The organism is Archangium sp. (assembly GCF_045802675.1).
Lineage (GTDB): Bacteria > Myxococcota > Myxococcia > Myxococcales > Myxococcaceae > Archangium.
Window position 1 is genome coordinate 1 of record NZ_JBJMQO010000148.1, and the last position, 54,769, is coordinate 54,769.

Here is a 54,769-nt window from a genome sequence, read left to right on the forward strand (position 1 = left end):
CACCGAGACGCTGCTGGAGAGCGAGCTGTTCGGCCACGTGAAGGGCGCCTTCACCGGCGCGGTGGCGGACCACCCGGGACTCTTCGTGCTCGCCGATGGCGGCACCATCTTCCTGGACGAGATTGAGAACACCACGCCCAACCTCCAGTCCAAGCTGCTGCGCGTGCTGGAGAGCGGGGACGTGCGGCCGGTGGGAGGCACGCACATCCGCCGGGTGGACGTGCGCATCATCGCCGCGAGCAACCGGGACCTGGCCGAGGAGGTGCGTGCCGGGCGCTTCCGCAGTGACTTGTTCTACCGGCTCAACAGCTTCACCATCGACCTGCCGCCGCTGCGCGAGCGCCCCGAGGACGTGCTGGACCTGGCGCGCTATTTCCTCGCGCACTTCAACCGCACGTTGAGGCGCTCGGCGAGCGGGCTGACGGCGGAGGCCGAGCAGATATTGCTGTCGGCGAGGTGGCCGGGGAACGTGCGCGAGCTGCGCAACTGCATCGAGCGCGCGGTGCTGCTGTCGGGCGACGAGGAGCTGGTGACGCGGCGCCACCTGCCTCCGGCGCTGGTGGGGAGCGCGGATATCGCACGGCAGCCGGTGCGGGTGCCAGTCTCGGGCTCGGGCTCGGGCTCGCTGCGGGACAGGCTGGAGCAGATGGAGAAGGAGATCATCCGCGAGGCGCTCGAGCGCCACGGGGGCGTGGTGCGCCGGGCGGCCGCGGCCCTGGAGATGGATCCAGTGACGCTCGGGCGCCGGGTGCGGCGGCACGGGCTGCACGGCAAGGAGCCCTGAGGGCGGGGGCGCTCAGTGCGTCCCGAGCTCGTAGTCCCAGTCGTACAACTTTCCGATCAAATCCGCCGTGCACGCACCGGACACCCGCTCGAAGGCGAGTGAATCGAGCGCGGCGAGACGCTGACGCTGGAAGGCGGGGTCGGCCACCTCGTCACGGTGTTTCAGGTCCCGCGCGGACGTGAGGGCCCGAGGCATCTGCCGCAGGATGGCCTCGAGGCAGTCCTCCCGGGTCGCCCGAGCCATCCGCTCGGCCGCCGTCTCCAGACGCGCGCGAACAGAGGAGCCGCCCTCGGGACACCACGCATCCATGGCCCAGTTGCAGGAGGCCACCATCAGTTCCTCCAAGGTGTGCGCGGCACCGAGGGTCTTGAAGAGATAGCGTGCGGGCTGGAGGGGTTCCCAGAAGCGCAGCAGCGCCTGGAGGCGCAGCGCCGTGCGCTCCGCGCTCCTGGGTGCATCATTCGCGGTCACGAAGAACAACGCTCCCCAGGCCGTCTGGCGGAAGAACGCTTCATAGGCATCCCTCACGGGGAATGGGTTCTGCCATTCACCGGACGGGGTTTCGGACAAATGGCCCATGAGATTGGACGCCAGGTACAAGCGCCAGGCCGGGCGCTCCCGTTGGAAGTCGGTGATTTCGTGTGTCAGCACCACTTCCCCAGCGGGGACCTCCAGCATCTGGCGGGGGTTGGGAAAGGTGGCGTCCTTCCGGTACTGCTCGCCACACCGCAGGCCCTCCTTTCGCACCTTCTGTTGGACTGCGGGGAAGGTGCCAAGGAGGAAGGACGGCAGTTGCAGCGAAGAAGACTGTCCGGGCGCCATGGTGCGCGTCCTATCAAATCGGCTTCTCAGCGAGGAAGGGACATCCCCCCAGCGGCCGGCAGTTGCGCCGGGGACGCGGCGGGAAGTGGCCGGGTTGGAAAGGGGATGACCTGCCCACCTCCTTGCGCGGGGGGCTGCTGGGCGCTCGTGCCAGAGCCCAGCTGATTCAACAACACCGTCGAGAAGACTGCCGTCGTGACCTCGCCAACCCTGTCAATCACGATGCCAACCACCCCGCTGAAGGTGGCGAGTCGTTCGCGTCGGCTGACCATGCCTTCCACGGCCTGTCCCACCCACCCACCGTACTGACGCATCTCCTGCTCGGTGAGCACCACCCACTGCCCGGATTCATATGCCGCTGCCTCGGACTCGAAGCGCTGTTGGCTGCGAGTCCATCGGTACTGGGCCACGCCTGGCTCGGTGGTCCGCCACTCCAGGCGCCAGATGTATTGCCCCCCAGCAAAACGGATCAGGATCTCGCCGTGGAAATCCGTACCACCTACGAAGGGCCTGCCGACCAGAACGCCACGGTTCAAGGCCTCCAGGTAGGTCCGAACCTCCTGGCGGCCCTCCTGGAGCCCCCGGTCATGCCAGGGTTTGATCTCGAAAAGGCTCCTTCTGGTGGCATCCGTGATGTCCGGGCGTAGATCTCGCTCATCCGGCCGCAAACGGGACGCATCTCCGAGCCTCGCCCTTTCGAGGATGATTCTGAGGGTCACGGTGTTGTAGTAGGCCTCGCTCTCTGGGTAGTTCACGCCGTACATAAAGGTGATCAGCCGGTGCGCGGCGTTGCCGAGGAAGAACTTGTAGGACGCCTGCGAATCTGGATTCCGGCCGGGAACGGAGTAGCCCCGTACCACCGGACCCGTGGGCTCGCCGCCCGGTGCCGCGGGACCATCGCTCATGGCCAGCAGGAGTCGCGGCGGTGGAGTGGAAACAGCCGCCGGTCCGAATCGTGGCCCCGTGCTGCTCCAATCAGGGGGCACATTCCCTCCAGAGGCCGTGGCACAGCCAGCAAGCACTCCCAGGAGAAGCAACCCCACCCAATACCGCGCGACCCGAGACGTGGACGGACACCCGATACCCGTACTCACTTGCACCTCCCGCTCCGCTCACCCAGACAGGCGCGAGGCCGGGGAGCAGTAGAGGACGGGAGCCTCGGGAAGACGAGGCTCCCCGAGGTCAGGTCGTGCGAGACTTCCCGCCCGCAGGCAGGGGCGGCTACTCGAGGATGCAGCCCTCGCGATCGCTGACGAAGCGGGCCTTCTCGCCCCACAGCAGCGCCGCGGCCGTCTGCACCGAGTGCTCCTTGTAATCCACCTTCAGCGTGGCCACCGCGGGGCTCGCCGCCGTCCAGCGCCGGCAGTAGTCCTCGCTCATCTGCATCACGAAGACGCAGGAGCAGAAGTCCTTCGCCGTGTACGCGGTGACGAGCTGCAAGTCATTGTTGTCATACGGGCGCTGCACCGTGTCGCTCCGTCCGCACGACAGGACGGCGGCGCTCGCGAGCACAGCCAGGGCACGGCTCGGGCTCATGGCAGGTCCTCCACCACCGCGAGGGACAGCTTCAGCAACGTATCCAGCGAGAAGGAGCCATCCCGGTCATCCCCCATGCGCACCACCACCAGGTCCTTCGAGGGAATCACGGAAATGGACTGCCCCCAGTGTCCCTCCGCCGCGTAGGCATCGTCGGGCACGTGCGGCCAGGGCAGCTCGTCCTGCACGCCGGGGATGCGGCGATTGAGCCACCACTGCCAGCCCTGCACGTCCCCGGGGCCGCGCTCGTAGGACTTCAGCTGGATGGGCCCGGACACCTGCGTGGAGTCCGCCACCCAGCCCTCGGGCAACACGCGCTGGCCCGCCCAGCACCCGTCGTTGAGATAGAAGAAGCCGAACTTCGCCAGGTCGCGCGGCGTGGCGTGCAGATACGAGGAGCCCACCACCACGCCCTTGCCGTCCCGCTCCCACGTGGCGCTCTTCATCCCCAGCACGTCCAGCAACAGCGTGAAGGGCCAGTCCCGCCCCTCCGTGGGCTTCAGCGCTCCGTCCAGCACTCCGGCCAGCAGCGTCGCGTCCCCGGACGAGTACCTCCACGCCGTGCCCGGCTTGTCACTCAGCTCGTGCGCGGTGATGAAGGACACCATGTCCTTGCGGCCCTCGCCGTACAGCATCGCCAGCACCGAGGACGTCTGGTACGTGCCGCCGTTCTCGTAGTCCTCCCGCCAGTCCAGCCCCGAGGCGAACTCCAGCAGGTTGCGCACCGTGATGGCGCAGCTCTCCTTCCGGCTCGCCTTCACGTACGTGCAGATGGACTCGTCCAGCTTCACCGCGCCCTTCTTCACCGCGATGCCCGTGAGCGCGCTGGTGAAGCTCTTCGACATCGACCAGGACAGGTGCCGCTTGCTCGCGTCGAAGCCGCGCGCGTAGCGCTCGTACACCAGCCGGCCCTTGTGGATGAGCACCACCCCGTCCGTGCGGATGCCCTTGCGCTCCTCGTCCTTGCCCACGAGCGTGAAGGCATAGTCCTCCAGGGCCTGGATTTGAGCGGGCCTCGCCGCCGCCACCTCCGCCCGGCTGTCGGGCCAGTCCTCGGTGGTGGGCCAGGTGGGACGGGTGGGACACTCGGCGGCCTGGGCCAGCGGCGCGCCACAGAGCGCCACGGCCACCAGCGCCGGCAGGGTGAGCTTCGTGTGCATTCGACTCATGGCAGCCCGGTTCCTCAGAAGGTGTAGCGCAGCACGGGCACCACCAGCGCCCGCGACGCGGTGGCCTCGGCTTCAACCAGCGAGCGCGGACGCTCGGGGACTCGCGACAGGGTGGGCGGGGGCACCGGCGCCGTCGCGCGCATCGTCAGCGTCACCGCCGTGGGCAGCACCAGCGCCTCCACCAGCGTGAAGAGCGCCGCGTCGCCCAGCCTGTCCACCGTGGCGCCGAGCAGCACCGCCCCCGTCACCGCCAGCACGTGCACCCCGAGCGCCACCCACACCGCCGGTTGGAAGCGCGCGCTCCCCGGGTGCAACGCATTGCCCACCAGCCACTGCGCCCCCGCCACCGCCAGCGGCGGCAGCGCCAGCAGCAGCACCATCGCCGGAGCCGCCGCCAGCACCAGGTTGCTCGACAGCGAGCCCACCCACGCGCTCAGCGCCAGCGTCGCCGGCACCGCCACCACCGCCGCGCCCGCCCCCGTCGCCAGCTCCAGCGCCATCCACCGCATCGGGTTCTCCGTCAGCATCCCCGCGGCGGGCTGCTCGGGCAGCAGCCTCGCGGACCCGGGCGCCGCACGCGCCGCCGCCGGCACCACCATCAGGACGAGAGCCAGGGCCAGGGCCGCTCCAGTACCCGGGGCCCACCGCGCATCCGCACGCAAGAGAGACATGGCGCGCTGTCATATCATCGACACGCCCCGTGCGCGCCGCACGCCCGGTGGACTTGGCGCGACTCCTCGCTTCGTGCCAGCCTTCCCTCCCAGCCTCGAGCCCCCCCGCGCGTGCCTGAACCGAAGCACATCCTCCAACGCTGGCCACCGCTGGGACGGCTGGCCTTGTTCGCGCTCGTCTACTGCGGGTGCGCCTCGCTGGGCCTGCGGCTCATGCCCCCGGGCGAGCACATCTCCCCCATGTGGCCCTCCAGCGGCGTGCTGCTCGCCGGGCTGCTGCTGTCGCGCTCGCGCCACTGGCCCTTCCTGCTCGGGGTGGCCATCCTCCTGGAGCCCTTCGCCTACACGCCGGGACACTGGCCGCACCTCGCCTCCTTCGTCTACTCCACCGGCAACACGCTGGAAGGGCTCGCCGGGGCCTTCGTGCTGCGCCGCTACGCCGGCTTCCGCCACTCGCTGGAGCGGGTGCGCGACGTGCTGTCGCTGCTGGGCTTCTGCGTCCTGCTCAGCCCCCTGCTCAGCGCCGCCCCCAACGTCACCCTGCACGCCCTCCGGGGGCAGCTGCCCTGGGCGGACTTCGGCAGGGAGCTGCGCGTCTTCTGGGTGGGCGATGCCATGGGCATCCTGCTGGTGGCGCCCCTGGTGCTCTCCTGGAGCATCCGCGGGCTCGAGGGCTGGAGCCGCGCGCGCCGGCTGGAGCTCGTGGCCCTGCTGGGGACGCTGCTGGCCACCGTGCACCTCGTCTTCCACCTGGGGCCGGACGCCATCAGCGTCTTCCACCCGGCCAGCTCCGTGGCCTTCCCCTTCATCCTCTGGGCGGCGCTGCGCTTCGAGGCCCGGGGCACCGCGGCGGCCATGCTCGTGCTGTCGCTGGTGGCCCTCTCGCACACGCTGGCGGGCAGCGGCCCCTTCGTCCTGGGGCCCGAGGGCGCCAGCGCCCCCACCGCCAACCTCGTCTTCCTCCAGTCCTTCCTCGCCGCGGTGGCCGTCTCGGGGCTGCTGCTGGCCTCCGCCCTGGGCGAGCGCCGGCTCGCGCAGGAGAAGGCCACCCACCTCAACCGCGAGCTGCGCCAGTCCCTCGAGGAGCTCGCCGCCGCCCAGCACGAGCTGGTGCGCCGCGAGCGCCTGGCCGCGCTCGGCGAGCTGTCCGCCAGCATCGCCCACGAGGTGCGCAACCCCCTGGGCGTCATCGCCAACTCGGTGGCCGCCCTCTCGCGCCTGGCGCCTCCCGAGCTGCACGAGGGCCCCGCCTGGCAGCTGCTGTGCGTCATGGGCGAGGAGGTCGCCCGGTTGGACCACCTCGTCAACGGGCTGCTGGACTTCGCCCGCCCCATCGAGCCCCACCTCTTCACCCAGTCGCTCGGCGGGGTGGTGGAGGGGGCACTGGAGGCCTCGCTGCGCTCGGAGCCGGGCGCCGGGCGCGTCCAGGTGACGCGGGTGCTGGACGCGCAGCTGCCCGAGGCCCCGGTGGACGCGCAGCTGCTGCACCTGGCGCTCAGCAACCTCTTCATCAACGCGCTGCAGGCCATGCCCCGCGGCGGCACGCTCCGGGTGGAGCTGGGCCGCGGCGAGCCGCTCGAGGGCACGCCCCAGGCCCACCTCACCATCACCGACTCGGGCCCCGGCATCCCCCCGGACGTCATGGAGCGGATGTTCGAGCCCTTCTACACCACCAAGGCCGCGGGCACCGGCCTGGGGCTCGCCATCGTGCGCCGCATCATCGAGGCGCACCACGGCCAGGTGCAGGTGCGCACCACCCCGGGCCAGGGCACGGCCTTCATCGTCCTGCTGCCCCTGGCCGGAGCGTCCCGCGTCCCCTCGGCGGCCTGAGCGGCCTCAGAACGGGATGGAGTCGTCGTCGTTGCCACCGCCGCCGCCACCGCCGCCGAAGTCGTCGTCGCCGTGCGGAGGCGGCTCGTCGCCCCCACCGCCGCCGCCGCCACCGCCCTGCTGCCGGGCAATCTCCGCCTCGATGGAGGCCAGCAGCTGCTTCTCGCGGTCGTGCCAGCGCGACTTGCTCGGGTCCGCCAGCGAGCGGCGCGCGCCGTTGGCGTAGTACTCGAGGTCCTGCATGGTGGCGCCCTGGATGGGGCCCCCCTTGCTGCGCCCGTAGTTGGGGAAGACCGAAATCTCGCCACCGCCACCGCCACCACCGCCGCCGCCGCCGTACGAGGAGGAGGACGCGCGCCTCGGAGCCGGCGCCGCCGCGTCGGGCGCCGAGCCGATGCTCAGCTCGCCCAGCTTCAGCGAGAAACCGTCCCCGTTGCGGAACGCCGTTCCCACCCGCACCTGCTCCACGCGCCCGTCGGGGCGCCGCACTGCCACCGTCACCGGAAAACCCTGATCGCTCATGCCCGCCGGAAATCACTCCACGGCGGGCCTGTCAACGACTCCTCGGGGTAGAGGTGCAGCGGCCAACCCGGCCGAGAGGCAGGCAGGCGTCGGCTTCAGCGCAGTTCAATCCGCTCCTTGCCGCCCTTCTTGCGCACCCAGGCCTTGGGCTTGGGCGGCACCTGCGGCTCGGGCCGGCGCGGCGTGGCCTCCTCGAGCGCCTTGGAGGCGGCACGTCCGCGCGGCAACACCACTTCCTGCACGGACTGGGGCCTGGCGCCATCCACCCACTCCTGCGGGCGGCGGCCCGTCTTCACCAGCAACCGCAGCTTCTGGTAGTGCGCGGAGCAATAGCCCTTGGAGCGCGACGGCCGCTTGCAGCCGATGACGGCACAGCGCGCCTCCTCGTCCGAGCGCGCCAGGGGAGGACGTCCCGGACGGCCCCGGGGCGCCGGCACCACGTCCGCGCTCGCCACGGGCCTGCCCCGGGGGGCCGCCGGAGGCACCGCCCCACCCCGGCCCCGCGCCCCGCCCGGCACGCTCAGCCCCGGCAGGGCCAGCTGCAGCGACTGCATCCGCGTGGCCAGTGGCGCCAACCCGTGGACGATGCCGGTCAGCTCCTCGATGACGTCCAACCGCTCATCCATTCGAGCGATGGCCTTGTGCATGGGCCCCAACCGGCCCCGAAGCTCCGCCTGCACCATCTCCCGCAACGGTTTCTCGATCGACATGCGCGCACCATATGCCACTCAGTGGCCTCTACCGCCAGTCCCACCGGCCCTCGCTCTGTCGACCCGGCCACGCCCCGTGTCCCCCCTGTCCACCGTCCACCGCCACGCATCCCCCGCCGAATGCTGCGGCGCTCTTCCCCCGCTTGGGGCATGGTGCGCCGTCCGCGGCCACGAGGAGTCCCAGACATGACCCACGATAAGACCGATTGGCTTTGCATCAATACCATCCGCACCCTCGCCATGGACGCGGTGGAACAGGCCCACTCGGGCCACCCCGGCGCGCCCATGGCCCTGGCGCCGGTGGCCTACCAGCTCTGGCAGCAGGAGCTGCGCTACGACCCGACGAACCCCGTCTGGCCCAACCGCGACCGCTTCGTGCTCTCCAACGGGCACGCCTCCATGCTGCTCTACTCGCTGCTGCACCTCACGGGCGTGCGCCGCGTCACCTCGACCTACTCCGTCGAGGACGGGGTGGCGGTGTCGCTGGAGGACATCAAGAAGTTCCGCCAGCTGGACAGCTCCACCCCCGGCCACCCCGAGTACCGCTGGACGAGCGGCGTGGAGACGACCACCGGCCCGCTGGGCCAGGGCGTGTCCAACTCGGTGGGCATGGCCATCGCGAGCCGCTGGATGGCCGGGTACTTCAACCGCCCCGGCTTCGAGCTGTTCGACTACGACGTGTGGGCCATCTGCGGTGACGGCGACCTGATGGAGGGCGTGTCCAGCGAGGCCGCCTCGCTCGCCGGGCACCTCAAGCTGCCCAACCTGTGCTGGGTGTACGACAGCAATCACATCAGCATCGACGGCAGCACGGAGCTGGCCTTCACCGAGGACGTGGGCAAGCGCTTCGAGGCCTACGGCTGGCGCGTGCTGCACGTGGCGGACGCGAATGATTTGGACGCGCTCTCGCAGGCCTTCCGCACCTTCAAGCAGGACCGGGGCCTGCCCACGCTCATCATCGTGCGCAGCCAGATTGGCTACGGCGCGCCCAAGAAGCAGGGCACCGCGGCCGCCCACGGCGAGGCGCTGGGCGAGGAGGAGCTCAAGGGCGCCAAGCGCAAGTACGGCTGGCCCGAGGACGCGAAGTTCCTCGTGCCGGACGGGGTGCGCGAGCGCTTCGCCCAGGGCGTGGTGAAGCGCGGCCAGACGCTGCGCGCCGAGTGGGAGGCGCGCTTCGCCGAGTACCAGAAGAAGCACCCGGAGCTGGCGGAGCACCTGCAGCGGATGCAGCGGCGCGAGCTGCCCGAGGGCTGGGACAAGGAGCTGCCCACGTTCCCCGCGGACGCCAAGGGCCTGGCCACGCGCGACTCGAGCGGCAAGGTGCTCAACGCGCTGGCGAAGAACTACCCCTGGCTGGTGGGAGGCTCGGCGGACCTGAACCCGTCGACGAAGACGTACCTGAGCTTCTCGGGGGCGATGAAGCCGGGAGAGCTGACGGGGCGCAACATCCACTTCGGCGTGCGCGAGCACGCGATGGGCTCCATCATCAACGGCCTGGCGCTGTGCAAGGTGCGGCCCTACAGCGCCACCTTCCTCATCTTCAGCGACTACGAGCGCCCGGCCATCCGGCTCTCCGCCATCATGGAGGTGCCGAGCATCCACATCTTCACGCACGACTCCATCGGCGTGGGCGAGGACGGCCCCACGCACCAGCCGGTGGAGCACCTGCCGAGCCTGCGCGCGATTCCGGGCCTCATCGTGCTGCGCCCGGCGGACGCCAACGAGGTGACCGAGGCGTGGCGGGTGATTGCCCCGCTGAAGCACGATCCGGTGGTGCTGGTGCTGACGCGCCAGGCGGTGCCGACGCTGGACCGGACGAAGTACGCACCGGCCTCGGGACTGGCGAAGGGCGCCTACGTGCTGGTGGACAGCGAGGGCACGCCGGACGTCATCCTGATGGGCTCGGGCAGCGAGGTGTCGCTGTGCCTGGAGGCGTACGAGAAGCTCAAGGGCGAGGGCGTGAAGGCGCGCGTGGTGAGCATGCCCTCGTGGGAGCTGTTCGAGCGGCAGGACGAGGCGTACCGGGAGCAGGTGCTGCCCTCGTCGGTGCGGGCGCGCGTGGCGGTGGAGAAGGCGTCGACGTTCGGCTGGGAGCGGTGGGTGGGGCTGCGCGGCGCGGTGGTGGGCATGCGCAGCTTCGGCGCCTCCGCGCCGCTCAAGGCCCTGCAGCAGAAGTTCGGCTTCACGGTGGACAACGTGGTGAAGGTCGCCCGTGAAGTGATGCAGCAGGCGAAGAAGTAGTCAGCGAGCTGAAGGTCTTCCCCGTTCGCCCGAGTGGCGGAGGGGGAAGACCCGGCTCGGCTCCGTCGCGCAACACACACTGCGCGCGGCCCCCGCCCGCGGCCCTGGCGAGTTCCTCTCATACTCCCGCCATTGCCCGAGCCGAGGGGCCCCATGACACTCCCGCCACTTCCCCGAGCCGCGCCGTGTCTCCAGGCGCTCGTGCGCGTCACGTCCCTCGTGCTCGTGAGCGTGGGGCTCTCGGCGTGCTCCACGCCCAACGGCCACACGCACCTGCTCCGCACCCGGCCCGGCTTCGTCACCGTCCAGCTCACCGAGGCGCTCATCTGCCCGTGGGGCTCGGATGGCAAGGAATGGGACCGCGACAGGACCGTGTCCCGGCAGGACATGGACGAGCTCTACGAGGCCCTCGCCAGTGAGAATCCCTTCGCGGCCTCGGCTGCCTTCATCACGGGGCTCACGCACAAAGGCTTCAGTCCACCCGACCCGTATGGACAGGCCGAGCTCTGGAGCAATGGCAGCTGGCATCCCCTCCCGCTCGCCACGAAGGCCACGAACCTCGAGGACACCTTCCGCCCCCTGTGGCGCGGGGCTCCGGGCTGGCAGCACGTCCGCTTCGAGCCGGACCTGCGCATCCGCGTCACGCTCTATGACGAGGATCTCCTCAACGACGATCCCATCGGTGTCGTCGAGCTCGATGCCAATGACCTCCTCGAGGCCCTCGACTTCGGACAACAGTTTCCCGTCCGCGTCTACGACCGGGGACAGCAGCAGGTGCTCTTCATCGGTCTGTCCGTGACCGCGGAGTAGCGCGCCGCGCTTCCCACTCGGAGCGCAACAGGCCCCACACCTGCTGGTCCTTGCGCTTTCCGTCGATGAGGTAGTGCTCACGCATCACGCCCTCCAGCGTGAAGCCGAGCTTCCTCGCCAGGCCCTGCGATGCGAGGTTGTCCGCCGCCGTGGTGAGCCACACCCGGTGCAGGAAGGGCCATTCGAAGAGCCGCTCGAGCACCATCCCCACCACCCGCGTTCCAATTCCCCGCCCGTGGTACGCGCTCGAGAGCATGTAGCCAATCTCTATGCGCCCCTGGAAGCGCGACAGCTCCCTCGCCGACACCGTGCCGATGATGCGCCCCTCCAGCTCCACCATCCACCGGAAGCTCGTCGCCTTCGGGTCCGTCAGGTCGCTCGTCGCCTCCTGGAGGCGCTCGAGCAGGGACTCGCGCGTCGCCGGCTCCAACGGCATCCGCCTGCGCGATACGGGCTCCTCGCGCATCGCCATCCACACGTCCACGTGCTCGGGCAGGGCCGGCACCAGTCGGGGCTGCGGAGTCGTCATGGCCCGGCACTGTACCGCCAGCCCCGTTGACGGCGCTCGCCCGCTGGGGCACGAGTCCTCCATGTACCTCCCCCGCCACTACCACGAGCAGGACTCCGAGCAGCTCTTCGCGCTCATGGCGCACCATGGCTTCGCCACGCTCGTCACGGCCGGGGACGGCATCCCCTTCGCCACCCACGTGCCCCTGCTCGCCGAGCGCCACCCCGTCCACGGAGACCGGCTCGTGGGCCACATGGCTCGCGCCAATCCGCAGTGGCGCTCGTTCCTCGAGACGCGCGAGGCGCTCGCCATCTTCCATGGGCCCCACGCCTACGTGTCGCCCCGCTATTACGCCACCGCGCCCCATGTGCCCACGTGGAACTACGCCACCGTCCACGCCTACGGCACGCCCCGCGTCATCGAGGAGCCCTCCGAGGTGCTGCGCCTCCTGCGCGAGTCCTCGGCGAAGTACGAGTCCGGCGCCGCCTCGCCCTGGAGCCCCGAGCAGGCCCCCGACTACGTGGCCCGGCTCCTCGCGGGCATCGTCGCCTTCGAGCTGCGCCTCACCCGGATCGAGGGCAAGTTCAAGCTGAGCCAGAACCGCTCCGAGGAGGACCGGCGCGGCGTCATCCAGGCCCTGCAAGACAGCCCCTCCCCGGAGGACAGGGCCCTCGCGGCGCTCATGCGCGAGCGGGAGCCCCGGCGCCCGTAGAACCGTGAGATTCCTCACGCCCGTGCCTTCCCGTCCAGCGGCCTGCCTGGCGAGCTCTCGCTGCACGGACCGGGGGCACGCCTCAGCTTCCCGGCCGCAGCGATACGGACACAGGGAGGGAGGGCACATGACGAAGACGAGGCTTCTGCTGACGGGTCTGCTCGCGGGAGCGGTGGCGTTCGGCACCGCGTGCAAGACGGACAAGGGCAACACCAACACGGGCACCGGCACGGATACGACGACCATGGGCACGGACGCCGGCACCGGCGGCACCGGCTATGGCAACCCGGACTCTTCCCCGAGCACCAACCCGCCGCCCTCGGAGGGCACGCGCGAGATGGAGCCCGGCGTGCACGAGGGCGACACCCATGAGCAGCCCGGCACCGGCGGCACCGGCATGGACCAGGAGCCCATGGACCCCAGCGACAGTGCCGGGGACAACAGCCTCGGGGGCGAGACCGGCAATGAGCCGCTCAACCCGGGCGCTCCCGCCCATCAGCCGACGCCGAACGAGGGCACGATGAACGGTGGCGATCGCTCGGACGAGCCCCGGCACTGAGCCCTTTTCAGGGAAGTGACCGAAGGTGCTCTCCCCTCGTCCTCAGGGCGAGGGGAGAGGGCCACGGTGCAGCGCATGGGCCCAGGGGCATGCCTTCGCCGGCCTGACTGAAGGGCCGGTCGTTTCTCACGGAGCGGCGGGCGCCACGGTGGCCTCGGCGGGCACCGGATGCGCGGCGGGCTGAGCCCTCTGCGCCGCCTCGCGCGCCTCCTGCTCCGCCGCCTGACGCTTTTCCACTTCGGCCTTCAGGTTCTTGAGGCCCTGCTCGAAGTTGTCGCCGAGCATGTTGTTGATGAACCCCACGAGGTAGCCGCCGATGACCGGGGGCAGCGTGCCCTCGTCCATCCACGTCACCTTCGTCCCCCCGCCCTCCTGCGTCCACGTGAGCGAGCCGTGCGCATTGACCTGCGCGTCCGTTTCAATCATCTCGTCCACCCACACGCCCGAGGCCACGTCGCTCCGGGTGATGGTCATCTTCCCGTGCCCCATCTTCGGGCCGTTCCACGACCACCACGCGCCCACGCCCGCGGTCGTGGCGCTGTAGTCGTGCTTCACCTCGGGGTCCATCGCCTTCGTCCACACGGCCCACGACTGCCAGGCCTTGAGCTCGTTCACGAGCGGGTAGACGTGCTCGGGCGCGGCGCTGATGCCCACCGAGCGCTCCACGTGCCACTGCCTCGGAAGGAACATGCCCACCGCGGCCAATACCACCCCCAGCGCCACGAGCCCCAGGCCCACGCGCTTCAGAACACGCTTCATGAATGACCCCTCTGTCTTCGGGTGTAATCGGGTTACGGCTTCGGGGCGGCACTATAGGCCGAGACGTGCTGGCGCCAGATTTCCCGCGCCTCGTCCACCCCCACCGCGCGGAACCTCACGGCCGCGCCCGGCCGGCGGGCGGACAGGCTCCCCCAATCCGCGTGGATGACCACCGCGAGCAACGGGTAGCCCCCGAGCGTGGGATGGTCCGGCCCGAGCACGATGGCCTCGCCCGAGGACGGCACCTGGATGGCCCCGCGCACCATCGGCCCGGACACGCCCGAGCCCTCGTCGGCCTGGGGCAGCTTCGGCCCTCGCAGGCGCAGGCCCACGCGGTCGCTCGTGGGGGACACCGTGAAGGTGCTCTCCAGCAACAGCTCCACCGCGTCCGCGCCGAAGCGGCCCAGGTCCGGGCCCAGCACCACGCGCACCTCGGACTCCAGCGACAGCGCCTCGCCCGGCTCCACGCGCGCCCCGGCCACGGCCCCGAGCGGCAACAGGTCTCCGCGCTTGAGCGGCCGTCCCTCGAATCCCCCGAGCCGCGCCACCGGCAGCGTGCCCCGTCCTCCGAGCACCTCGGGCACGTCGAGCCCGCCCGCCACGGCCACGTAGCGCACCACGCCGTGCTCCGGCGCGGGCACGGAGAAGGACGCTCCGTCCTCCACCCGGAAGGCCCGCCCGTCCACCGACACCCACGCGCTCCGCCCGCGCAGCCCCAATTCCAGACGTCCGTAGCACTCGAGCGCCGCCGCGCTCCACGCGTTGCCCACCGCGCGGTTGGCCGCCGCGAGCCACTCGGGCACCAGCGCGCCGCCGGGCGGCACCCCGTGGTGCATGCGTCCCGGGCGTCCCCCGTCCTGCACCAGCGCCGGCCCCGAGACTCCGAGCACCTCCAGCTTCGCGTCCATTCAGTCCACCCGCTCGAAACGCACCCGGTCCCCGAGCCCCAGCAGCGCGCCGGACTCGGGACGGAAGGCGGTGAAGTCCACGGCGGTGGCGATGAGGTTCCACCCGCCCGGCGAGGCCAACGGGTAGATGGCGGTGCGGCGCCCGGCCAGCCCCACCGAGAGCGCCGCCACGCGCGGCCTCGGCGTGGGCAGCCGGGGCACGGCGATGCGCGCATCCACCTCGCCCAGGTAGGCGAAGCCGGGGAGGAAGCCCACCGTGCGCACCGTGTACTCGCGCGAGGCGTGCAGCAGCACCACGTCATCCACCGACAGCCCCACCCGCTCGGCCACCGCCTCCAGGTCCGGCCCGTCGTAGCGCACGCGCACCGTGACGAGCGGCCGCTCCTCCACCGGCACCGGGGCCACCACGAGCCGGCCCAGCAAGCGCCTCGGGTCCTCGGGAGGCGCCGCCGGGTCGAAGTACACGCAGGCGTGCGCCTCGCCCACCACCACGTCCACCACGCCGGGCCAGTCCTTCAGCGACTCGAACACCCCGCGCCGCTCCAGGCGCTCGGGCAGCACGAGCCTCAGCGCTCCATCTCCCAGGGGCTCGGTGCGCAGCGACAGCACGTCCAGCACCGAGCGCACCTCGCGCGCCATGTCCACCGCGCCCGGCGAGTCCCCGTGCACGCACAGCGTGTCCACCGTGCCGCCCAGGGCCAGCCGCAGCGCGTTCTCCCGCGCCACGTTCGAGTCCGTCAGCACCGCGCCCGGCTGCCCCCGCGGAATGAGCGAGCCGTCTGGCCGCATGCCCCGGTCCGCGAAGCCCTCGCGCGAATAGGCCAGCCCCGCCGCGCGCGCCGCGTCATGCAGCGCGCCCGTGCCCGGCCCGAGGAAGGTGACACCCGGGCCCAGGGACTCGACGACGCCGTCCACCACGGCGCGGGCGAGCGCGGAGTCCCGGTTGGCCGCGTGGTACAGCGCGCCATGCGGCTTGGCGTAGCGCACGGGCACACCCACCTCGGTGGCCAGCGCCATCAGCCGGGCGCACTGGGCGGCCACCTGCGCGCGCAGCACCTCGGGGGCCACCTGCAGCTCCTTGCGCCCGAAGTTCTCCCGGTCCTCGAAGGAGGGGTGCGCTCCGGCCCGCGTCCCATGGCGCGCGCACGACTCGAGCGCCCGGCGCATGGAGGGCGCGTCTCCCGCGTGCCCACCGCAGGCGATGTTCGCCACCTGCGCGTACGCGTAGAGCCGCTCGTCCTCGTCGGGCAGCTCGCCCAGGTCGATGTTGAGGACACACTCCGCCATGGCTACCCCCGCGCCCAATATAACGGCTGCGCCTTCCTCGGAAAGCGAGAAGGTCTGGCCCGCCGCATCCTCCACGAGCAGGCGGCCCAGCGGACCCCGGCACGCCCACGGTGTTCTCCGAGCGTGAAGCGCTTCACCCGGGGTAGGGGGCGCCCCACCGGTCATCCCGGCTCGAATAAATTCCGAAACCCCCCGTCCCAACCGGTGTTAGCGAGCACGACGCGACCCCCCACGAGGATGAACACCATGAACCGCTTCTCCACCGCCTTCATCGCCACCGTCCTTCTCTCCACCGGGGCGGCCAACGCCCAGCAGTGGCGCAACCGCAACGAGGCCCGCCAGGACAAGCAGGAGCTCCGCCAGGACAAGCAGGCGCTCCGCGACGACCGGCGCGACGTGGCCGACCTGGAGGATGTGCTGTCGCGCTTCGACCAGGCGTGGAACCGGCAGGACGAGCGCGCGATGTCGGCGGTGGAGAACCGGCTGCGCGAGCTGATGCGGCGGGAGTTCGACGAGAGCCGCGCCGAGTACGAGAGGGCCCGCGAGGAGGCCCGCCGCAGTGGCCGGGAGGTGCGCTCGGAGCAGCGCGAGGCGCGCCGCGACGGCTGGGGCCGGCCGGCGGCGTACATGAAGGACCGCCAGGACGTGCGCGACGACCGCCGCGACCGGCGCGATGACGTGCGCGACGCGCGCGTCGAGGCCGCCACGCTGCAGACGCGCGCGGCCATCGCCCGGGAGCTGAACTGGGTGATGGGCAGCCGCAACCCGATGGACCTGCAGCGCGAGCGCAACCTCATCACCCAGCTCGTCCAGGTGGCCCGCGCCGAGGTGCAGCAGACGAAGCAGGAGCTGCGCGAGGACCACCAGGAGCGCCGCGAGGACCGTCACGAGCGCCGCGACGACCGCCGCCGCTACTAGGAAGTGAGCCGTGAAGCCGGGGTGGGGACGTCCGCCCCCACCCCACGCCCCGGGTGAGGACTACAGCGGGGGCATCGCCTTGCGGACGCTCTCGCGAGCTTCCAGGCGAGCGGCCCAGGCCTTCACGTTGGGGAAGGCCTCGAGGTCCACGCCCATGGGGCCGCGCAGCATCAGGCTCGAGACGAGCGAGAAGTCGGCGAGCGACAGCCTGCCGCAGAGGAACTCCTTGCCGGCGAGCGTCTTCTCCAGCACCCCGAGGTCCCGGCGGACCTTCTCCATGCCGGCGGCGTACTTCGCCTCGTCCTTCGTGCGGCCGAACAGCTTCGCGTAGACGGTCTCCATCATCACCTCGCTGGTGGAGGGGCCGAAGGTGGTGGCCTGCCACTGCAGCCACTGCTGCACCAGCGCCATGCCCTTGGGGTCCGCGGGCAGCAGCCCGCTCTCGGGCTTCTTGGCGGCCAGGTAGCAGAGGATGGCGTTGGACTCCCAGAGACAGAAGCCGTCGTCGTCGAGCGTGGGCACCTTGCCGTTGGGATTCCTGGCGAGGAACTCGGGCGACTTGTGCTCGCCGTTGCGCATGTCGACGGCGATGAGGGTGACGGGCAGGCCGAGCTCGTTGACGACGGCGCGGACCTTGAGAGCGGCACTGGAGAGCGGGTTCTCGTAGAGCTTCATGGGGTTCCTCGGGGTAGGGGGGCGGACGATACGCCGGACCGCGCGCGCTCCCTACCAGGAGCCCTCGGACCCCGCCACCCGGAAGCACGGCGGGCGAGTAGCCTGGCTGCTGGCCTTCAGGGGAGCGCGTTCGCGCCCGCGAAGGCCTTCATCCAGACGAGCTCGTCCCGGGCCCGGGGCTCGCAGCACGCCTCCTGCAACGAGGCCAGGGGCCAACGGTACAAGGCCGCCTGCTTCACCGCGTCCTCCCACCGCCCCAGTTCCATCCAGGCGGCGATGGACTGTTCCCAACCCTGGGGGTGCTGCATCAGCTCCGCGCCGTTCTTCTGGAGCCGCAATCCCATGTCCAGCTCCCGGTCCGAGCGCTGCTCGCGCAGGCGCGCCCCCGCGTCCCACAGCAGCCGTCCGAGCCACCGCTGCTCGTCCTCGTTCAGGTGCGCCTTGCTGGCCCGGGCCCGCTGCAGCAGCCACGAACCGAGGAAGACTCCCTGGGCGAGGGAAGTCATGACCCAGGCGTGGTGGCCTGGCGCGGGCAGCAAGCCGTCCAGGAGCGTGCGCATCTCCCGGAAGAAGGACTCGCTCGAGGGCTGCTTCCACTCGGGCAGCGCGACGAGCTTCTCGAGCGCCTCCAGGTCACCGCGCGAGAAGGGAGCCGTGAACGCGCTGCCGGCCAGGAAGGAGACGAGGCCGAGCTGGAGCGTCGGAGCGGGCCCCGCGAGCTGCCCGAGCCGCTCCACCACCGGGGACAGCAATTGCTTGCGCAACGGCAGGAGCTCGTGGAGGGCCAACAGCTGCATGTACAGCGCCATGAGGAGCGGCACGGAGGTGCGGGCGTGCACGTTTTCGAGCACCCCCTCCTGGTAGGGATAGGACAGTGTATCCGTGTCCAGCACCCCCATCGCGAAACGCCGCTCCCCGGCCTGGGGCTTCATGGCGGCCCGGATGTCGGCGATCACGAGGTTCGACTCGAGGGGAGGAGGGAGCAGGGTGCTGTTGCGGAAGTCTGGCTTTCCGAGTGACTGCCAGACCTCGAAGAAAGCATGGCGCCAATCGGGGGCACGGGGCCGGCGCTCGGCGAGCGCGAGCAGCAGCCGTCCCTCGGGAGAGTCCCGCAGGCCGGGGAACGCGAGGTTCGTCCTCGCCTGCGTCCACTCGCCCGCTTCCATGAACAGACACGCGCGCAGCAACCGGCACAGGGCATTGGGCTCGGGCCAATCGAAGACAATCCCCACCAGGCTCGCGGCCTTCGGGTCGCCCGCGTAACAGGCCCAGAGCGCCGCTTCGTAATGCGGATTGCTCCAGGCCACCTCGTACTTCGGCTTCCTCGCGCGCTCCTCGAGCCACTCGTAGGCAGCCCATCCACCACCCGCCGCGAGGGGCACCAGCCCGAGGGCCCACCCCAACACCCGGCGCCGGGGCCAGCGCTGACGGCCTCCCTCCACCTTTCCCTCTTCTGTCGTCGACGTGCTCATGGGGCTTCCGGAGGCTCACGCTATCGTGAGGGCCATGCGGCATACCGCGAGACGTGGGCCCCTGCGACTCCTCGTGCTCCTGGCCGTGCTCCAGGCGGGCTGCCGGATGGAGCCGGACGACGTCCTCGAGTTGGAGGGGGTGGGGAAATGCGGCCCCCGGGACCTGTCGCCCGAGTGCTGTCTCAAGCACAACCCCGGCCAGTGGGAGCGCTGCACCGGCACGTCCGAGCTGGCCCGGCATGCCGAGCAGACCGCGCGCACTGCGTCCCTGGCACACAAGGTCATCGCCGCTGGAACCGCCACGACCCTGGCGGCGCAGCCCCTCTTCATCAACTCCGCCGAGCGCCGCGGCTCGGAGTTGGCCTCGGACCTGCTCGCGAAGATCGAGCAGGCCGTCGTGAAGTGCGTCCGCCAAGCGGACCAGGAAGTCAACGACTACCATTTCCATGGCGGGAAGCCGGACCGGGAGCTCTGCCAGCAGCTCAAGACAGGCGACCGGACGACGTGGGCCATGTACCTGGGACTCTTCAAGCACGAGAAGGCCTGGCCATGTCTGCGCGAGGCCCTGGACAAGCTGCTACCGAAGAAGAACTACCTCCTGAACCCCCGCTTCCAGCTCGATGAACGGACCGGAGAGTGGAAGTACCTGGATGAGGCCCACGTAAAGGAACTCGTGGCGACGCAGGGCTGGAAGGGCCTGAAGGGCACCATCGAGCCGGACCTCGTCCTCATGGATGCGCAGGGCTTCATCATGCACGTGTACGATCTCAAGTTTCCGTGCCCGGAGAGCAATGGTGCCCAATGGACGTGGTACACGGACGAGCCCTGGGAAGACTTGTCGCAGGGTGAGCTCTATGAGCACGCCCTCGGGGTCACTCCCTTGCTCGTGTCACCCCGAGAGGGCGTGCAACTGAACCCGAAGTAGAACGGGAGGACCCATGCACTACCCGAATCTGGTGCACCGCGACTGGCGTGGCGGGGTCCACGCGAGCGATGCCCTGGTCATGAACTTCTACATGCAGCACCCTCATGGGCGGCTCGCCACCGCCGCCATCCGCGCCCTGGAGCTCTTCCGGGAACGGATACGTCCTCACGCACTCACACGGCTCAACATCGGGGAGGGACAAGACGAACCCCTCGATGACGCGACCTGGACGAGAATCCGCAAGCGAACGCTGGAGCCAGAACCCAACCAGAGCGCATTCATCGAAATGGTGGATGACTACCGCCGGTTCGCGGGGTTCTGCGCGAACTACCGAGGGTTGGGCACCATCCCTGTCCCCTGGCCCTTCCGGAAGGATGACGTGAGCGTGCTGTACTTTCGCATGCCCACCGGGTTCCTGGTGGAACGGGGTCCCAAGTACATCCATGCGCTCGCGCTCGAGTTGGCGGCGGCACTGCCCTTCAACTCGGGGTACGCGGACTTCGTCCTCTGCTCGTCCCGGCATGAGTTGGAGAAGGCCCTCTCGCTCATCTGCCCACGCTACCCAGGCATGCACGTCGCGTGGGACCACGGCAACATCCATCACATCAACACCTGGGTGGACGGCGTGCACTGGATGAACTTCCTCGGCCAACCGGTGCTCGGGAAGCTCGGAGGGCTCGCCGGCCTGCGCGAGCACCTCGACCTCCCGGGCATCTCCCTCCATGAGATGAGCGGCGAGCGCGTCCTCATCACCCTCGGCGATGCGCCGGAGACGGGCGACCTGGAGGCGGGCCACTCGCTCCCCCTCCACCGCGCGCTCGCCCGGATCCTCGAACCGCACCTCTTCCTGAGTAAATCCATGCTGGGCAAACCCGGCCCCGAGGCCCTCACCCGCTGGGAACGCCGTTTCCTGGACTGAAGAGCCCCGGCCGCGGGCTCGGACAGCAACCGGGCGGACACTGTGTTTCACGCAGAGTCGACGGAAAGGATGGATTCCGTCCCAGGGCCGGTATTCTGTGCCCCTGCCCATGTCCTCCAAGCCCTCCCTGCTCCAGGTCCTCAAGAGCCCTCGCGCCTGGCTCCTCGTGGCGCTCGGCTTCTCCTCCGGTCTGCCCCTGTTGCTCGTGGGCGGCACGCTCTCGGCGTGGATGACCAACGAGGGCCTCGACCTCAAGACGATTGGCATCTTCACCCTGGTGGGCATGCCCTACACGCTCAAGTTCCTCTGGGCGCCCCTCATGGACCTCGTGTCGCTGCCCTTCCTGGGCCGGCGCCGCGGGTGGATGCTCGTCACGCAGGTGGGCCTCATCGGCGCCATCGCCGCCATGGGCACCTTCAATCCCAAGGACTCGCCCGTCGCCATGGCCGCCCTGGCCCTGCTGGTGGCCTTCTTCTCCGCCAGCCAGGATGTCGTCTCCGATGCCTGGCGCACCGACACCCTCTCCGAGGCCGAGCGCGGCTTCGGCGTGGCCACCTTCGTCATGGGCTACCGCTTCGGGATGATCGCCGCGGGCGCCCTGGCCCTCAGCCTCTCGCAGTTCATCGGCTGGTCGCGCACGTATTGGATCATGGCCTCGCTGATGGTGGTGGGCGTGGTGGCCACCTTCGTGGCGCGCGAGCCGGAGAACCACCGTCCGCCACGCACCCTCGCCGAGGCCGCCGTCGTCCCCTTCGTCGACTACTTCCGCCGCAACGGCGCCGTGCTCGCGCTCGTCTTCCTGCTGCTCTACAAGCTCGGCGACGCCATCGCGGGCGGCATGACGACCCCCTTCTTCCTCAAGCTGGGCTTCACCAACCTCGAGGTCGGCGCCATCAGCAAGGGCGTGGGCATGGGAGCCACCATCGCCGGCGCGCTGTTCGGCGGCGCCCTGATGGCGAAGCTCGGCATGCGCCGCGCCCTCTTCGTCTTCGGCGCGCTCCAGGCCCTCACCAACCTCACCTACCTGGCGCTGGCCCTGGTGGGGAAGAGCCACCTGATGCTCGCGCTGGCCATCTGCACGGACAACGTGTGCGGCGGCATGGCCACCACGGCCTTCGGCGCCTTCACCATGGCGCTGTGCAACAAGCGCTTCAGCGCCACCCAGTTCGCGCTGCTCTCCGCGCTGGCCAACCTCGGCAGCCGCCTGCTCACCGCCACCTCCGGGTGGCTCGCCGAGGGCCTGGGCTGGGCCGGCTTCTTCGGCCTCACCGTGGTGCTCGCCATCCCCGCGCTCGTGCTGCTCACCTTCCTCCCGGAGGGCATCGCCGCGCCCGTGGTGGAGCCAGCGCCCGCCGCCCCCGAGCCGTCCCAGAATCCGCCCGCGCCCGCCACCGCCGTGGCGCGCTGAAGGTCAAGGGGTTCCCCGCGCAGCCGCGGTCTGCCAAGGTTCCAGGCGTCTTCCCACCTGGAGCACCCCTTGCGCCGACCTGCCACGCCGAGCCTCCTGTGCGCCGCGCTCGTCCTGAGCGCGTGCAGGTCCAAGCCCCCCGAGTCCCCGCCTCCCGCCGCCCCCGCGCAGGAGGCCAGCACCCCGGAGGCGCCCACCACCGCCGCCGCGCGCTTCTCCGGCACGAGCCTCTCCGTCCTCGAGCCCGTCCCGCCCGAGCGCTGCCGGTGGGTGCGGCTGGGCCTGGACGGGGCCCGCGCCGAGCTCTTCACCTTCGACGGCACGTGCGAGCGGGCGCAGCTCTCCTGGAGCCACGAGGCCACCCGGGGCGCCGTGCTGCTCTCATCCCACGCCGAGGCCCCCGAGCGCGCCTGGGTGGTGGACTTCGCCTCCGGCCAGGGCGTGGAGCTGCCCCTGCCCCGCTCCGGGCACACCACCGACCTGGGCTTCGACCCCGAGGGCCATCCGCTCGCGCTCGTCTCCCCCGAGGGCCTGCCCACCGAGCCCTCGCAGCAGGCCGTGGCCCGCGCCTTCCTCCACGATGACGAGGGCTGGCACCTGCTCGAGTCCAAGGAGACGGCCTACGAGGGCGAGGGCCCCGGCAGCCACGCCCTGGATGCCACGCGCTCGCTCGGCCCCACCACCACGCTGCTGGGCCCCGAGGCCCTCCCGGTGACGCGCGAGGTGGAAGGCGGCAGCGCGGACCTGGCGGCGCTCGGCAATGCCTGTCCGCACCAGCACAACGGAGACGGGGGCGAGTGGGCCTTCGTCCCCACGCCGAGCGGCCCGCTCTTCGCCTGGCGGGTGTTCGCCGAGCTCCCCGCCTCCTGCCAGCCCCTGCGCTGGTACGAGGGCACGAAGCTCGCCGAGCCCGAGCGCCTCGCACTGCCCGCCGGCGCCTGCTTCCAGCTCTTCCTGCGCGACGACGTGCTGCTCGTCTCCAGCGAGGAGGCCGCGCGCGTCTATGACTTGCGGCGGCACCAGCGCCTGGCCGCGGCCGACAAGGCCCTCAAGGCGCGCTTCTGGCCCCGCGCGCAGGTCACCGCCGCCATGAGCCCTCCCTGAGCGGGCACGAGGGCCCGTAAGCCCTCCGCTGCTTGTCTGCCTTCCTGTCTGGCCCTGGCGACACGTTGCCGCCGGGCGGGCAAGCCATGACCGTCCATGGGACGGAGGCATTGCACCATGGCGAACCAGGACCGACGCCCACCCCCGCAGCCGGCCGAGGACATGTTCGGCCGCCCCACGGACGTGCGGCACGAGCAGGAGAAACCCGAGGGCCAGCCCTCTCGCGAGCAGCAGGGCGCCCACCCGTTGCCCAAGAGCGACCCGGAGGACCCCGAGGAAGACTTCCACAAACAGTGCGACGCGTTCCACCAGCACTGCGCACACGAGGCCAGCGAGGAGATCGCCTACGGCGGCATCGGTGAGATTCCCGACGGCGACGGCGTGCGCAGCGACCGCGGCACCAATCCGCTCCCCGAGGGCTACTGGTCCGCCTTCCCCGACAAGCGTCCGGACGGGCACTGAGAAATATGGACGCGGACCGCCAGGTCAGGAAGAGCCGCGGCCCGCTGCCCTCGAGCGACTGGAAGTCCGAGGCCAGCCCCGCCGCGAGCCCCGCCGAGCGGAAGCACACCTTGGCTACCGGCAGGCCGCGTCGAGCAGCTCCGGCCGGTACTCGAAGTGCATCGTGTCGTAGTGGTACCAGCGCCCGCCCCAGATGAAGCCCTCGGCCTCGAAGGCCTCCACGAGGGCCCGCGGAATCTGATTGGCCCAGCGCACCGGCTCCTTCGGCCTGGCCCACTCCCAGTAGTGCGAGCGCTTCACGTTCACGTCGATGGACACGCCGTACGAGTGCGCGCTCTGCCGGTCCGTGTTGGCGATGTTGCGCCACACGAAGGTGCCGCCGAGGTTCTTCAGGTACGGCCGCAGCGAGGGCTCCTGCTTCACCGCCGCGTCGAGCCGCTTCGCCACGCGCTCGAAGGCCGGCGCCGCCTTGCGGTTCACCTTCAGCTTCTGCCCGAGGAAGTCGACCTCCACCACGTCCACCTTCGCCTCGGAGTCACCGTAGGTTGCGTGGAAGAGCGGATCGAAGCGGATGCGGCCCGGGTCCTCGTTCTCGCGCGTCACCGGCTGGAGGGGGCCCGGGGTGTATGGGATTGAGAAGGTGTCCTCCAGGTCCGGGGAGGCGAGCTTCTCCTCGAAGGACTTCGTCTTCCCGTCGTCCCACGGGTACGTGGCGCCACCGAGCTTCGCGTGCCACGCGCCATCCACCTTCACGGGCTCCACCGGGTACCACTTCGACAGACATGCCAGCGCGCGCGGCGGTGACTCGGTGGCAGGCGCAACGGGAGCGGCAGGAGGCGTCTCGGCCCTGGCGCTGCCGGCGAGCACGAGGGCGAACACGAGGGGCAGTGGGCTGTGCATGACCCCGAGCCTACCGCCCCGGCGCCGCCGGATTGACATCGGTGCGGGGCGGCCCATGCTCGCGAGCCCATGCGAATCCATCACCTGAACGGGACGACGTTCTGCCCCCCCGCGAGCGGCCTGCTGCTGGGCCACGCGGGCGCGCACATGGTGTGTCATTGCCTGCTCATCGAGACGGACGAGGGGCTGGTGCTGGTGGACACGGCGCTGGGGCTGGAAGACATCCACGCCGAGTCCCACCGGGACGTGCGCAAGCAGATGGGGACGCTGCGCCCGAAGCTGGACCCCGAGGAGACGGTGGCGAGGCAGGTGGAGAAGCTGGGCCACCGGCGCGAGGACGTGCGGCACATCGTGCTGACGCACCTGGATCCGGACCATGCCGGAGGGCTGCCGGACTTCCCGCGAGCGCGGGTGCACGTGTACGCGGCGGAGCACGCGGCGTCGGTGGCGAAGCGGAGCCTCACCGAGCGCATGCGCTACCACGACATCCAGTGGGCGCACGGCCCGGACTGGAAGCTGTACGAGCGAGCGCGGGGAGAGCCGTGGTTCGGCTTCGAGTGCGTGCGCCAGCTGGAGGGCCTGCCGCCGGAGATTCTCCTGGTGCCACTGGCGGGGCACACGCGAGGACACTGCGCGGTGGCGGTGGACCGGGGAGACTCGTGGCTGCTGCACGCGGGGGATGCGTACTTCTTCCGGGGAGAGACGGACGTCGAGCGTCCGCACTGCCCGGTGGGACTGCGCCTCTTCCAGAACGTCATCCAGACGAGCCGCGAGGAGCGGCTGCACAACCAGGAGCGGCTGCGCGAGCTGAAGCGGACGCAGGCCGGGAAGGTGCGGGTGTTCTGCGCCCACGACGAGGAGGAGTGGCGGAGCCTCGCGGGGCAGGAGGCTCCGGCGGGCGAGGCGGCTACTTCTTCTTCGGAGTCGCGAGCCGCTCGAGGCTAGAAGCGAAGCTCTTGCGCTCGGGGTTGAGCGGCGCGTTCAACTGGCGCTGCTCGCGCACCGAGGCAGTAGGGGACTCGAGAGGGCCCTCGTGGGCCTCCTTGTCGAAGCGGTCCTGACCGCCGCCCACGCGGCGAAGCGCCTGCGTGCCATAGATGCGGCGATTCGGGTCTCTCCCTGACATGGGACTCCTCCGGGTGACGGTGGTGGAGAGAGCATAGGCCGGAGCGTGCCGGGCATGCACGAAGGGCCCCAGGGCAGGCGGGCGTCCACTTGCGCTCGGAGCATTTCCGGGCGATCTCCGCGCCATCGGGTACCCTGCACCGGCAGCCCCACCCCCTCGCATGTCCTCCTCGTCGACAGCCCCGCTCGCTCCCGAGTCGGCCCTGCTCCGCGTCGCGCCTCCCCCCGAGGCGTCGCCCCTGCTCCGCGCCGAGCTGCGCCTCAAGGAGCTCCTCGCCGAGCTCGAGGCCCTCGACACCGAGCTCGACTCGCTCAGCCTGGAGCTGGAGCGCTTCGCCCGCGCCTACGAGGACTCCCTCTCCGCCTCCTTCGAGGAGGTCAGCCGCTCCGAGCGCCTCCTGCGCCGGCTCCGCAACCTCCAGGACGCCGCCGCCGCCCTCACCCGGCTCCTCGAGCAGCCCGCCCTCCCGCCTCCGGAGCCCCCCAGTGCCGAGCGCACCACCCCGCCCGTCTCCGAGCGCCGCGCCCACGCCTCCGAGGATGACACCGCGGACTCCTTCCATGACGACGAGGACGCGGACGCCTTCGAGGACGAGGAAACGCCCGAGGACGACACGCCCTCGGACGAAGACGTCCTGGCCGAGCGCGAGGACGAGACGGTGGCCCTCAAGCGGCTCCACCGCCGGCTGGCGCGCCTGCTCCACCCGGACCTCGCGCAGTCGGATGAGGAGCGAACGCGGCTCGACTCGCTCATGGCCCGCGTCAACGTGGCCTACGAGGCCGGAGACCGCACCACGCTCGAGCTCATCGCCGCCAAGGTGGGCGCGGGCGACACCGCCCCGGACTCGCTCACCGATGACGAGCGTCTGGCGCACCTCGAGCGCCGCATCCGCATCCTCTCCACCGCCGCCAACACCCTGCGCCAGCAGCGCGAGAGCCTCCGCTCCACCGCCACCGCCCGCCTCCACGAGGAGTCCCGCCGCCGCGCCGCCGAGGGCCGCGACTACCTCGCCGAGACGCGCGCCGAAATGGACGAGGAGCTCCACTCCCTGGCCCAGGACGCGCGCGCCCGCATGCGCCAGCTCGAGCGCGCCGCGCGCACTCTCACTTCCCTGAGGAACAAGCGCATGTCCACGCTCGCCGACAACGGCAAGGGCCGCGGCAAGCTCCGCGCCTTCGATCCCGTGCTGGAGAGCCCCCTCGTCCGCCAGGGCGTGCTCCGCCTCGAGCGCCAGCGCGCCACCCCCGCCGCGCGCGAGCTCGCCCGCCGCCTCGAGGACGCCATCTCCCAGGAGCCCTGGCAGGTCGCCCTCACCCTCATGGCCTTCTTCGCCGAGGCCGCCGGCCGCCCGCCTCCGGGACTCGACTCCGCCGAGGCCTGGGCCGAGCGCTATGAGCTGCTGCGCGAGCTCGACATGCCCGAGGCCCCTGGCTTCGACCAGGCCCTCACGCGGCTGCCGCGCCACCTGGAGTTCGGCATGCGGGTGATGAAGAAGGAGGTGCGCTTCGGCCTGCAGCTGCGCGACGCCGAGCTGCTCGCCGCCGTGCCCCTGGCGCTCCAGCGCGCGGACGTGGCCGAGCGCGGCCGCTCGGTGCTCGCCGTCATCGGCCCCCAGGAGCAGTGCAAGCGCTGCGGCGAGGAAGTGTTGCTCCAGCACCTGCTGCGCACCCGCGGGCTCGACGAGCTCAACGGCCTGCTCTGCCCACTGTGCGCCCACGTGCAGAAGAGCTACTGGCTCTACAGCCGCACCGAGGGCCAGGAGGCACTGCTGCCCCACGCGCTGCGCCTGCGCACCATCGTCGAGCAGGGCCTGCGGCTCTCGGGCACCACCCTCGGCTTCCAGCTGCTCCCCGAGGAGCGCGAGGCCCTCACCGTGGGCGGGCTCCTCCAGCGCTTCGTGGACCTGTACCTCCAGCCCTACGGCGTGGAACTGGAGCCCGCGCACCTGCGGCTCGTGCAGGGCGGCAAGGTGCTCGCCCCCGGGACGCCGGTGGGCAAGGGCGCCCTCACGCTGAAGCTCGAGCCCGAGGCCGGCACCTCCGAGAAGGAGGTCCTCGAGCTGCTGCGCTCGCGCATCGAGCGGCGCTTCCGCCCCGACGCCTCGCGGTGAAGCCAGACTGAAGGCTTCGCGGGCTCAGCCGCCCTGCTGACGGCCTTCAATCGCGCACAGGAGGACCGCCGCCGCGATGCCCAGGCGGCGGTCCAGCTGGCCAGAGGAGTCCGCGGAGAAGTCGAGGGCGATCTTCTGGATGAAGGGGTTGAAGTGCTGCCGGAAGGAGAAGACCGGCGAGCCGCCCACCGAGCCCTGGAAGGTCTGCGGCACGAGGTTGGTGAGGAAGCGGCGCACGATGGCGAGCGCCAGGCTGTCCTCCTGGATGGAGCCCACCTCGTGGTCGTTGACGTCGAGGATGAGCCACTCGTCACGCAGGATGGACTTGAAGCCCTTGCGGCGCAGCGCGCCCACCTTCTGGCCCGACGCCGAGTCGGTGACGTCATAGGTGGCGCTGATGTCGAGGATGTTGCGGGCCTTGATGGAGAAGACCTCCTGCTGCATGTCCTCGCCGGTGAAGACGCGCAGGTCCTCCTTGAGCTTGAAGGCCTTCATCTTCGAGTAGAAGACGACGTTGCCCGCCTCGTCGTAGATGTGGAAGGCGCCGCCGAAGAGGGTGAAGACCTTGCGGCGAATCATGTAGCGGCTGTGGCCGAAGCGGCCAGCGGCCAGGTCACTGCGTGGGCGCGGCTGGAGTGAGGTCGTCACGAGGTCCCCCTGCGGGTGAAGCGTGGAGCCCCGGTATAGCGCATCGCGCCGGGACTACCGAAGGAGCATCCCCGCCCGGCCCGGCGCCGGACGCGGCCCACGAAATCCACCGCATCAGGTCACATGCCCTTTCCCTGCGTCCCGCGGTGGTTCTGACTAGGATGAGCCCGGACTTCGAGGGGAGAGCCATCGTTGACCGAAAAAGACCTCGTGACCGGGTTCGAAGGGCTCCTGGAGAAGCTGGATGCGAGCGTGGAGCGCGTCCAACGGCTCGTCGGACGTCTGGCCGCGGCGGTGGAGGTGGCCCGTCCCGAGGTCGAAGCGGCCATGGAGGAGGCACTGGCCGCTGGAGCCCAGACACGTGAGCTCCTCGAGTCGCGCGCGCTCGCGGCGGGAATACCCCTGCCGGCCTGGGTGGACAGGCAAGAGCTGGAGGCCACCGCGCGCTCGCTGTCAGCCGAGCTCCAGCGGCTCGCCGAGCGCCGCCCCCGTGAGCGGCTCCTGGCCCTGGCCCGGGAGCTGGAAAAAGGGAGAGCGCGGCACCGGATCGCCGCGAAGGCGCGGTACCTGGAGAACCTGCGAACACGCGCCCATCTGGAGGTCGAGCGCGCCGCGTCCGTGCCAGAGGGACAAACGCCTCCTTCGCTCCCCGGTCCCGATGCGCACGAGGAGAGCTGGCTCGGCTGGTTCTGGTCGCTCGTCGAGCCACGATGGTCCGAGGTCCACGAGAGCCTTCAGCACAGCCTTCCCGCGCTCGCGGGCTTCGTCTTCGAGACCGAGCGGGAGTGGTGGGAGCCCGAGAGCGCCCCGGAGCCCGAGAGCGCCCCGGAGCCCGAGAGAGTCCCCGAGCCACCCGAAGAGCCGCTCGCGGCCGCTCCCCCGCCGCCCGAACCCGAGGTGATTCCGGCCCCACCGCGGACCGTCGTGCTGGAGTTTCCCCCTGCTCCGGAAGTGCCGAAGGCGCGAGTCACGGCACCGCGGCCCACCGTGGCCCCGGCTGTCTTCCAGGGCTCGCCCCAGCCGGTGAATCTCCTCCCCGAGGACCTCCAGACCTTCGACAAGTTCAGGCAGTTCCACTGGCTTGATCCCCACAAGGTGCTCAGAAGAGCCCCCTGGCGTGACCCTGGCTTTCCGAAGCAGCTCCTGGCCAGCAGTACCCAGGCGCTGATCGATTGCAGGCTCGCGCACCTGTGGCTGTTCGCCTCCGCCGCCCGGGAGCTCGGCATCCCGGGAGCCCCCGCCCTCGAGGACATCGAAGCACTCGCGGCCCTCTGGGCACGGCCGGATCTCGAGACGAGCGGCGGCGACGAGCAGAGGGGCCATGCCCTCATCGAGCAGTTGAACAACTCCACCCTCACGTCCTCCGCGGCGGCCCGGCTCCGGGTGGTCCTCGAGGCGCTGCGGCCCAGCGGCGCCCTGCGGCTGTCCCTGGCGCAAACCGAGGAGGTCGTGGAGCTCGCCAGCTTCCAGGATGCCCAGCTCCGCGAGGTCATCCGGGCCCTGCTCAAGCTGGGCTTCTATGTCGCCACGCCCATCGACCTGCTGCGCAGTGCCGTCCAGCACGCTCCGACGAAGTCCCAGGACGAGCTGAGAAGCGACGTCCAGGCCGCTCGCCAGAAACTCCACGACGAAATCAAGAAGCTCTGGAGCGCGGCGGGCGGGAAGATTGAACGGACGCACTGCCGCGAAGCGTGGACGGAGTTCATGGGGGAGGCCCGCCCCCTGTTCGACGCGTTGAGCGCCTCCGCGGTGCCCGAGGCGGCCCGCCGGCTGACGAGGCTGAAGGAAACGTACGAGAAGATCGCCGACAGGCGCGGCGCGAAGTACGAAGACCGCAAGCGCATGGACCGCGCGCTCCGCGGCCTCATGGAGGCCGCCCAGGAGGTGGTGCAGGCGGACCGCAAGCTCGAGGCGCACGAGCGCGAGGTGGAGCTTCCCGCTCCGGGAGTCCCCGTCCCCCTGGACATGTACAACGCGCTCGGCCGGGTCAGCGCGCTCGCGAGTCCCGAGGAGGAGCTCTTCCGCCGGTTGCTCCAGCGGGTCGTCCAGGGAGCGCACTCGAGCGCCCGCGTCGAGCTCTCGCTGACCGTGAGGGATTTCCTCGAACGTCCGTCCCTGCTGGAGTCGGTTCCCCGCGTGTCCCTTCCGCAGGAGAGCGCGGGCCTGGACACCTCCGTCGTCGAAGTGCGCTCCATCCTCTCCCAGGTCACCGCCGCGGCCACCCTCATGCAGGAGCGGACCGTCAAGGAGCCCAGCTCCGCGATGGTCTCGACCCTCCCACGCCATCTGGCCGAGGCGGGACGCACGGACCTCCTCATCCACATCCAATCGCTGTCCCTCCAGGAATCGCTCGCCGCGAACCAGGCCCTCCAGGATGCGCAGACGCGCGTCTACACCCTGCTCACCACGGGGACGAACCGCTGGCACGAGCTCTCGGATGTCGCGCACCCGCTTGCCCCCTCCTTCCGGCAGGCCTTGGATGAAATCGAGTCGCTCGCGCAGGCGGAGCCTCCCTACCGCGCGAAACCCGAGCTGCTCGCCCATTGGTTACAGCTGCTCGACGACGCTGGAAGCGAGGCCCTCACCCAGAGCGTGAGCCAACTGCGTCTGCGCGCCCAGGGACTGCCCGCGGACAAGAAGGCCGCCCTCGAGGAGGCCCTCTCGGCCAGGCGTCTGGCCGATGCGCTCTCCCTGCTCGGGGGCGAGACGCGCCTGCCCTTGCCCGGCGTCCGCGCGGTGCTCTCCAGGCCCCAGGCCCGCTCGCGCTTCCCCCAGGCCCCCGAAGCCCTCCTGCGTTACACGGGAAGCGGCGACGAGCTGCGCAACACCTGGAAGGAGGGACTCGGCTCGGACGCGCAGGAGGAGAAGCTGCGGCTCGCGCTCGCGCACTTCGTGTTCGACAGCCGCGGGACGGGCCGCGCCGGAGAGCTCAAGAAGCGCAAGCGGGACGTGGCGATGAGCTGTGAGCTGCTCCGCCGGAGGAGCGCGGAGCAAGGGCTCAATCCGTCCTTCGTGCCGCAGCTCGCGCGCTTCCGGGAGATCGTCATCACCACTCCGCCCGTGCCCCCACCAACAACGGGTTCGTGAACCGGACGGCGGAGTACATCTCCAAGTTCGAGCACTGCATCTCGGTCGTGCTCGTGCCGCGGCTGCCGGCCCAGGTCCGCGAGGAGCTCCTGCATGAGCTCCGCCGGCGCTCGTCCATCGCGGCCGCCATCTTCGATGACCTGGATCTCTGCCGGCTGCTCAACCCGGGCGGCCAGCTGCCCAACCTCCTGCTGGGACTGCTGGAGATCATCTTCGAGCAGCAGCGCTGGCGGGCGTTCTCCCCCTTCGAGCCGCAGGAGGGGCAGCACACGAAGATGGAGATGTACGTCGGCCGGAACGATGAGGCGGACAAGCTGTTCAGCTCGGCCGGCTACTCCCGGCTGTTCTCGGGGCGCAAGCTGGGCAAGAGCGCGCTGCTCAAGCACGTACACGACACGCAGGATGGAAAGAAGCTTCCCTCGGGGCTCATCCTGCGGGTGCTCTACGTCCCGGCGGTCGGTGTCGACAGCGAGGCCGGCATCGTGGACCAGATTGAACAGTCCATGCGCAACGAGCTCTCCTTCGAGTTCTCCTCCCAGGGTGCCACGCCCGCGGCGCGGCTGAGCCAGACCATGAAGCGGTTCCTCGAGGAGCGGCCCACGGAGAGCCTGCTCATCTTCCTCGACGAGGCGGATGCGTTCGTCGAGGAGCAGAACCTGGCGTATGACGACCGGCGCGAGCAGTGCCTCACCTGGCAGATGCGCACCGTCATCGAGGCGCCCAAGGACAAGATGGACCTGCCGCGGGTCCGCTTCGTCTTCTCGGGCTACCGGGTGACCCACCGGGCCGAGGGCGCCTGGGCCAACTGGGGAGATGTCCTGCGGCTGCGGCCCCTCGCGCCCCATGAGGCCGCCGCGCTCATCGCGGGCCCGCTGGCACGGCTGGGGGTAGACGCGGGCCACGAGGCCGGAGCCATCGCCTACCGGTGCGGCTACCAGCCCGCGGTGCTCATCAAGTTCGGCCAGCAGCTCCTCGAGCACCTGGAGGGCGTCACGCCGGCCGCGAAGCGCGATTCGGTGGCCATCTCGCCCGAGCACGTCGCGACGGTGTTCGCCAGCCAGCCCGTGCAGCAGGAGATCCGCACGGTCGTCTGGAACAACTTCCAGGGCAACCGCCAGGGGCGCATCATCTTCTCGGCCCTGCTGCTGGAGTTCTCGGAGCTCGCCCCCGGCGGCGTGGTGGATGACGCGGCGATGCGCGTGCTCAAGCGCCTGCAGCAGATCGTCCCCGGCTTCAGCGGCTTCACTCCAGAGGAAGGCGCCTCGCTCGACGTCATCTCCCGGCACCTGCGCGACTTCGTCGGGCGCTCCCTGCTCATCGAGAGCGAGCCCACGACGAACAGCTTCCAGCTCAAGTTCCCCCACCACCTGCCCGTCCTCCTCCAGGAGGACCAGACGACGGCCATCCAGGACCAGGTGAGCGCCATCTCCGTCAGCCCTCCGCGCAAGCAGGACCGGGTGCGCTCGCTGCTGGGCGGGGCGGTGCTGTCGGATCTCGCCTATGCGCTGGATGCCACGGAGACAGGCGGCCTGGAGGTCGCCGCGGTCATCGTCTGCTCCCAGTGGGCGGAGGCCATCGAGCACCCCACCGGGGGGGTGGCGGACCGCCTTGGCTTCGAAAAGGGGCAGATCCTCGACACGGCCCGGGTGGAGCCGCTCCAGCGAGCCCGCGAGCCGCGCATCGCGCTCTCGGCCGCGAACCCCGAGGTGGCGGTCCAGGTACTCGCGGCCCGTCTCCAGAAGCTGCCCGCGCCCCTGTTCCTCGGAGGCGCGGACCTGCTCCGGTGGGGGTTGCGGCAGAAGTCCGAGGAGGCGCGGATCCACGAGGTCGCGGCCCTGGGCCGGCTCACGGCGCTCCAAATCCAGTGGTGGTTCGAGCGCGTGCGGGGTCTCGAGTTCACGGGACGCAGCCGCATCGGCGACATCCTCGCGCGCACGAGCGGCATTCCCTTCCTGCTCGGGCTGCTCGACAGAATCTTCATCACGCGGGTGGGGCTGGATGGAGCGAACGTGTCGGAGCGCGAGGTGGAAGAGGTCTTCAGCTCCTTCGAGCAGTCCTTCGGAGAGACAGTGAAGGACCTCCAGAAGGGCGGCCCCTCGGTGAGGCTCGAGCCCCGCGAGAGCGAGCTGCTGCGGATCATCTGCCGGGCGAGCCGGGACACGGACGATCGCGAGGCGTTCATCGAAGCGGTCATGGAGGGCTGGCCCATCCTCTACGGGAGCGAGCTGGCGCTGCCGGCCATCACCGCCGCGGATGCGGCCTCGCTGTCGGTGCTGCAGCGGCTGGGGCTGCTCCCGCTCAGACAGGACCGCAACCAGGCGCTCCCCCTGGAGCACCTGACCCCGCTGCCACGGCAGGACGCGCTGTTCCAGATCGTCGAGGCACTCGGGGCATGAACCTGGAGCTGACGCTGGCGGGCCAGACCCTGCCCTGGCGGATGGAAGGCTCGACGGACATGTCCACGTGGCTCCGGGGCCGGCCCTGGCTCGAGCTGGGCGGAGTGAAGACGGCGCGGGTCGCCCGAGGCCATCTCGACGACATCATGGGCCTCATCCGCCGCGAGGCACGCGCCGCGGACGATGGCGTGTCGGACCTGCGCATCTGGCGGTTGCGCGAGGAGTCACTCCAGGGCGGCATCCGGCACGCCCTCGAGGAGTGGCTCAACGTCTCGCCCCGGACGGAACGGGAGTTCTTGAGGATTCTCGGCGAGGCCCTCGAGCTGAGACCCGTGGTGTTCCTCGGGTGGTTGGGCGGCACGGCGCTGCCGGGCGAGCTCATCGACGGAGCACGCCGGGTGGCGGAGGCCGTGCCGAAACTCGGCTTCAAGAGCGCACCGACGTTCGTCCTCCTGCACCCACGGCGGCAGGTCATCGGAAGCACGACGACCGTGCTGGACACCGGCTTCCCGCTGGAGTTCGCGGCCTTGAAGAAGGTGCCCGGCGCGGAGCTGCCGACGGCGTGGCGGACCTATCTCCACCTGAGGGTCGCGTGGGAGGCGGGCGGTGACGTCGAGCAGGTGCTGCAGTGCGATGCCCCGCGGTTGAGCGAGCTGAAGACAGGGGATGACGAGGCGTGCGAGAGCCTGCTCAACGAACACGCCCGGAAGGAAATGGAACGGCTGCCGGCCAGCGAGCGGGAGCAGGCCGTCCGGTGGCTGGAGGAGACGGTGGCCCAGGCCCCGGCGCGAGGCGCCAGGCCCGGGATGGAGAGAGGGATGCCAGCGCCCTGGCTGGCGCGCGCGCTGCTCCTGGAAGGCAGGGCGCCCACGGCGCGCCGGTTCCTGCAAGCGCGGCTCGTCTGCATGCCCCTGGCGGAGCTCCTGCTGACGAAGTGCCTCGAAATCGAGGCGCTCCAGCGGACACGGCTGATGCTCCAGCGGCTGCCCGAGGTGGTCCCCTCGGAGGTGCTCGTGAGACTCGAGCGCTTCCAGGGAGCGACCCCGAGCATGGAACGAGAGCTCTACCCGGCCACCCACCCGGCGCCGCCCAATGACTCCTGGGCCTTCGCGACCCTGGGAGAGTTCATGGAGAACCTCGTCGGGCTGAGGCCTTCGGTACGCAGGTCGCTCGAACAGTTGAGGCTGCTGCGCAACGCCGTGGCACACGGCCACTATGTCGGGTGGAAGGCCCTGACACGCCTCTGGCAGACGGAACAGGAATTGGAGTGGGGATAGACGGCTTGACCCGGGCCACCTCCCGCGCCCTCATGCCCTCATGCCCACCCTCTGCCTGCTGTGCCTCGCCCTGCTCACCGCCACGCCCGACGCGGGAACGCCCGATGCGGGAACCGCCGCCGCCCCCACGCCCACGGCCGCCGTGAATGCCGTGCTCGATGACTGGCACCAGGCCGCGGCGCGGGCGGACGAGGCGCGCTACTTCGGCCACTTCACGCCGGACGGCGTCTTCCTCGGCACGGACGCCACCGAGCGGTGGACACGCGACGAGTTCCGCGCCTGGGCCAGGCCCTTCTTCGCCAAGGGCAAGGCGTGGAGCTTCACGCCGGTGTCCCGGCACGTGAGCTTCTCGAAGGACGGCGCGGTGGCCTGGTTCGACGAGGCGCTCTCCACGCCCAACATGGGCCCGGCGCGAGGCTCGGGCGTGCTGGTGAAGGATGGGGGCGCGTGGCGCATTGCCCAGTACAACCTCTCGCTGCCCATCCCGAACGACCTGATGAAGGAGTTCAAGGCGCGCATCGAGGCGCACGAGAAGAACCGAGCCACGCAGAAGGGTGACAAGTAATCTAATCCTCCCCAGGTCACCGCACCTCACTCAGCATTCTTTGGATCCACCACTGCATGTTCACGGAATTCGAATTCCCTCAATGGAATACCCACCGCCTGGGGCTTACCCCCGCGAGGCTACGTGACCTCAAGCCCCTCGTGGTGCTGGCAGGCCCCAATGGCGCTGGCAAATCCCGTTACCTACGACTCGTGAATGACATCGTGAGGCAGGCATATTCGGAATGGCAGGATATGGTCAGGCTTCGGGGGAACGTCAAAGCTCTCAAATCCAGGCCTCAATCAGGCCCCGAGCTAGAATCATACCAGAGGCACTTATTGGAACTGGAGCGCGACCGCCTGAGAGTAGAGCGTTCCCCCGGTTGGAATGACTACCCCAAGGTCATTGCACTGACCTACAGCGCGGATAGCGTTCCAGATCCCCAGGAAGAGCCGCCGTCACGCGCCCGCGAGCTCGTAGCTTCCAACAAGACCGGAGGCTTCGGCAGTGCCAGGACCAGCTTGCATGCCTACTTCTACCAGGTCGCGCGAGCACTTCACGATGCAGATAACCCACGAACCACGAACAACCCCAACTTCCAACAAGGATTCGAAGATGCCATTGCCTTCAATCGAATCTTGCAGGCGCTTCTATCCGCCGAGATCGAGCCCGATGTCGACAAGCACGGGGGGGTAGTCCCTCACTTCCGGAAGCGACTTTTCCAGCCAGATGAACTCTCCGAGGGAGAGGCCATTCTGGCCGTCTGGGCAATCTTGCTGCATCGGCAGAGGGAATGGCTCCAAGACGCCTGCGTACTGATCGATGAGCCTGAAAACCACCTACACCCAGACGTGTGCATCCGAGCGCTCTTCGCATTACGGAACGACATTCTCGGCCCGGGAGGACAGATCTGGCTAGCGACACACTCCATTCCCCTCATCGCCTACGCGGGCATGGAGTCTGTTTATTTCGTGGACCACGGCTCTATCGAGTACGCCGGCAACAAGATCGAAAAAGTCATTGATCGGCTCCTGGGCGGAGAGCAGGGTCGCGCCAGGCTCCACACGTTCATCTCCGATGCGGAGGAGATGGCCTTCGATGTCTTCGCGGCCCAGTGCTTACTCCCACCCGACGTGGCGAGTGCCCGAGAGAAAGATCCGCAGCAGGAACAGATGGTGGGCATTGCTTCGAAGATCGGAGCGCACAAGGAGAATGTCCGTATCCTGGACTTCGCGGCTGGCCGTGGCCGTCTTGCCGCCGCGCTGAAGCAGGCGGGTCTCGCGACCAATCGCAAGTTCACCTATTACGCCTTCAACGACGCGCGATTCTCCAAGAAGGAGGAGCTCCAGGAGTGCACGCAGCACATCCGCCAGCTCGAGCTGCCCCTCCCGCCCGAGAACTACCTCGTCGACAGCCTCTACAAGCTCACGGGCCCAGGCTCGGAGCCGATGGATCTCGTCGTGATGTGCAACGTGCTCCACGAGATTCCCGTGGACGACTGGCAGCGGTGCTTCGCCGATATCGTTGAGGTCCTCGCCGAGGATGGGAAACTCGTCATCCTCGAGGATCAGCTCCCCAATGTCGGGGAACTGCCTCATGAAAATGGCTACGTCATCCTGGACGAGTTCGCGCTCAAGGAACTCTTCAACTCACGGAGCGCGGTAATGGCCCTCCACTCGGAACAGGACGCCCGACTGACGGCCTTCGCCATCACCCGATCGGCCCTGAAGCAGGTCACTTCCGAGACCATCGGAAAGGCCCTCGGGAAGGTGATGCGGCGAGCCCGTGAGGAAATCCGGAGGATCCGCGCGGTCAGCATGAACGAACGCACGTACCAACTCGGACGCAGGCACGCGCACTTCACCATGCTCTACGCCAACGCCCAGCTCGCCCTGGAGAAATACCCGGAGAGTGGACGCGGGTGATGAACGCCGCGCCCGACAACCTCCCCTGAGCACTCCGGCGCCGCTCAGAAGTCGTCCACGGGATCCGGGTACACCTCTTCCTCGTCCTCCTCCTGGGCTGGGGCGGCGTTGCGGCCGCGGCCCTTGGGCTCGGGGGCGGGCTCGGGAGCGCCCTCGGGGCCCACCACGTACCACTGCCGGCCCTGCTGCACGCGCTTGAGCAGCCCAGCGTGCTCCAGGGCCGCCAGCATCTTGGTGAACGAGGAGAAGCCGTGGTCGCGCTCGTCGAAGTCCGGCTCCTTGCGCACGATGGCTTCCTTGATGGCCGACGGATTGAGCGTGCCCGTGGTGCGTGCGAGCAGCCGCTGCACCACCTCCACGACGCTCTCGGGCAGCTCGCCCTTCTGCGCCTCGGCCTTGCCCTTGGCGCCCTGGGCCTGCTCCTTGCCCGAGCGCTCCTGCCCCTTGGCATCCTTGCCGTGCTTGCGGCCGCGCGGGCCCTCCTCCTCGTGGCCGCGCTTCTCCTTGTCCTTCTCGGCGCGGGTGCGCGGGCGCAGGTAGATGAACTCGTCGCAGGCCTTCACGAAGAGGGGGCTGGTGGCCTCCTTCACCGCGAGCCCGATGAGCTGCTTGCCGTTCTCGCGCAGCTTGTAGGCGAGCGGGCAGAAGTCGCTGTCGCCCGAGGCGATGGCGAAGGTGTCGATGTGCTCGCGCGCGTAGCACAGCTCGAGCGCGTCGATGACCAGGCGCATGTCCGCGCCGTTCTTCCCCGAGCGCGTCGAGGGGGGCACGTCGATGAGCTCGACGCCGAACTCGTGGAGGTTGCCCTTGGCCTCCTTGAAGCGGGACCAGTCGCAGTAGGCGCGGCGGAACACCACCTTGCCGCGCTCGAGCAGGCGGTCCATGGCCGGCTGCAGGTCGAAGCTGCCGGCGGAGAACCCGGTGTTCGTCACCAGGTTCTCGAAATCGAGGAACAGCGCGATGCGGTGCTCGGTCTTTGAATCCAGATGGACCTCGGAGAAACGTGCCGCCCTGGCGGCTGGGAGAGGGAGCGCTCGCTCGGAGACTAGCCCGGCGCGCGACTCCTGGGCGCTACCCTACTCCCAACCCGCTCCCCTGCCTGCAACTTCCTGGAGAATCAGCGCCCGGGTGTCCCGCAGAAGCGCTCCAGCCGCGCGAGCGCCTCGGGCAGGTTGGTGCGGCCGAAGCCCAGCCGGAAGTGGTTGCCCGGGAAGTCATACACGTCGCCGGGCAGCAGCAGCACGCCCTCCGTCTCCACGAGGCGCTGGCAGAATTCGGCCACCGGCATGCCGGTGAGCAGCTGGGGAAAGGCCACGCTGCCAGCCCTGGGGCGCACCCAGCGGAAGGTGTCCGCGCGCCGGGCGAAGAAGGCGTCGAGCAGCGCGAGGTTGCGGGTGAGGATGTCGCGGCTGCGGGCCAGCACGCGCTCGCGGGCGCGCAGGGCAATCAAAGACAGGATTTCGCTCGGGGCCGCGTTGCAGATGGTCGTGTAGTCCTTGTACGCGGCGCACCGGGCGAGCAGCGAGGTGTCGCGGAGCGCGAGCCACCCCACGCGCAGCCCCGCGAGCCCGAAGGTCTTGGACATGACGCCCAGGCTCACCCCGCGCGCGGACAGCTCCACGGCGGCGGGCAGGGTGTCGCGCGGGTCGAGCTCGAGCATCCGGTACACCTCGTCGGACAGCACGTATGCGCCCCGCTCCTCGGCGAGCGCGAACAGGCCCTTCCACGTCTCCGGGTCCGGCATGGCGCCGGTGGGATTGTGGGGGAAGTTGACCACGATGAGCTTCGTGTCCGGCCGCAGCTCGCGCTTCAGCGCCTCGAGGTCCAGCCGCCAGCCGTCCTCCTCGTGCAGGCGCAGCAGCGACACGTCGGCGCCCGTGGCGCGCGCCACCTCGTGGAGCGACTGGTAGCCCGGCCACGTCACCACCGCGTGGTCCCCGGGCCCGAGCAGCACGTTCATCAGGACGAAGAGGGCCTCCTGCGCTCCGCCGAACGTGAGCACGTGCTCGGGAGCGGCGCCGCGGTAGAGCCGGGCAATCTCCTCGCGCAGCACCGGCAGGCCGTTGGTTTCCGTGTAGCCGAGCGACAGGTTCTCCCAGCGCTCGCGCGCGTCCGCGTCCGCCAGCGCGAGCAGCTCGCTCATGCGCCAGCCCTGGATGTCCGAGGAGCACAGCAGGTACGGCGCGCTGAATTCCCACTTCGCGAAGTAGCGCTCGAGCTTGAAATCCGGAATCCGCATGGCGCCTTCTACCGTGAGCCGAGCAGCTTCTCGAAGAACGCCGACTTCTCCTCGCGGTAGGCCTCCATGGACCCGCCCTCCCACTTCGCCTTCAGCGCGTCGTACTCCGCCACCCACTCCGGGTGCTCCAGCAGCCGGTCTCTCGCTCGCGAGAAGAAGTCACGGCTCCCGCCCATCGCCGTGAGCTGGATTCCCAGGGGCACTGGCAGCGACTCGTCGTGGAAGCTCGCGAACTCCGGCGTTCGGTCGCTCCCCTCGTTCCTCGCGTAGTGCCGCGCCAGGACCGCGTCCGCTTCCACGAAGCGCTCGGCGGGCACCCGCACCTGGATGTCGAGGTCTCCCTTCGTCCTCGCTCCGGGGATGGCCGTGCCCCCCACGTGCTGGACGTCCGCGTACGGCAGCAGCGAGGACAGCCGCGCGTGGTGCTCGCGAAAGGCGGCTTCCGCTCGCTCGCGGACCTGCGCATGGGGGAGGAATCGGACGGTCTCCATCGTGCCCGCGACGGTAGCGAAGCGCGTGATATGGGGGAATAACCCACTCCCCCGCTTGTACGGGCGCCCGCCCTCCGCCCCCGGAACAGGCTCGCGGAGTGGCTCATCCCAACAGGTGAACATGCGTCTTCTGAAAGTCGTCCTCGCAGCCGCCGTCTTCCCCCTCACCGCGGCTGCACAGCCACAGACCACGGCGCAGCGCGGCATCGAGGTCGGAGATCTCAACCGCACCGTGGATCCGTGCTCGGACTTCTACGAGTACGCCAACGGGCAGTGGCGCGCCAGCAATCCCATCCCGCCCTCCATGGTGCGCTGGAGCCGCCGCTTCGCCTCGGGCGAGCTCGCCAAGGAGCAGCTCAAGGGCATCCTCGAGGAGGTCTCCGCCAGGAAGGACTGGCCCGCCGCCAGCGTCGAGCAACTGATTGGCGACCACTACGCCTCGTGCATGGACGAGGCCCGCCTCGACTCGCTCGGCATCAAGCCCCTCGCGCCGTTGCTCAAGGAGCTCGACGGAATGAAGAGCGCCGCGGACGTGCAGAAGATGATCCGCCGCTTCAACGAGCTGCGCATCCCCGTGCCCTTCGGGCTGAGCGCCGCCTCCGACAATCACAACCCGAGCCAGATGCTCGCCGACGTCTGGGCGGCCGGCATCGGCCTGCCGGACCGCGACTACTACGTGAGCGCCGAGCAGCGCTTCAAGGACGCGCGGGAGCAGTACCTCGTCCACATCGCGAACACCTTCAAGCTCGCGGGCAACTACCCCGAGTCCGCCGAGGCGGCGGCCAGGACGGTGCTCGCCTTCGAGACGAAGCTCGCGGAGGCCTCGCTGGATAACGTGGCGCTGCGCGACCCGCAGGCCACCGACCACCCCACCCCCTTCGCCGAGCTGCGCAAGCTCACGCCGCACTTCGACTGGGCCTCCTACTTCCAGGGCGCGAAGCTGCCCAAGGGCAAGCTCAACGTGCAGGAGCCGAAGTTCCTCCAGGAGGTGGACCGTCAGCTCCAGCAGACCTCGCTGGCGGACTGGAAGACGTACCTCAAGTGGCACCTGCTCCATGCGGCGTCCGACTCGCTGTCCACGCCCTTCCAGCAGGAGCGCTTCAGCTTCTATGACCAGTACCTCGGGGGCGCGAAGGAGCAGAAGCCCCGGTGGAAGCGCTGCGTGGAGTCCACGGACCAGCTGCTCGGCGAGGCGCTCGGCCGCAAGTACACCGAGAAGTATTTCCCTCCCGCGGCCAAGGCCCGCATGCAGGACCTGGTGAAGAACCTGCTCGCCGCCATGGGCGACAGCATCCGCGGCCTCGAGTGGATGGGCCCCGAGACGAAGCAGAAGGCGCTCGAGAAGCTCTCCACCTTCAATCCGAAGATTGGCTATCCGGACAAGTGGAAGGACTACAGCCGCGTGAAGGTGCGCCGCGACGCGTTCTGGTCCAACGTGATGGCCGGCCGCCAGTTCAACGCCGCCGATGACTGGAGCCAGATTGGCAAGGCCGCGGACCGGGGCCGCTGGGGCATGACGCCTCCCACCTCGAATGCCTATTACAACCCGCTGCTCAATGAGATCGTGTTCCCCGCCGGCATCCTCCAGCCGCCCGCGTTCAGCATGGACGCCTCGGACGCGGTGAACTACGGCGCCATCGGCGTGGTGATCGGCCATGAAATCAGCCACGGCTTCGATGACCAGGGCGCGCAGTACGATGCGCAGGGCCGCCTCGACAACTGGTGGACCGGCGAGGATCTGAAGAAGTTCCAGGCGCGTGGCCAGTGCGTGGTGGAGCAGTTCGACAACTACTTCATCGAGCCGGGCCTGCACCACAACGGCAAGCTCGTGCTGGGCGAGAGCATCGGCGACCTGGCGGGGGCGCGCATCGCGTACCTGGCCTTCAAGAAGTCGCAGCAGGGCAAGCCCGAGGCCCCCAGCGTGGATGGCTTCACGCCGGACCAGCAGTTCTTCATCGCCTGGGGCCAGTTCCGCGGCGACGCCCTCCGCCCCGAGACGCAGCGGCTGATGATTCAGAGCGACCCGCACCCGACGGGCAAGTACCGCGTGATTGGCCCGCTCTCGAACCTGCCCGAGTTCCAGAAGGCCTTCAGCTGCAAGCCGGACTCGGAGATGGTGCGTCCGGCCGACAAGCGCTGCGAGATCTGGTAGCCCAGCGCGCCCCGCCGGCCTCCGGTCGCACTTCGCGCCAACTGGTCCGATGGTCGTACCAGTTGCTCGCGAACCGAACCGGCGGGGCCCCCCTGCTCGAGCTCTGTCCGGCGCCCTGTCTGGGATTGCGCCGGACGGCTCAGCGCTCGAGCTGCATTTCGTCGAGCTGGATGGTGTGGCCGTCGCCCGTGAGCGGCTGGAGCGCGAGCCCGCGCACGGCCGAGAGGGAAAGCCCGTCATTGGGCGCCCCCGCCGGCTGCCAGTCCGTGCGCCGCGTGAAGGAGCTCATCGGCACGCGCAGGTACTTCCACCCCACGAAGTCGTCCTGGAACTTGTACTCGAAGCGCTCGGCCGTGTCGGCGTTCGAGCCGTTGTCCCTCAATTCCAGACGGAAGGTGTCGCGAGTCGCGGTGCCCCGGAACCAGAAGTTCAGGGAGCGCACCCCGCTCCAGTCCTGGGGCGCCGCGAAGGTGCGCGCGATGAGCGCCTGCCCCGAGGCCACCGAGTACTCCAGCACCAGCGCCTTGTTGATGTGCCCCAGATCGAAGACCCAGGTGTTGAGCCTCGCGCTCGTCTCCGCGACGGCGGGCCAGTTCTCCTGCACCTCGAAGTCGTCCAGCACCTCGGTGGTCGAGGCGGGGCCGTAGCGGATGCCCTCGGCGGAGGAGGCCAGCGGCGTCCCCGGGTAGTCGAAGTGGCCCATCCAGGATTCGGTCGAAGGGCCGACGCCGGGCCAGAAGTTCATGACGATGCGTCCCGGCACCGAGGGCAGCGCCCCGTTCGAGTCGAGCTCGGAGTGCACGCGCTTGCCGTCGACGTACCAGTGGATGGCCGAGCGCGTCCATTCGACGCCATAGGTGTGGAAGGCCTCCGAGGCGTCGAAGGGCAGGTCGATGAGCGTGTCGTGCCGCGTCTTGGTGGTGAGGTAGTCGGTGAGGTAGTTCACCTGGAGGCGCTTCGTGTTCGCCCCGAGGATCGACATGTCGATCTCATCCCAGCGCGAATTGTCGCCCGGGCCCGTGACGATGGAGAAGGCCGTCAGGGTGCCCGGGGCGCGCGCGGGCTTCATCCGCACCTCGTAGCGCCCGTAGCCGTAGTAGCGGGTGGAGGCGACCTCGCCCGAGGCGTAGGGTCGGCCCGAACACCCGCCCGGGCACGACGCGGTGTCGAGCCGCAGGTTCATCGTCCCGCCGGAGAAGACCACGTGGTCCGCGCGCCAGCCCGCGTTGAAGTCCTCGCTGCTGGCCCACCCATCCGAGCGGCGCCAGCGCGCGTCGTTGAAGGCGTCGAAGGGCTCGTCGAAGGACAGGGGGCCGTTCACCCACGCGAGCGAGGGAGGCGCTCCGACGTCGACGGTGGTACCGCCTCCGCCGCCACCGCCGCCGCCGGGGACACCGCCGCCGCCGGGGACACCGCCGAGGGTGTCTCCTCCGGGCGGGTTGATGTAACAGCCCGCCAGCGACAGGCCGAGCGCCAGCAGCCCCCAGTTCACGTTGCGAGCCATGTGTCGCGCCTTCCTCTTGAGGAGTGTGGCGGCGATTCTACCCCGGAAAAGGGGGAAGCGTGGCGGCCCGGGGTTTCCCGGGCCTCGCCATCGACACCCCGCCCCATGGCACGCTCAGCCGCTCGCCTGGCACGACGCCCGCGCCGCGGGCCTCACTTGAGGAACAGCAGCGCCAGCAGCCCCACCACCAGCAGCACCGCGCCCACCACCAGCAGCACCTTGGCCACCGACACCGGCGCCTCGCCCAGCACCACGCCCGCGTCCTGCCCGTGCACCACCACCCGGTACGCCTTGCCCCGGTAGCGGTACGCCAGCACGTACGCCGGCAGTGCGTAGCGCTTCGTCTCCAGGCTGGAGAGCACCACCGCCACGTGCACGTTGCGGTGCCGCCGGCCCGGAATGCACGTGCGCTCCACCTGCTCGCGCGCCTCCGTCTCCACCGCCTCCAATATCTGTCGCCGCGCCCCCGAGCGCGTCACGTCGAAGCGCTCCACCTGCGCGTCCTCGGGCCCCCGCTGCGCCGCCTCCGCGCTCGCGAGCTGGTACGCGCCCGCGAGCTTCTCGCACTCCTCCTCCGTCAGGCCTCGCGACGCCGACACGAGGATGTCCTGGAACGTCATGTCCTGGGTGCCCGCGTGCGGCGCCCACTGCGAGCGCCCACTCCCCGCGTCCGAGTCCGCCGCCCAGCTCACCCGCGCCCCCGCGCTGAAGCCCCACGCCGGCCACCACATGGGCCGCAGCGACTCGAGCGCCGCCGACTCCGCCAGGTCCGACGGCCGGAAGAAGCTCTTGCGCGCCAGGAAGCCACTGAGCGCCTGCCGCGCCGCCACCGGCTCCAGCGTGAAGGGCAGGAAGACTTCCGCCTGCTCCAGCGGGTCCGCCGTCGTCTCCACGTGCATCACCGACGCGCAGAAGGCGCACCGCGGCGCCTTCACCTCCGCCGAGTACTCCAGCGAGGCCCCGCACGTGTCGCAGCGCACCACCTTCGCCTGCTCCCTCACCGCCGGCAGCACGCCCTGCTCGCGCGGCGCCCCCACCGCCAGCCCGCAGATGGGGCAGCGCAAATCCCCCACCTCCAGCGCGCTCCCGCACCGCGAGCACCCCGTCACCGCCAGCGCCGTCATCGGTGGCCTCCGTGGTTCATCAGCAGGTACACCGCCGCCCCCAGCGCCAGCACCGCCAGCACCGTCAGCGCCACCTTCACCCAGGAGAGGGGCACCTGGCCGAACACCTCGCCCGTCTGCCCATTCACCACCACCCGCAGTGGCGGCTTGTGCTCGTCATAGCGCGCCGCCAGCACCCAGACGGGCACCAGGCACACGTCCAGCGACTCCGACTCCAGCCGCGTCTGGTGTTGCAGCTCCCGGTGCGAGTCCCCCGGCAGGAAGGCCTCCAGCCTCCGGGCCACCTTCGCCACCGTCTCCTCGCGCGCCAGCTTCAGGCACTCCTCGCGCGAGAGCGACGGCTCCTCCGCCACCCACCCGGCCACCAGCGCCGGCTCGTAGCGCGCCAGCACCCTCAAGTCGAAGGGCTCCAGCGCCTCCAGCTCCGCGTTGGACAGGCCCCGCGAGGCCGTCACCAGCACGTCCGGCACGTACTCGGCGTGCTCGCCGCGCAGCGGGCGCCACTCCGTCTTCGTCACGGTGCGCGTCTTCGTCACCGTCTTCCCGTTCTCCGTCGCCGTGTACGTCTCCGTCTCGGTGTAGTCCTCCCCGATGGAGGCGCTGTAGCGGCTCGTGGCGAGCGCGCTGTAGAGGTACGCCGGCACGTACACGCCCCGCACCTCCCGCAGCGAGGCGCGCTTGAGCCCCGAGTGGCTCCACGGGTTGCGCGTGCGCAGCCAGTGCTTCACCCGCTCGCCCGCCGCCGGGTGCGTCAGCGCGAAGCCCAGCGCGAAGGTGGGTGCCGGCCGGTCCACGCTCGGCGGCCGCTCCACCACCGAGGGCGCCGCGCAGTACGGACACACCGTCGTGCGCAGCTCCTGCGCCACCACGAGCTCCGCTCCACATGATTGGCACCGTAAGTTCATCTCCACCTTCTCCCGGGCATGAGTCGGACCCCCGCCTTACCATCTCATTCCGCTCAACATTCACGCGGAGTTGTTGTACATCCGCCCACCCTTGCTCCGATTTCACCCCATCACCTCCCAGGACGGAGTGTCTCTGTCCTTCACCCCCCACCTCGCGGCGCCCGGCCATGAGCCGTCGCGCATCAGCGTCGACAGCGGCCAGTGGCCCCTGCTCGTGGTGAAGCTCGGCCACGGCGCCACGCGGCAGGAGCTGGAGGCGTACCTGGCGGCCCGGGCCGCGAGTCTGCAGCGGCGCGAGCCCCACGTGTGCATCATCGACGCGCGCGAGGTGGACATGGCCCCGCCCCAGCTGCGCCAGCGCTACACCGACTGGCTGGCCGAGCACGAGGCCTCGCTGCGCCAGTGGGTGCTGGGCACCGCCTACATCCTCCATTCACCCGCGGTGCGGATGATGATGAGCGTCATCCGCCACTTCGGGCGCCTCACCACGCCCTTCGTCGTCACCACCACGATGCAGCCCGCGGCCACCTGGGCCTCCGAGCGCCTGCAGGAGGCGGGGCTCGCCCCGGCCGCCACGCGCGTGCGCGCGCAGTACGCCATCGCCGCGAGCTGAGCCCGGCCCCCAGGGGAAGCCCCCGGAGGAAACCCCTATGCTCGCCCCCGGAGAAACGGAGGCGCCTGGGGATGACTGCCGCCAGTGACATTCAGTTCGACGACTCCGTGTGGCCCCTGGTGCGGGTGCGGTTCCTGGGTGTGCCCACCACGCCCCAGGTGGAGGCGAACCTGGCGCGGATGACGGCCGCCCTGGAGCGGGGGGAGCGCCACGTCTACGTGTTCGACGCGGGCGGGATGACGGGCGTGGGCCCGGCCGAGCAGCGCCACCTGCAGGCCGCGTGGCTGAAGCAGCACGACGCGCGGCTGCGAGCGCTGGTGCTGGGCGTCGCCTTCGTCATCCACTCGCCGCTCGTCCGGCTGGGGGTGAGCATCGTCATGCACCTGCGGCCCCTCCCCGGGCCCTACCTCATGGCCGCGACGCTGGAGGAGGCGGTGGCCTGGGCAACGGAGCGCCTGGCCAGGGACGGCCACGGCCAGGCGGGGTGAGGCGCGTCCCAGCGGGCCCCCGCGGGTGCCATCTTCCCAGTTGCATCCCCGGCGCACGGCGGGAAGAGTGCAGGCCCGTCCCTCCCGCCCTCGGAGCCCGCGCCATGCCGCACCCGTCCCCCCCCGTCATCGGCATCATCGGAGGCAGCGGCCTCTATCAAATCGACGGCCTGCGGGACGTCGTCTGGCGCAAGGTGGCCTCGCCCTTCGGCGAGCCCTCGGATGAGCTGTGCTTCGGCACGCTCGAGGGCACGCGGGTGGTGTTCCTGCCACGCCATGGCCGGGGCCACCGGCTCGCGCCGTCGGACATCAACTTCCGCGCGAACCTCGACGTGCTCAAGCGGGCGGGGGTGACGGACGTGCTCTCGGTGTCGGCGGTGGGCAGCCTGCGCGAGGACCTGCCCCCGGGCACCTTCGTGGTGGTGGACCAGTTCATCGACCGGACGTTCGCGCGCACGAAGAGCTTCTTCGGCACGGGCTGCGTGGCGCACGTGTCCATGGCGAAGCCGGTGTGCTCGCGGCTGGGGGACGCGGTGATGGGGGCCCTCCAGGGGTTGGGGATTGCCTCGAAGCGGGGCGGCACGTACCTGGTGATGGAGGGCCCGCAGTTCTCCACGCAGGCCGAGAGCGAGCTGTACCGGAGCTGGGGCTGTAGCGTGATTGGGATGACGAACATGCCCGAGGCGAAGCTCGCCCGGGAGGCGGAGCTCTGCTACGCGACGGTGGCGATGGTGACGGACTTCGACTGCTGGCATCCGGGCCACGACGCCGTCACGGTGGACCAGGTCCTCTCGGTGCTGATGGCCAACGCGGGCAAGGCGCGGGCGCTGGTGAAGAGCGTGGTGCCCCGGCTGAGCGGGCACGAGGGCCCCTGCCGGCAGGGCTGCCAGACGGCGCTCGACCATGCCCTCATCACCGCGCCCGAGGTGAGAGACAGGGCGCTGCTCGAGAAGCTGGACGCGGTGGGAGGCCGGGTCCTCGAGCGCCAGGCCCCCTAGACGCCCACCGTTCCGGGGTGAGGGTACGGGCCCACCCGTGTTCTCCTCCCGTTCATCCACTTGCGAGGAGACGCATGAAGGTCCACGGAAAGCCGACACGCACCCTCTGGGTCGAGGCCGACGGGAAGTCCATCGGCATCATCGACCAGACGCGCCTGCCCCACGCCTTCGCGACGCTGCGGCTCACGACACTGGAGGAGACGGCGCACGCCATCCGGTCCATGCAGGTGCGAGGGGCGCCGCTCATCGGGGCGACGGCGGCGTACGGGGTGTGCCTGGCGCTGCGGGAGGACGCCTCGGACGTGGCGCTCGAGCGGGCTTGCATGCACCTGCAGGCCACGCGGCCCACGGCGGTGAACCTGCGCTGGGCGCTCGACGAGATGCGCCACGCGCTGCGCCCGCTGCCCGCCTCCGAGCGGCTCGCGGCGGGGTACGCGAGGGCCGCGGCGCTGTGCGACGAGGACGTGGCCATCAACCGGGCCATTGGCGGGCACGGGTTGGGGCTCCTCGAGTCGGCGTGGGCGCGCAAGGGCCAGCGGGGCCGGGTGAACGTGCTGACGCACTGCAATGCGGGCTGGCTGGCGACGGTGGACTGGGGCACGGCGCTCGCGCCCATCTACCTGGCGCACGAGCAGGGCATTCCCGTGCACGTCTGGGTGGACGAGACGCGGCCGCGCAACCAGGGCGCGAGCCTGACGGCGTGGGAGCTGGGGCAGCACGGGGTGCCGCACACGGTCATCGCCGACAACGTGGGAGGCCACCTCATGCAGCACGGCGAGGTGGACCTGTGCATCGTGGGGACGGACCGCACCACGGCCCGGGGCGACGTGGCGAACAAGATTGGCACGTACCTCAAGGCGCTGGCGGCGAAGGACAACGGGGTGCCCTTCTACGTGGCGCTGCCCTCGCCCACCATCGACTGGACGCTGGAGGACGGGGTGCGCGACATCCCCATCGAGCAGCGCGACGGCCGCGAGCTCACGGACGTGAGTGGACGGCTGCCCTCGGGCGAGGTGGTGACGGTGCGGGTGACGCCGGAGGGCAGCGCGGTGGCCAACTACGGCTTCGACGTGACGCCGGCGCGGCTGGTGACGGCGCTGGTGACGGAGCGGGGCGTGTGCGCGGCCTCGAGCGAGGGCTTGCTGTCGCTCTTCCCCGAGCGGCGGCCGGCGCGAGACACGGGGACATGAGTGGACGGGAGCACCTGGCGCTGCGCGAGGAGCTGATTGCCACGGCGCGGAAGATGAACGCCTCGGGGCTGAACCAGGGCACGAGCGGCAACCTGAGCCAGCGGGTGGAGGGGGGCTTCCTGCTGACGCCCACGGGGATGGACTACGACACCCTGGAGCCAGAGGACCTCGTCCTGATGCGGATGGATGGGAGCCACGAGGGGCGGCGGGCGCCGTCGTCCGAGTGGCGCTTCCACCGGGACGTGCTGGCGAGCAGGCCCGAGGTGGGGGCGGTGCTGCACGCGCACGCGATGTTCTGCACGACGCTGGCGTGCCTGCACCGAAGCATCCCGCCGTTCCACTACATGGTGGCGAAGGCGGGGGGAGCGGACATCCGGTGCGCGCCGTACGCGACGTTTGGCACGGAGGAGCTGTCGCGCCACGCGCTGGAGGCGCTGGAGGGACGCAAGGCGTGCCTGCTGGCGAACCACGGGATGCTGGCGTTGGGCAGGACTCTGGCGGACGCCTTCAAGCTGGCGGTGGAGGTGGAGACGCTGGCGGCCATGTACTGGCGCGCGCTGCAGGTGGGCGAGCCCGTGCTGCTCGACGCGGCGGAGATGGCGAAGGTGCTCGAGAAGTTCAAGACGTACGGCCAGCAGCCGAAGCCGCGGTCCCATGGATGATCCGCGAGAGCTGCTACGCAAGGCCTTCCCGAGCTACGGGCCAGACTGGGATGCGGCCATCGACGCGGGCGTGGATGTCTGCCTGCTCGAGGAGAATCTCCGCCTCACGGTCACCGAGCGGCTCGAGCAGTTGCAACGCATGACGGAGCTGTACGAAGCCCCGCGCCCCAAGAGCGCCGACGACGCTGTCACGGACTCCTGAGCTTCTCCGCCTCACCCCTCTCCGGTCGCGTTCTCGCCGGTCCGGTCCGACCATCGGACCAGTCGCTGAAAAATCGTCCCCGGCCGGCCTCCCGGTGATGCCCTCCCACAGAGGGTGGAAAGGCCTGTCTCGCGTCGGGTTCTGGCCCCCATTTCATGTCAGACCCATCCGTTAATGTCTTCACATCACGACGCCAAAGAGAGGCACTCAATGGACGCACTCAAGGAGTCACCTCACGTGTCGGTGAACAAGCTGGGGCGCTACCTCACGGCCACGCCCGCGCTGCGCAAGCGGCTCATCGACAACCAGAAGCACCCGCCGAACCCCCAGTACCTGCGCTACCCCGAGGCCGCCCAGGCCATCACCGACTTTCTCTGCCGCGGCCAGGACGAGTCCCTGCTGCGCCAGCACCAGCACCGGCTCGCCACCACCGTCTTCGAGCAGGAGTTCGACGCGCACCGCGCCCAGCTGTGCCTCGAGGCCATCGAGCACTACCGCCAGTTCCACCCGCGCCTGGGCCTGCGGGGCGTGGTCGCCAGCGAGGTGGGCCATGAGCCGCCCCCGCTCGAGATGGCGGGCGTCTCCATCCGCGTCTGGCCCCAGGTGGTGCTCCAGTCGGTGGACCGGCACGGCCACAACAAGGTCGGGGTGATGAAGCTGTACTTCTCCAAGCACCACCCGCTGGACGAGCGCTCGGGGCAGTATATCGCCACCCTGTTGCAGGCCTTCGCCGAGCAGCACCTGGCGCCGCTGGGGCCCGTGGAGCCGCGGTTGGTGCGCGTGGTGGACGTGTTCGCCGGGCGCGAGTACCTCGCCCCCAAGGCCCGCGCCCGCCGCCTGTGCGACGTGCAGCACGCGTGCGAGGAGATCGCCGCCCGTTGGCCCGTGCAGTAATGGACGCCCGGCCCGCCACGTGGGGGGACGTGCGCCCGGCGGCGCCCCTTGTGGCGAGGGGGCCCCGTCGTTAAGACTCCTGCTCTACACGACACGACGGGAGGGGCGACGGCCTTGCTGGACGCACTGTGGGAACGGCGGGCGCTGCTCGTCTCGGGAAAGGGGGGCGTGGGCAAGACGACCGTGGCGGCGGCGCTCGCGCGCGCGGCGGTGGCCTCGGGCAAACGGGTGCTGCTCGCCGAGGTGGAGCTGGCCTCCGAGCCAGAGGACGGCCCCTCGCCCCTGGCCGCCATGGTGGGCACGCGCGCCTCCGGCCCCTCCGTCACCGAGGTGTCCCCGGGCCTGTCCTTCGTCCGCCTGTCCGCCCTGGAGGGCCAGCGCCTCTTCCTCCAGGAGGTGCTGCCCCTGCGCCTCATGGCCGACGCCGCCATGCGCACCCGCGCCCTGCGCCGCTTCCTCGAGGCCGCCCCCGCCCTGCGCGAGATGGGCGTCCTCTTCCAGATGCTCCACTTCATCCGCCGCACCCGGCCGGATGGCAGCCCCCTCTACCCGCTGTGCATCCTGGATCTGCCCGCCACCGGCCACGCGCTCGCCATCGCCTCGCTGCCGGACACGCTGCTGTCCGTCATGCCCGGTGGGCCCGTGGGCCGCGCGGTGCGCGAGGGGCTCGCGCTGCTCAGGGAGCCGCGTCTCACCGGCGCCCTGCTCGTCACCCTGCCGGAGCCGCTGCCGGTGAGCGAGACGCTGGAGCTGTCCACCGCCATCCAGCGCCACCGCATCCCCATCGCCGCGGGCGTGCTCAACCGCATGCCGGAAAACCCCTTCTCGCCGGACGGGCGGGCCGCCGTGGAGCGGCTGCTCGGCGAGCACGGGCCACACCTCGGACAGCGCGCGCTGGGGCGGTTGGACAGGGCCCGGGCGGCGGAGGCCCGGCTCGTGGGCAACCTGCCGGCCCCGCTGCTCACCGTGCCCGAGCTGCCCGCCGTGGGCCGGGAGCTGGTGGACCGGCTCGCCACGCACCTCACCCGTCCCGCTTCCCCTGGAGCGCCCTCGCACGCGGGCGCCGGAGTCCGGCCATGAGCCTGCAGCCGCTGCTGCGCGAGAAGCGCGTCCTCGTGCTGTGTGGCGCGGGGGGCGTGGGCAAGACGACGACGGCGGCGGCGCTCGGCGTGGCGGCGGCGCGCGCGGGCCGCAAGGTGCTGGTGCTCACCATCGACCCGGCGCGGCGGCTCGCCGAGGCCATGGGCATGCCCGAGGGCGGCGCCGAGCCCACCCCCATTCCCCCCGAGCGCCTGCACGCGGGCCACGCGCCCGGCCCGGGCCAGCTGCACGTGTGGATGTTGGACCCGCGCGTCGTCTTCGAGCGCTTCGTGCGGCGGCTGTCGCCCACCCCCGAGGCGGCGCGCACCATCCTGGACAACCGCCTCTACCGCTTCCTGTCGGACCTGGTGGCGGGCATGCAGGAGTACGCCGCGGCCGAGGCGCTGGACAACTTCCTCGACGAGGGCCGCTACGAGCTCATCGTCCTCGACACGCCGCCGAGCCGCCACGCGCTGGACTTCCTGGAGGCGCCGGGCCGGCTGGCGCGCTTCCTGGATGACCGCATCGTCTCGCTCTTCCTGCCGGAGGAGAAGGTGCGCGGGGGCCGGCTGTGGCGCAAGACGTCGCAGCTGGTGGGCAGCGTGCTGGGAGGCATCTTCGGCGAGGGCTTCACCCAGGAGATGCGCACGTTCCTCGGGGCCTTCAGCGGGCTGTTCTCGGGCATCCGGCTGCGGGCGGACCGGCTGCGCGCGCGGTTGAGCTCGCCGGACGCGGCCTTCCTGCTGGTGACCTCGCCGGAGGCGGCCTCGCTGGAGGAGGCGTCCTACTTCCGGGACATGCTGCGCGAGAAGGGGCTGCCCTTCGCCGGCTTCGTGCTCAACCGCAGCTGGGCGCGCGAGGACGGGCTGTCCTCGCCCGAGGCGCTGCTGCGGCACGTGGAGGACGACACGGCGCGCGGAGGCGTGGAGGCCCTCATCGGCCTGGCGGACCAGGAGCGCGTCCGCGCCGAGGCGCACCGGGGACTGCTGCGGCGGCTCGCGGAGAAGCTGCCGGCGGGCGCCGTGGCGGTGGCCGCGCCCGAGGCCGGCGGCGAGCTGGAGGACTTCGGCGGCCTGGTGCGGCTGGGCGAGGCGCTCGCCACCTCGTGAGCGCCCCCGGCTGAGCGCATCGTCGACCCCAGGGCAGTGCGGGTGTCCGCAGACGGGCACTCGGTGCGGGGGCGCATGCCCTCGGGCGGACAGCAGGGCCGCCCGGGCCCCGGGAGCCCCTTGGTGGGAGCCGGGAGCGTGCCGAGCCTTCGGCGTCACTTCCGACGACGACCGCAGGAGGTCTCACCCATGGCCCAGAGGCACACCGACGATGGCCGGGAGGTCCCGGCTCGCACCGCGCCGCCCAATGGCACCCACCGCGAGGCAGAGCGCGAGCGCGAACGGCGCGCCGCGGAGGCGCCCCCAGGCTCGGCCGAGCGCTCCACCTCCGATGTCACCGGCTGGAGCCCCGAGCGCGACGAGCCCCCCGAGGTCCGTCAGGGCCGCTTCCACCGCGCCGCCCGGCTGCGCCTGGCCCAGCCGCGCACCGAGGAGGGCACCCCGACCCAGGACGACACGCGCCACGACGCGGGCCCTTCGCGCCGCCACCTCCTGGGCCGCCACCGCACCGAGCCGCGCCAGGCCCGGCCCGTCACCTCCGCCGACGGCCCCTATGGCCGGGATGATCGCGCGGGGGATGACGCCGCCGGCATGGGCTCGGGGCCGCTGATGGGCGAGGAGGACCGGTACCACTCGCTGGACTCCCAGCCCCAACCGCCTCGGGAGTACCGCCCGTGGGACCGCACCGGCGCCGGCGTCTCCGAGCGGGTGCACGCCGAGGAGCGCGGCATGCGGGGCACCGGTCGCGCCTCCCACGACACGCGCGGCGGCTACGAGCAGCGGCGCTACGAGGAGCGCGAGTGGGAGGACCGTCCCGGCTCCCAGCGGCAGGGCACGGGCGAGGTGTACTCGGGGTTGGTGGGGCTGGGGCAGCAGCCGGGGCCCTCGCGCGAGGAGACGGAGCGCCGGGGAGGCCGCTGGAAGCGCGAGCCGCTGACAGCGCGCGAAATCATGACGCGCCAGGTGAAGGGCGTGCGCCTGGACAGCGGCCTGCGCGAGGTGGCGCGCGTGATGAAGGAGGAGGACTGCGGCATCGTCCCGGTGGTGGACGAGCGCGGGCGGCTGCGTGGCGTGCTCACGGACCGGGACATGGTCATCCGCACCCTGGCCGAGGGACGGCCGCCGGACACGCTGCACGCCCGGGACATCATGACGGAAGACGTGGAGGCGGTGACGCCGGACGAGGACATCCACAGCATCATCGCGCTGATGGGCCGCAGGCAGGTGCGCCGCGTGCCGGTGGTGGAGCAGGACGACCGGCTGGTGGGCATCATCTCGATGGCGGACATCGCCACCCGCGCCGACTACGACGAGGAGCTGCAGCGGGCGCTGGATCGGATTTCCGCGAGACGCTCCTTCTGGAGCCGCCTCTACTAGGGCGATTCCCTCTCCCG

Annotated in this window: 52 protein-coding genes; 30 read left to right on the forward strand and 22 right to left on the reverse strand. The window is 70.5% G+C overall.

What is annotated here, in order from left to right:
• Positions 1-784 (forward strand): sigma 54-interacting transcriptional regulator (locus tag ACJ8AN_RS40345; RefSeq protein ID WP_407760954.1); only part of this gene is annotated, 784 nt, incomplete at its 5' end.
• Positions 785-796: 12 nt separating this feature from the next.
• On the opposite strand, the gene ACJ8AN_RS40350 is transcribed toward ACJ8AN_RS40345, so the two are convergent.
• The 5 genes from ACJ8AN_RS40350 to ACJ8AN_RS40370 all read right to left on the reverse strand — a co-directional run bounded on the left by ACJ8AN_RS40350 (position 797) and on the right by ACJ8AN_RS40370 (position 4,982).
• The gene (locus tag ACJ8AN_RS40350) at positions 797-1,606 is read right to left on the reverse strand and encodes a hypothetical protein (RefSeq protein ID WP_407760955.1); all 810 of its coding nucleotides are present in this window, start codon (positions 1,604-1,606) and stop codon (positions 797-799) included.
• A 26-nt stretch (positions 1,607-1,632) separates the two neighbouring features.
• Positions 1,633-2,511 carry a hypothetical protein gene (locus ACJ8AN_RS40355; RefSeq protein WP_407760956.1) on the reverse strand — a complete coding sequence of 293 codons (879 nt, stop codon included), beginning with the start codon at positions 2,509-2,511 and terminating at the stop codon, positions 1,633-1,635.
• A 316-nt stretch (positions 2,512-2,827) separates the two neighbouring features.
• Entirely contained in the window at positions 2,828-3,142 is a 315-nt protein-coding gene (locus ACJ8AN_RS40360) for a hypothetical protein (protein ID WP_407760957.1), read from the reverse strand.
• Positions 3,139-4,311, reverse strand: a complete 1,173-nt coding sequence (locus ACJ8AN_RS40365; RefSeq protein WP_407760958.1) for a serine hydrolase domain-containing protein — start codon at positions 4,309-4,311, stop codon at positions 3,139-3,141. Before ACJ8AN_RS40365 ends, ACJ8AN_RS40360 begins: the two co-directional genes overlap by 4 nt.
• Positions 4,312-4,325: 14 nt before the next feature.
• A complete protein-coding gene (locus ACJ8AN_RS40370; protein ID WP_407760959.1) occupies positions 4,326-4,982 on the reverse strand; it encodes a hypothetical protein in 657 nt (218 codons plus the stop codon).
• Positions 4,983-5,093: 111 nt separating this feature from the next.
• Here ACJ8AN_RS40370 and ACJ8AN_RS40375 point away from each other — a divergent pair, with 111 nt between their 5' ends.
• Positions 5,094-6,812 (forward strand): MASE1 domain-containing protein, encoded by a 1,719-nt coding sequence (locus ACJ8AN_RS40375; protein WP_407760960.1) that lies wholly within the window; start codon positions 5,094-5,096, stop codon positions 6,810-6,812.
• 6 nt (positions 6,813-6,818) lie between these two features.
• On the opposite strand, the gene ACJ8AN_RS40380 is transcribed toward ACJ8AN_RS40375, so the two are convergent.
• Both ACJ8AN_RS40380 and ACJ8AN_RS40385 read right to left on the reverse strand, forming a co-directional pair.
• Positions 6,819-7,334, reverse strand: coding sequence for a hypothetical protein (locus ACJ8AN_RS40380; protein WP_407760961.1), 516 nt, complete (start codon positions 7,332-7,334; stop codon positions 6,819-6,821).
• 95 nt (positions 7,335-7,429) lie between these two features.
• Positions 7,430-8,044 carry a hypothetical protein gene (locus ACJ8AN_RS40385; protein WP_407760962.1) on the reverse strand — a complete coding sequence of 205 codons (615 nt, stop codon included), beginning with the start codon at positions 8,042-8,044 and terminating at the stop codon, positions 7,430-7,432.
• A gap of 186 nt (positions 8,045-8,230) precedes the next feature.
• On the opposite strand from ACJ8AN_RS40385, the gene tkt reads away from it, so the two are divergent.
• Together tkt and ACJ8AN_RS40395 are read left to right on the forward strand one after the other, a co-directional pair.
• Positions 8,231-10,285, forward strand: a complete 2,055-nt coding sequence (gene tkt / locus ACJ8AN_RS40390; protein WP_407760963.1) for a transketolase — start codon at positions 8,231-8,233, stop codon at positions 10,283-10,285.
• Positions 10,286-10,438: 153 nt separating this feature from the next.
• Entirely contained in the window at positions 10,439-11,095 is a 657-nt protein-coding gene (locus ACJ8AN_RS40395) for a hypothetical protein (RefSeq protein ID WP_407760964.1), read from the forward strand.
• On the opposite strand, the gene ACJ8AN_RS40400 is transcribed toward ACJ8AN_RS40395, so the two are convergent.
• Entirely contained in the window at positions 11,067-11,624 is a 558-nt protein-coding gene (locus ACJ8AN_RS40400; RefSeq protein ID WP_407760965.1) for a GNAT family N-acetyltransferase, read from the reverse strand. The two genes, ACJ8AN_RS40395 and ACJ8AN_RS40400, sit on opposite strands and share 29 nt — an antisense overlap.
• Positions 11,625-11,685: 61 nt before the next feature.
• Between ACJ8AN_RS40400 and ACJ8AN_RS40405 the strand changes: the two genes are divergently transcribed.
• Positions 11,686-12,315 (forward strand): FMN-binding negative transcriptional regulator, encoded by a 630-nt coding sequence (locus ACJ8AN_RS40405; RefSeq protein ID WP_407760966.1) that lies wholly within the window; start codon positions 11,686-11,688, stop codon positions 12,313-12,315.
• A gap of 127 nt (positions 12,316-12,442) precedes the next feature.
• A complete protein-coding gene (locus ACJ8AN_RS40410) occupies positions 12,443-12,874 on the forward strand; it encodes a hypothetical protein (protein WP_407760967.1) in 432 nt (143 codons plus the stop codon).
• A gap of 126 nt (positions 12,875-13,000) precedes the next feature.
• Here ACJ8AN_RS40410 and ACJ8AN_RS40415 read toward each other — a convergent pair whose 3' ends face one another.
• The 3 genes from ACJ8AN_RS40415 to ACJ8AN_RS40425 are packed head-to-tail and all read right to left on the reverse strand — an operon-like array spanning position 13,001 to position 15,828.
• Positions 13,001-13,633, reverse strand: coding sequence for an SRPBCC family protein (locus ACJ8AN_RS40415; protein WP_407760968.1), 633 nt, complete (start codon positions 13,631-13,633; stop codon positions 13,001-13,003).
• A gap of 32 nt (positions 13,634-13,665) precedes the next feature.
• Entirely contained in the window at positions 13,666-14,541 is an 876-nt protein-coding gene (locus ACJ8AN_RS40420) for a biotin-dependent carboxyltransferase family protein (RefSeq protein WP_407760969.1), read from the reverse strand.
• Positions 14,542-15,828 (reverse strand): LamB/YcsF family protein, encoded by a 1,287-nt coding sequence (locus ACJ8AN_RS40425; RefSeq protein ID WP_407760970.1) that lies wholly within the window; start codon positions 15,826-15,828, stop codon positions 14,542-14,544. It abuts the gene before it with no gap.
• Between the two features lie 246 nt (positions 15,829-16,074).
• On the opposite strand from ACJ8AN_RS40425, the gene ACJ8AN_RS40430 reads away from it, so the two are divergent.
• Positions 16,075-16,746 (forward strand): hypothetical protein, encoded by a 672-nt coding sequence (locus ACJ8AN_RS40430; RefSeq protein WP_407760971.1) that lies wholly within the window; start codon positions 16,075-16,077, stop codon positions 16,744-16,746.
• Positions 16,747-16,806: 60 nt separating this feature from the next.
• On the opposite strand, the gene ACJ8AN_RS40435 is transcribed toward ACJ8AN_RS40430, so the two are convergent.
• Together ACJ8AN_RS40435 and ACJ8AN_RS40440 are read right to left on the reverse strand one after the other, a co-directional pair.
• On the reverse strand, positions 16,807-17,421 hold the full coding sequence (locus ACJ8AN_RS40435; RefSeq protein WP_407760972.1) for a glutathione S-transferase family protein: 615 nt from the start codon (positions 17,419-17,421) through the stop codon (positions 16,807-16,809).
• A 116-nt stretch (positions 17,422-17,537) separates the two neighbouring features.
• Positions 17,538-18,893, reverse strand: coding sequence for a hypothetical protein (locus ACJ8AN_RS40440; protein WP_407760973.1), 1,356 nt, complete (start codon positions 18,891-18,893; stop codon positions 17,538-17,540).
• Between the two features lie 34 nt (positions 18,894-18,927).
• On the opposite strand from ACJ8AN_RS40440, the gene ACJ8AN_RS40445 reads away from it, so the two are divergent.
• From ACJ8AN_RS40445 to ACJ8AN_RS40465, 5 genes are all read left to right on the forward strand, one after another.
• Positions 18,928-19,818, forward strand: a complete 891-nt coding sequence (locus ACJ8AN_RS40445) for a hypothetical protein (protein WP_407760974.1) — start codon at positions 18,928-18,930, stop codon at positions 19,816-19,818.
• 13 nt (positions 19,819-19,831) lie between these two features.
• Positions 19,832-20,737 (forward strand): type VI immunity family protein, encoded by a 906-nt coding sequence (locus ACJ8AN_RS40450; protein WP_407760975.1) that lies wholly within the window; start codon positions 19,832-19,834, stop codon positions 20,735-20,737.
• A gap of 109 nt (positions 20,738-20,846) precedes the next feature.
• Positions 20,847-22,145, forward strand: coding sequence for an AmpG family muropeptide MFS transporter (locus ACJ8AN_RS40455; RefSeq protein WP_407760976.1), 1,299 nt, complete (start codon positions 20,847-20,849; stop codon positions 22,143-22,145).
• A gap of 69 nt (positions 22,146-22,214) precedes the next feature.
• On the forward strand, positions 22,215-23,249 hold the full coding sequence (locus ACJ8AN_RS40460) for a hypothetical protein (RefSeq protein ID WP_407760977.1): 1,035 nt from the start codon (positions 22,215-22,217) through the stop codon (positions 23,247-23,249).
• A 117-nt stretch (positions 23,250-23,366) separates the two neighbouring features.
• Positions 23,367-23,711, forward strand: a complete 345-nt coding sequence (locus tag ACJ8AN_RS40465; protein ID WP_407760978.1) for a hypothetical protein — start codon at positions 23,367-23,369, stop codon at positions 23,709-23,711.
• Between the two features lie 114 nt (positions 23,712-23,825).
• On the opposite strand, the gene ACJ8AN_RS40470 is transcribed toward ACJ8AN_RS40465, so the two are convergent.
• Positions 23,826-24,611: a M15 family metallopeptidase gene (locus ACJ8AN_RS40470; RefSeq protein ID WP_407760979.1), complete on the reverse strand. Its 786-nt coding sequence runs from the start codon at positions 24,609-24,611 to the stop codon at positions 23,826-23,828.
• A 69-nt stretch (positions 24,612-24,680) separates the two neighbouring features.
• On the opposite strand from ACJ8AN_RS40470, the gene ACJ8AN_RS40475 reads away from it, so the two are divergent.
• Positions 24,681-25,556 carry an MBL fold metallo-hydrolase gene (locus ACJ8AN_RS40475; protein WP_407760980.1) on the forward strand — a complete coding sequence of 292 codons (876 nt, stop codon included), beginning with the start codon at positions 24,681-24,683 and terminating at the stop codon, positions 25,554-25,556.
• Here ACJ8AN_RS40475 and ACJ8AN_RS40480 read toward each other — a convergent pair.
• On the reverse strand, positions 25,519-25,737 hold the full coding sequence (locus ACJ8AN_RS40480) for a hypothetical protein (protein ID WP_407760981.1): 219 nt from the start codon (positions 25,735-25,737) through the stop codon (positions 25,519-25,521). The genes ACJ8AN_RS40475 and ACJ8AN_RS40480 overlap by 38 nt on opposite strands.
• Before the next feature lie 160 nt (positions 25,738-25,897).
• On the opposite strand from ACJ8AN_RS40480, the gene ACJ8AN_RS40485 reads away from it, so the two are divergent.
• The gene (locus ACJ8AN_RS40485; RefSeq protein ID WP_407760982.1) at positions 25,898-27,847 is read left to right on the forward strand and encodes a molecular chaperone DnaJ; all 1,950 of its coding nucleotides are present in this window, start codon (positions 25,898-25,900) and stop codon (positions 27,845-27,847) included.
• A 24-nt stretch (positions 27,848-27,871) separates the two neighbouring features.
• On the opposite strand, the gene ACJ8AN_RS40490 is transcribed toward ACJ8AN_RS40485, so the two are convergent.
• A complete protein-coding gene (locus ACJ8AN_RS40490) occupies positions 27,872-28,495 on the reverse strand; it encodes a hypothetical protein (protein WP_407760983.1) in 624 nt (207 codons plus the stop codon).
• A gap of 210 nt (positions 28,496-28,705) precedes the next feature.
• On the opposite strand from ACJ8AN_RS40490, the gene ACJ8AN_RS40495 reads away from it, so the two are divergent.
• Genes ACJ8AN_RS40495 through ACJ8AN_RS40515 form a run of 5 tightly spaced genes read left to right on the forward strand, consistent with a single transcriptional unit; the run spans position 28,706 to position 37,724 of the window.
• Complete coding sequence (locus ACJ8AN_RS40495) at positions 28,706-31,582, forward strand: hypothetical protein (protein ID WP_407760984.1); 2,877 nt, start codon at positions 28,706-28,708, stop codon at positions 31,580-31,582.
• A complete protein-coding gene (locus tag ACJ8AN_RS40500) occupies positions 31,579-33,978 on the forward strand; it encodes a hypothetical protein (RefSeq protein ID WP_407760985.1) in 2,400 nt (799 codons plus the stop codon). Before ACJ8AN_RS40495 ends, ACJ8AN_RS40500 begins: the two co-directional genes overlap by 4 nt.
• The gene (locus ACJ8AN_RS40505; RefSeq protein ID WP_407760986.1) at positions 33,975-35,255 is read left to right on the forward strand and encodes a hypothetical protein; all 1,281 of its coding nucleotides are present in this window, start codon (positions 33,975-33,977) and stop codon (positions 35,253-35,255) included. Before ACJ8AN_RS40500 ends, ACJ8AN_RS40505 begins: the two co-directional genes overlap by 4 nt.
• Positions 35,256-35,295: 40 nt before the next feature.
• Complete coding sequence (locus tag ACJ8AN_RS40510; protein ID WP_407760987.1) at positions 35,296-35,820, forward strand: nuclear transport factor 2 family protein; 525 nt, start codon at positions 35,296-35,298, stop codon at positions 35,818-35,820.
• Between the two features lie 56 nt (positions 35,821-35,876).
• Complete coding sequence (locus tag ACJ8AN_RS40515; RefSeq protein WP_407760988.1) at positions 35,877-37,724, forward strand: AAA family ATPase; 1,848 nt, start codon at positions 35,877-35,879, stop codon at positions 37,722-37,724.
• A 44-nt stretch (positions 37,725-37,768) separates the two neighbouring features.
• On the opposite strand, the gene ACJ8AN_RS40520 is transcribed toward ACJ8AN_RS40515, so the two are convergent.
• From ACJ8AN_RS40520 to ACJ8AN_RS40530, 3 genes are all read right to left on the reverse strand, one after another.
• Positions 37,769-38,710 (reverse strand): NYN domain-containing protein, encoded by a 942-nt coding sequence (locus tag ACJ8AN_RS40520; protein ID WP_407761139.1) that lies wholly within the window; start codon positions 38,708-38,710, stop codon positions 37,769-37,771.
• A gap of 131 nt (positions 38,711-38,841) precedes the next feature.
• The gene (locus ACJ8AN_RS40525; RefSeq protein ID WP_407760989.1) at positions 38,842-39,963 is read right to left on the reverse strand and encodes an aminotransferase class I/II-fold pyridoxal phosphate-dependent enzyme; all 1,122 of its coding nucleotides are present in this window, start codon (positions 39,961-39,963) and stop codon (positions 38,842-38,844) included.
• An 8-nt stretch (positions 39,964-39,971) separates the two neighbouring features.
• Positions 39,972-40,454: a GrpB family protein gene (locus ACJ8AN_RS40530; RefSeq protein WP_407760990.1), complete on the reverse strand. Its 483-nt coding sequence runs from the start codon at positions 40,452-40,454 to the stop codon at positions 39,972-39,974.
• Between the two features lie 121 nt (positions 40,455-40,575).
• Between ACJ8AN_RS40530 and ACJ8AN_RS40535 the strand changes: the two genes are divergently transcribed.
• Positions 40,576-42,606, forward strand: coding sequence for a M13 family metallopeptidase (locus ACJ8AN_RS40535; protein ID WP_407760991.1), 2,031 nt, complete (start codon positions 40,576-40,578; stop codon positions 42,604-42,606).
• A 139-nt stretch (positions 42,607-42,745) separates the two neighbouring features.
• Here ACJ8AN_RS40535 and ACJ8AN_RS40540 read toward each other — a convergent pair whose 3' ends face one another.
• The 3 genes from ACJ8AN_RS40540 to ACJ8AN_RS40550 form a co-directional block, all read right to left on the reverse strand.
• Entirely contained in the window at positions 42,746-44,110 is a 1,365-nt protein-coding gene (locus ACJ8AN_RS40540) for a family 16 glycosylhydrolase (RefSeq protein WP_407760992.1), read from the reverse strand.
• 152 nt (positions 44,111-44,262) lie between these two features.
• The gene (locus ACJ8AN_RS40545; RefSeq protein WP_407760993.1) at positions 44,263-45,234 is read right to left on the reverse strand and encodes a zinc ribbon domain-containing protein; all 972 of its coding nucleotides are present in this window, start codon (positions 45,232-45,234) and stop codon (positions 44,263-44,265) included.
• Positions 45,231-46,139 (reverse strand): hypothetical protein, encoded by a 909-nt coding sequence (locus ACJ8AN_RS40550; protein WP_407760994.1) that lies wholly within the window; start codon positions 46,137-46,139, stop codon positions 45,231-45,233. The genes ACJ8AN_RS40545 and ACJ8AN_RS40550 overlap by 4 nt, the downstream gene beginning before the upstream one ends.
• A gap of 127 nt (positions 46,140-46,266) precedes the next feature.
• Between ACJ8AN_RS40550 and ACJ8AN_RS40555 the strand changes: the two genes are divergently transcribed.
• From ACJ8AN_RS40555 to ACJ8AN_RS40600, 10 genes are all read left to right on the forward strand, one after another.
• Positions 46,267-46,752 carry a hypothetical protein gene (locus ACJ8AN_RS40555; protein WP_407760995.1) on the forward strand — a complete coding sequence of 162 codons (486 nt, stop codon included), beginning with the start codon at positions 46,267-46,269 and terminating at the stop codon, positions 46,750-46,752.
• A 71-nt stretch (positions 46,753-46,823) separates the two neighbouring features.
• On the forward strand, positions 46,824-47,240 hold the full coding sequence (locus ACJ8AN_RS40560) for an STAS/SEC14 domain-containing protein (RefSeq protein WP_407760996.1): 417 nt from the start codon (positions 46,824-46,826) through the stop codon (positions 47,238-47,240).
• Between the two features lie 104 nt (positions 47,241-47,344).
• On the forward strand, positions 47,345-48,238 hold the full coding sequence (locus tag ACJ8AN_RS40565) for an S-methyl-5'-thioadenosine phosphorylase (RefSeq protein WP_407760997.1): 894 nt from the start codon (positions 47,345-47,347) through the stop codon (positions 48,236-48,238).
• 74 nt (positions 48,239-48,312) lie between these two features.
• Positions 48,313-49,428 carry an S-methyl-5-thioribose-1-phosphate isomerase gene (gene mtnA / locus ACJ8AN_RS40570; RefSeq protein WP_407760998.1) on the forward strand — a complete coding sequence of 372 codons (1,116 nt, stop codon included), beginning with the start codon at positions 48,313-48,315 and terminating at the stop codon, positions 49,426-49,428.
• Positions 49,425-50,090, forward strand: coding sequence for a class II aldolase/adducin family protein (locus tag ACJ8AN_RS40575; RefSeq protein WP_407760999.1), 666 nt, complete (start codon positions 49,425-49,427; stop codon positions 50,088-50,090). Before mtnA ends, ACJ8AN_RS40575 begins: the two co-directional genes overlap by 4 nt.
• Positions 50,083-50,292: a hypothetical protein gene (locus ACJ8AN_RS40580; protein WP_407761000.1), complete on the forward strand. Its 210-nt coding sequence runs from the start codon at positions 50,083-50,085 to the stop codon at positions 50,290-50,292. Before ACJ8AN_RS40575 ends, ACJ8AN_RS40580 begins: the two co-directional genes overlap by 8 nt.
• Before the next feature lie 210 nt (positions 50,293-50,502).
• Positions 50,503-51,186 (forward strand): hypothetical protein, encoded by a 684-nt coding sequence (locus ACJ8AN_RS40585; protein ID WP_407761001.1) that lies wholly within the window; start codon positions 50,503-50,505, stop codon positions 51,184-51,186.
• A 114-nt stretch (positions 51,187-51,300) separates the two neighbouring features.
• Complete coding sequence (locus tag ACJ8AN_RS40590) at positions 51,301-52,266, forward strand: ArsA-related P-loop ATPase (RefSeq protein ID WP_407761002.1); 966 nt, start codon at positions 51,301-51,303, stop codon at positions 52,264-52,266.
• Positions 52,263-53,375: an ArsA family ATPase gene (locus ACJ8AN_RS40595; protein WP_407761003.1), complete on the forward strand. Its 1,113-nt coding sequence runs from the start codon at positions 52,263-52,265 to the stop codon at positions 53,373-53,375. The genes ACJ8AN_RS40590 and ACJ8AN_RS40595 overlap by 4 nt, the downstream gene beginning before the upstream one ends.
• 189 nt (positions 53,376-53,564) lie before the next feature.
• Positions 53,565-54,752 carry a CBS domain-containing protein gene (locus tag ACJ8AN_RS40600; protein WP_407761004.1) on the forward strand — a complete coding sequence of 396 codons (1,188 nt, stop codon included), beginning with the start codon at positions 53,565-53,567 and terminating at the stop codon, positions 54,750-54,752.
• The last annotated feature ends 17 nt before the right edge of the window (positions 54,753-54,769 follow it).

Excerpts from the sequence above, each read along its gene's own strand:
- ACJ8AN_RS40350 (WP_407760955.1), bottom strand. The coding sequence starts at position 1,606 with ATGGCGCCCGGACAGTCTTCTTCGCTGCAACTGCCGTCCTTCCTCCTT.
- ACJ8AN_RS40355 (WP_407760956.1), bottom strand. The coding sequence starts at position 2,511 with ATGAGCGATGGTCCCGCGGCACCGGGCGGCGAGCCCACGGGTCCGGTG.
- ACJ8AN_RS40360 (WP_407760957.1), bottom strand. The coding sequence starts at position 3,142 with ATGAGCCCGAGCCGTGCCCTGGCTGTGCTCGCGAGCGCCGCCGTCCTG.
- ACJ8AN_RS40365 (WP_407760958.1), bottom strand. The coding sequence starts at position 4,311 with ATGAGTCGAATGCACACGAAGCTCACCCTGCCGGCGCTGGTGGCCGTG.
- ACJ8AN_RS40370 (WP_407760959.1), bottom strand. The coding sequence starts at position 4,982 with ATGTCTCTCTTGCGTGCGGATGCGCGGTGGGCCCCGGGTACTGGAGCG.
- ACJ8AN_RS40380 (WP_407760961.1), bottom strand. The coding sequence starts at position 7,334 with ATGAGCGATCAGGGTTTTCCGGTGACGGTGGCAGTGCGGCGCCCCGAC.
- ACJ8AN_RS40385 (WP_407760962.1), bottom strand. The coding sequence starts at position 8,044 with ATGTCGATCGAGAAACCGTTGCGGGAGATGGTGCAGGCGGAGCTTCGG.
- tkt (WP_407760963.1), top strand. The coding sequence starts at position 8,231 with ATGACCCACGATAAGACCGATTGGCTTTGCATCAATACCATCCGCACC.
- ACJ8AN_RS40395 (WP_407760964.1), top strand. The coding sequence starts at position 10,439 with ATGACACTCCCGCCACTTCCCCGAGCCGCGCCGTGTCTCCAGGCGCTC.
- ACJ8AN_RS40400 (WP_407760965.1), bottom strand. The coding sequence starts at position 11,624 with ATGACGACTCCGCAGCCCCGACTGGTGCCGGCCCTGCCCGAGCACGTG.
- ACJ8AN_RS40405 (WP_407760966.1), top strand. The coding sequence starts at position 11,686 with ATGTACCTCCCCCGCCACTACCACGAGCAGGACTCCGAGCAGCTCTTC.
- ACJ8AN_RS40410 (WP_407760967.1), top strand. The coding sequence starts at position 12,443 with ATGACGAAGACGAGGCTTCTGCTGACGGGTCTGCTCGCGGGAGCGGTG.
- ACJ8AN_RS40415 (WP_407760968.1), bottom strand. The coding sequence starts at position 13,633 with ATGAAGCGTGTTCTGAAGCGCGTGGGCCTGGGGCTCGTGGCGCTGGGG.
- ACJ8AN_RS40420 (WP_407760969.1), bottom strand. The coding sequence starts at position 14,541 with ATGGACGCGAAGCTGGAGGTGCTCGGAGTCTCGGGGCCGGCGCTGGTG.
- ACJ8AN_RS40425 (WP_407760970.1), bottom strand. The coding sequence starts at position 15,828 with ATGGCGGAGTGTGTCCTCAACATCGACCTGGGCGAGCTGCCCGACGAG.
- ACJ8AN_RS40430 (WP_407760971.1), top strand. The coding sequence starts at position 16,075 with ATGAACCGCTTCTCCACCGCCTTCATCGCCACCGTCCTTCTCTCCACC.
- ACJ8AN_RS40435 (WP_407760972.1), bottom strand. The coding sequence starts at position 17,421 with ATGAAGCTCTACGAGAACCCGCTCTCCAGTGCCGCTCTCAAGGTCCGC.
- ACJ8AN_RS40440 (WP_407760973.1), bottom strand. The coding sequence starts at position 18,893 with ATGAGCACGTCGACGACAGAAGAGGGAAAGGTGGAGGGAGGCCGTCAG.
- ACJ8AN_RS40445 (WP_407760974.1), top strand. The coding sequence starts at position 18,928 with ATGCGGCATACCGCGAGACGTGGGCCCCTGCGACTCCTCGTGCTCCTG.
- ACJ8AN_RS40450 (WP_407760975.1), top strand. The coding sequence starts at position 19,832 with ATGCACTACCCGAATCTGGTGCACCGCGACTGGCGTGGCGGGGTCCAC.
- ACJ8AN_RS40455 (WP_407760976.1), top strand. The coding sequence starts at position 20,847 with ATGTCCTCCAAGCCCTCCCTGCTCCAGGTCCTCAAGAGCCCTCGCGCC.
- ACJ8AN_RS40465 (WP_407760978.1), top strand. The coding sequence starts at position 23,367 with ATGGCGAACCAGGACCGACGCCCACCCCCGCAGCCGGCCGAGGACATG.
- ACJ8AN_RS40470 (WP_407760979.1), bottom strand. The coding sequence starts at position 24,611 with ATGCACAGCCCACTGCCCCTCGTGTTCGCCCTCGTGCTCGCCGGCAGC.
- ACJ8AN_RS40475 (WP_407760980.1), top strand. The coding sequence starts at position 24,681 with ATGCGAATCCATCACCTGAACGGGACGACGTTCTGCCCCCCCGCGAGC.
- ACJ8AN_RS40480 (WP_407760981.1), bottom strand. The coding sequence starts at position 25,737 with ATGTCAGGGAGAGACCCGAATCGCCGCATCTATGGCACGCAGGCGCTT.
- ACJ8AN_RS40485 (WP_407760982.1), top strand. The coding sequence starts at position 25,898 with ATGTCCTCCTCGTCGACAGCCCCGCTCGCTCCCGAGTCGGCCCTGCTC.
- ACJ8AN_RS40505 (WP_407760986.1), top strand. The coding sequence starts at position 33,975 with ATGAACCTGGAGCTGACGCTGGCGGGCCAGACCCTGCCCTGGCGGATG.
- ACJ8AN_RS40510 (WP_407760987.1), top strand. The coding sequence starts at position 35,296 with ATGCCCACCCTCTGCCTGCTGTGCCTCGCCCTGCTCACCGCCACGCCC.
- ACJ8AN_RS40515 (WP_407760988.1), top strand. The coding sequence starts at position 35,877 with ATGTTCACGGAATTCGAATTCCCTCAATGGAATACCCACCGCCTGGGG.
- ACJ8AN_RS40525 (WP_407760989.1), bottom strand. The coding sequence starts at position 39,963 with ATGCGGATTCCGGATTTCAAGCTCGAGCGCTACTTCGCGAAGTGGGAA.
- ACJ8AN_RS40530 (WP_407760990.1), bottom strand. The coding sequence starts at position 40,454 with ATGGAGACCGTCCGATTCCTCCCCCATGCGCAGGTCCGCGAGCGAGCG.
- ACJ8AN_RS40535 (WP_407760991.1), top strand. The coding sequence starts at position 40,576 with ATGCGTCTTCTGAAAGTCGTCCTCGCAGCCGCCGTCTTCCCCCTCACC.
- ACJ8AN_RS40540 (WP_407760992.1), bottom strand. The coding sequence starts at position 44,110 with ATGGCTCGCAACGTGAACTGGGGGCTGCTGGCGCTCGGCCTGTCGCTG.
- ACJ8AN_RS40545 (WP_407760993.1), bottom strand. The coding sequence starts at position 45,234 with ATGACGGCGCTGGCGGTGACGGGGTGCTCGCGGTGCGGGAGCGCGCTG.
- ACJ8AN_RS40550 (WP_407760994.1), bottom strand. The coding sequence starts at position 46,139 with ATGAACTTACGGTGCCAATCATGTGGAGCGGAGCTCGTGGTGGCGCAG.
- ACJ8AN_RS40560 (WP_407760996.1), top strand. The coding sequence starts at position 46,824 with ATGACTGCCGCCAGTGACATTCAGTTCGACGACTCCGTGTGGCCCCTG.
- ACJ8AN_RS40565 (WP_407760997.1), top strand. The coding sequence starts at position 47,345 with ATGCCGCACCCGTCCCCCCCCGTCATCGGCATCATCGGAGGCAGCGGC.
- mtnA (WP_407760998.1), top strand. The coding sequence starts at position 48,313 with ATGAAGGTCCACGGAAAGCCGACACGCACCCTCTGGGTCGAGGCCGAC.
- ACJ8AN_RS40575 (WP_407760999.1), top strand. The coding sequence starts at position 49,425 with ATGAGTGGACGGGAGCACCTGGCGCTGCGCGAGGAGCTGATTGCCACG.
- ACJ8AN_RS40580 (WP_407761000.1), top strand. The coding sequence starts at position 50,083 with ATGGATGATCCGCGAGAGCTGCTACGCAAGGCCTTCCCGAGCTACGGG.
- ACJ8AN_RS40585 (WP_407761001.1), top strand. The coding sequence starts at position 50,503 with ATGGACGCACTCAAGGAGTCACCTCACGTGTCGGTGAACAAGCTGGGG.
- ACJ8AN_RS40595 (WP_407761003.1), top strand. The coding sequence starts at position 52,263 with ATGAGCCTGCAGCCGCTGCTGCGCGAGAAGCGCGTCCTCGTGCTGTGT.
- ACJ8AN_RS40600 (WP_407761004.1), top strand. The coding sequence starts at position 53,565 with ATGGCCCAGAGGCACACCGACGATGGCCGGGAGGTCCCGGCTCGCACC.